The organism is Streptomyces sp. NPDC060184 (genome assembly GCF_042728795.1).
In the GTDB taxonomy this organism is placed as follows: Bacteria; Actinomycetota; Actinomycetes; order Streptomycetales; family Streptomycetaceae; genus Streptomyces.
In genome coordinates, this window is sequence record NZ_JBHWYX010000002.1 from 169,999 (window position 1) to 225,516 (window position 55,518).

The 55,518-nt window shown below is 73.8% G+C and carries 52 protein-coding genes and 1 pseudogene (1 of these 53 only partly in view); 28 read left to right on the forward strand and 25 right to left on the reverse strand.

Features of this window, described 5'->3' with window-relative positions; translation table 11 throughout:
- Both ACFWEE_RS02405 and ACFWEE_RS02410 read right to left on the reverse strand, forming a co-directional pair.
- On the reverse strand, nt 1-831 hold the 5' portion of the coding sequence (locus ACFWEE_RS02405) for a GNAT family N-acetyltransferase (RefSeq protein ID WP_386885634.1). Its footprint begins 225 nt before the window's first position; only the first 831 of its 1,056 coding nucleotides appear in the window; it begins with the start codon at nt 829-831; its stop codon lies off the left edge, out of view.
- Between the two features lie 83 nt (nt 832-914).
- On the reverse strand, nt 915-1,691 hold the full coding sequence (locus ACFWEE_RS02410) for a CPBP family intramembrane glutamic endopeptidase (protein WP_386885635.1): 777 nt from the start codon (nt 1,689-1,691) through the stop codon (nt 915-917).
- 235 nt (nt 1,692-1,926) lie between these two features.
- On the opposite strand from ACFWEE_RS02410, the gene ACFWEE_RS02415 reads away from it, so the two are divergent.
- Together ACFWEE_RS02415 and ACFWEE_RS02420 are read left to right on the forward strand one after the other, a co-directional pair.
- Nucleotides 1,927-3,750: an alpha/beta hydrolase gene (locus ACFWEE_RS02415; RefSeq protein WP_386885637.1), complete on the forward strand. Its 1,824-nt coding sequence runs from the start codon at nt 1,927-1,929 to the stop codon at nt 3,748-3,750.
- 134 nt (nt 3,751-3,884) lie between these two features.
- Entirely contained in the window at nt 3,885-5,840 is a 1,956-nt protein-coding gene (locus ACFWEE_RS02420; protein ID WP_386885639.1) for a serine/threonine-protein kinase, read from the forward strand.
- A 30-nt stretch (nt 5,841-5,870) separates the two neighbouring features.
- On the opposite strand, the gene ACFWEE_RS02425 is transcribed toward ACFWEE_RS02420, so the two are convergent.
- A complete protein-coding gene (locus ACFWEE_RS02425) occupies nt 5,871-6,386 on the reverse strand; it encodes a cupin domain-containing protein (RefSeq protein ID WP_386885641.1) in 516 nt (171 codons plus the stop codon).
- A gap of 197 nt (nt 6,387-6,583) precedes the next feature.
- On the opposite strand from ACFWEE_RS02425, the gene ACFWEE_RS02430 reads away from it, so the two are divergent.
- On the forward strand, nt 6,584-7,579 hold the full coding sequence (locus ACFWEE_RS02430; RefSeq protein ID WP_358764197.1) for an aldo/keto reductase: 996 nt from the start codon (nt 6,584-6,586) through the stop codon (nt 7,577-7,579).
- Nucleotides 7,580-7,826: 247 nt separating this feature from the next.
- Here ACFWEE_RS02430 and thpR read toward each other — a convergent pair whose 3' ends face one another.
- The 3 genes from thpR to ACFWEE_RS02445 form a co-directional block, all read right to left on the reverse strand.
- Entirely contained in the window at nt 7,827-8,426 is a 600-nt protein-coding gene (gene thpR / locus ACFWEE_RS02435; RefSeq protein ID WP_386885643.1) for an RNA 2',3'-cyclic phosphodiesterase, read from the reverse strand.
- Nucleotides 8,427-8,681: 255 nt separating this feature from the next.
- Nucleotides 8,682-10,016 carry an MFS transporter gene (locus ACFWEE_RS02440; RefSeq protein WP_386885645.1) on the reverse strand — a complete coding sequence of 445 codons (1,335 nt, stop codon included), beginning with the start codon at nt 10,014-10,016 and terminating at the stop codon, nt 8,682-8,684.
- A gap of 97 nt (nt 10,017-10,113) precedes the next feature.
- Complete coding sequence (locus ACFWEE_RS02445; protein ID WP_386885646.1) at nt 10,114-10,554, reverse strand: MarR family winged helix-turn-helix transcriptional regulator; 441 nt, start codon at nt 10,552-10,554, stop codon at nt 10,114-10,116.
- 132 nt (nt 10,555-10,686) lie between these two features.
- On the opposite strand from ACFWEE_RS02445, the gene ACFWEE_RS02450 reads away from it, so the two are divergent.
- Complete coding sequence (locus tag ACFWEE_RS02450) at nt 10,687-10,899, forward strand: ribbon-helix-helix protein, CopG family (RefSeq protein WP_386885648.1); 213 nt, start codon at nt 10,687-10,689, stop codon at nt 10,897-10,899.
- Nucleotides 10,900-11,017: 118 nt separating this feature from the next.
- Here the strand turns inward: ACFWEE_RS02450 and ACFWEE_RS02455 are convergent, their stop codons facing one another.
- Nucleotides 11,018-12,457: an NCS2 family permease gene (locus ACFWEE_RS02455; RefSeq protein WP_386885650.1), complete on the reverse strand. Its 1,440-nt coding sequence runs from the start codon at nt 12,455-12,457 to the stop codon at nt 11,018-11,020.
- 244 nt (nt 12,458-12,701) lie between these two features.
- Between ACFWEE_RS02455 and ACFWEE_RS02460 the strand changes: the two genes are divergently transcribed.
- Nucleotides 12,702-13,013, forward strand: coding sequence for a DUF2530 domain-containing protein (locus tag ACFWEE_RS02460; RefSeq protein ID WP_386885651.1), 312 nt, complete (start codon nt 12,702-12,704; stop codon nt 13,011-13,013).
- Between the two features lie 109 nt (nt 13,014-13,122).
- Nucleotides 13,123-15,561, forward strand: a complete 2,439-nt coding sequence (locus ACFWEE_RS02465) for an HAD-IC family P-type ATPase (RefSeq protein ID WP_386885653.1) — start codon at nt 13,123-13,125, stop codon at nt 15,559-15,561.
- 34 nt (nt 15,562-15,595) lie between these two features.
- Here ACFWEE_RS02465 and ACFWEE_RS02470 read toward each other — a convergent pair whose 3' ends face one another.
- On the reverse strand, nt 15,596-18,805 hold the full coding sequence (locus ACFWEE_RS02470) for a sacsin N-terminal ATP-binding-like domain-containing protein (protein ID WP_386885818.1): 3,210 nt from the start codon (nt 18,803-18,805) through the stop codon (nt 15,596-15,598).
- 199 nt (nt 18,806-19,004) lie between these two features.
- Nucleotides 19,005-19,937 carry a DUF3027 domain-containing protein gene (locus ACFWEE_RS02475; protein ID WP_386885654.1) on the reverse strand — a complete coding sequence of 311 codons (933 nt, stop codon included), beginning with the start codon at nt 19,935-19,937 and terminating at the stop codon, nt 19,005-19,007.
- Nucleotides 19,938-20,463: 526 nt separating this feature from the next.
- Between ACFWEE_RS02475 and ACFWEE_RS02480 the strand changes: the two genes are divergently transcribed.
- From ACFWEE_RS02480 to ACFWEE_RS02495, 4 genes are read left to right on the forward strand one after another with little or no spacing between them, the layout of a single operon-like run.
- Nucleotides 20,464-21,969: an MFS transporter gene (locus ACFWEE_RS02480; protein ID WP_386885656.1), complete on the forward strand. Its 1,506-nt coding sequence runs from the start codon at nt 20,464-20,466 to the stop codon at nt 21,967-21,969.
- Nucleotides 21,970-21,996: 27 nt separating this feature from the next.
- Nucleotides 21,997-22,476: a DUF2771 domain-containing protein gene (locus ACFWEE_RS02485; protein WP_386885657.1), complete on the forward strand. Its 480-nt coding sequence runs from the start codon at nt 21,997-21,999 to the stop codon at nt 22,474-22,476.
- Nucleotides 22,477-22,516: 40 nt separating this feature from the next.
- The gene (locus ACFWEE_RS02490; protein ID WP_386885659.1) at nt 22,517-23,212 is read left to right on the forward strand and encodes a futalosine hydrolase; all 696 of its coding nucleotides are present in this window, start codon (nt 22,517-22,519) and stop codon (nt 23,210-23,212) included.
- Nucleotides 23,196-24,086: a 1,4-dihydroxy-6-naphthoate synthase gene (locus tag ACFWEE_RS02495; protein ID WP_386885660.1), complete on the forward strand. Its 891-nt coding sequence runs from the start codon at nt 23,196-23,198 to the stop codon at nt 24,084-24,086. The genes ACFWEE_RS02490 and ACFWEE_RS02495 overlap by 17 nt, the downstream gene beginning before the upstream one ends.
- 198 nt (nt 24,087-24,284) lie before the next feature.
- On the opposite strand, the gene ACFWEE_RS02500 is transcribed toward ACFWEE_RS02495, so the two are convergent.
- Complete coding sequence (locus tag ACFWEE_RS02500; protein ID WP_386885661.1) at nt 24,285-24,668, reverse strand: cold-shock protein; 384 nt, start codon at nt 24,666-24,668, stop codon at nt 24,285-24,287.
- 166 nt (nt 24,669-24,834) lie between these two features.
- On the opposite strand from ACFWEE_RS02500, the gene ACFWEE_RS02505 reads away from it, so the two are divergent.
- The gene (locus ACFWEE_RS02505) at nt 24,835-25,074 is read left to right on the forward strand and encodes a hypothetical protein (protein ID WP_327176416.1); all 240 of its coding nucleotides are present in this window, start codon (nt 24,835-24,837) and stop codon (nt 25,072-25,074) included.
- 131 nt (nt 25,075-25,205) lie between these two features.
- Nucleotides 25,206-25,469: a hypothetical protein gene (locus ACFWEE_RS02510; RefSeq protein ID WP_386885662.1), complete on the forward strand. Its 264-nt coding sequence runs from the start codon at nt 25,206-25,208 to the stop codon at nt 25,467-25,469.
- 59 nt (nt 25,470-25,528) lie between these two features.
- On the opposite strand, the gene ACFWEE_RS02515 is transcribed toward ACFWEE_RS02510, so the two are convergent.
- Nucleotides 25,529-26,185 carry an HAD family hydrolase gene (locus ACFWEE_RS02515; RefSeq protein WP_386885664.1) on the reverse strand — a complete coding sequence of 219 codons (657 nt, stop codon included), beginning with the start codon at nt 26,183-26,185 and terminating at the stop codon, nt 25,529-25,531.
- Between the two features lie 73 nt (nt 26,186-26,258).
- Entirely contained in the window at nt 26,259-27,635 is a 1,377-nt protein-coding gene (locus ACFWEE_RS02520; RefSeq protein WP_386885666.1) for a hypothetical protein, read from the reverse strand.
- 72 nt (nt 27,636-27,707) lie between these two features.
- Between ACFWEE_RS02520 and ACFWEE_RS02525 the strand changes: the two genes are divergently transcribed.
- The 5 genes from ACFWEE_RS02525 to ACFWEE_RS02545 all read left to right on the forward strand — a co-directional run bounded on the left by ACFWEE_RS02525 (nt 27,708) and on the right by ACFWEE_RS02545 (nt 33,881).
- A complete protein-coding gene (locus tag ACFWEE_RS02525; RefSeq protein ID WP_386885667.1) occupies nt 27,708-30,215 on the forward strand; it encodes a helicase C-terminal domain-containing protein in 2,508 nt (835 codons plus the stop codon).
- A gap of 82 nt (nt 30,216-30,297) precedes the next feature.
- The gene (locus ACFWEE_RS02530; RefSeq protein WP_386885668.1) at nt 30,298-30,570 is read left to right on the forward strand and encodes a hypothetical protein; all 273 of its coding nucleotides are present in this window, start codon (nt 30,298-30,300) and stop codon (nt 30,568-30,570) included.
- Nucleotides 30,567-30,974, forward strand: a complete 408-nt coding sequence (locus tag ACFWEE_RS02535) for a PIN domain-containing protein (RefSeq protein WP_386885670.1) — start codon at nt 30,567-30,569, stop codon at nt 30,972-30,974. The genes ACFWEE_RS02530 and ACFWEE_RS02535 overlap by 4 nt, the downstream gene beginning before the upstream one ends.
- A gap of 222 nt (nt 30,975-31,196) precedes the next feature.
- A complete protein-coding gene (locus ACFWEE_RS02540) occupies nt 31,197-32,069 on the forward strand; it encodes a hypothetical protein (protein ID WP_386885672.1) in 873 nt (290 codons plus the stop codon).
- Between the two features lie 141 nt (nt 32,070-32,210).
- Nucleotides 32,211-33,881, forward strand: a complete 1,671-nt coding sequence (locus tag ACFWEE_RS02545) for a DNA repair helicase XPB (protein WP_386885673.1) — start codon at nt 32,211-32,213, stop codon at nt 33,879-33,881.
- A gap of 73 nt (nt 33,882-33,954) precedes the next feature.
- Here ACFWEE_RS02545 and ACFWEE_RS02550 read toward each other — a convergent pair whose 3' ends face one another.
- Both ACFWEE_RS02550 and ACFWEE_RS02555 read right to left on the reverse strand, forming a co-directional pair.
- Nucleotides 33,955-34,362: a hypothetical protein gene (locus ACFWEE_RS02550; RefSeq protein WP_386885674.1), complete on the reverse strand. Its 408-nt coding sequence runs from the start codon at nt 34,360-34,362 to the stop codon at nt 33,955-33,957.
- A 132-nt stretch (nt 34,363-34,494) separates the two neighbouring features.
- The gene (locus tag ACFWEE_RS02555) at nt 34,495-34,683 is read right to left on the reverse strand and encodes a hypothetical protein (protein ID WP_386885676.1); all 189 of its coding nucleotides are present in this window, start codon (nt 34,681-34,683) and stop codon (nt 34,495-34,497) included.
- Between the two features lie 387 nt (nt 34,684-35,070).
- Between ACFWEE_RS02555 and ACFWEE_RS02560 the strand changes: the two genes are divergently transcribed.
- Complete coding sequence (locus tag ACFWEE_RS02560) at nt 35,071-37,170, forward strand: HelD family protein (protein WP_386885678.1); 2,100 nt, start codon at nt 35,071-35,073, stop codon at nt 37,168-37,170.
- A 134-nt stretch (nt 37,171-37,304) separates the two neighbouring features.
- Here the strand turns inward: ACFWEE_RS02560 and ACFWEE_RS02565 are convergent, their stop codons facing one another.
- The 6 genes from ACFWEE_RS02565 to ACFWEE_RS02590 all read right to left on the reverse strand — a co-directional run bounded on the left by ACFWEE_RS02565 (nt 37,305) and on the right by ACFWEE_RS02590 (nt 42,753).
- Nucleotides 37,305-37,994, reverse strand: coding sequence for a copper homeostasis protein CutC (locus ACFWEE_RS02565; protein WP_386885679.1), 690 nt, complete (start codon nt 37,992-37,994; stop codon nt 37,305-37,307).
- A 227-nt stretch (nt 37,995-38,221) separates the two neighbouring features.
- A complete protein-coding gene (locus tag ACFWEE_RS02570) occupies nt 38,222-39,109 on the reverse strand; it encodes a biotin-dependent carboxyltransferase family protein (protein ID WP_386885681.1) in 888 nt (295 codons plus the stop codon).
- Entirely contained in the window at nt 39,106-39,801 is a 696-nt protein-coding gene (locus tag ACFWEE_RS02575) for an allophanate hydrolase subunit 1 (protein ID WP_386885820.1), read from the reverse strand. The genes ACFWEE_RS02570 and ACFWEE_RS02575 overlap by 4 nt, the downstream gene beginning before the upstream one ends.
- Before the next feature lie 86 nt (nt 39,802-39,887).
- On the reverse strand, nt 39,888-40,637 hold the full coding sequence (locus ACFWEE_RS02580; protein WP_386885822.1) for a LamB/YcsF family protein: 750 nt from the start codon (nt 40,635-40,637) through the stop codon (nt 39,888-39,890).
- A 114-nt stretch (nt 40,638-40,751) separates the two neighbouring features.
- On the reverse strand, nt 40,752-41,192 hold the full coding sequence (locus ACFWEE_RS02585; RefSeq protein WP_386885683.1) for an SsgA family sporulation/cell division regulator: 441 nt from the start codon (nt 41,190-41,192) through the stop codon (nt 40,752-40,754).
- A 298-nt stretch (nt 41,193-41,490) separates the two neighbouring features.
- Nucleotides 41,491-42,753: a S8 family peptidase gene (locus tag ACFWEE_RS02590; protein WP_386885685.1), complete on the reverse strand. Its 1,263-nt coding sequence runs from the start codon at nt 42,751-42,753 to the stop codon at nt 41,491-41,493.
- A gap of 139 nt (nt 42,754-42,892) precedes the next feature.
- On the opposite strand from ACFWEE_RS02590, the gene ACFWEE_RS02595 reads away from it, so the two are divergent.
- A complete protein-coding gene (locus tag ACFWEE_RS02595) occupies nt 42,893-43,558 on the forward strand; it encodes a hypothetical protein (protein WP_386885686.1) in 666 nt (221 codons plus the stop codon).
- Between the two features lie 80 nt (nt 43,559-43,638).
- Here the strand turns inward: ACFWEE_RS02595 and ACFWEE_RS02600 are convergent, their stop codons facing one another.
- Nucleotides 43,639-45,198, reverse strand: coding sequence for an MDR family MFS transporter (locus ACFWEE_RS02600; RefSeq protein ID WP_386885824.1), 1,560 nt, complete (start codon nt 45,196-45,198; stop codon nt 43,639-43,641).
- Nucleotides 45,199-45,519: 321 nt separating this feature from the next.
- Between ACFWEE_RS02600 and ACFWEE_RS02605 the strand changes: the two genes are divergently transcribed.
- Both ACFWEE_RS02605 and ACFWEE_RS02610 read left to right on the forward strand, forming a co-directional pair.
- Nucleotides 45,520-46,125 carry a TetR/AcrR family transcriptional regulator gene (locus ACFWEE_RS02605; RefSeq protein ID WP_386885687.1) on the forward strand — a complete coding sequence of 202 codons (606 nt, stop codon included), beginning with the start codon at nt 45,520-45,522 and terminating at the stop codon, nt 46,123-46,125.
- 209 nt (nt 46,126-46,334) lie between these two features.
- Nucleotides 46,335-47,183 carry a hypothetical protein gene (locus ACFWEE_RS02610; RefSeq protein WP_386885689.1) on the forward strand — a complete coding sequence of 283 codons (849 nt, stop codon included), beginning with the start codon at nt 46,335-46,337 and terminating at the stop codon, nt 47,181-47,183.
- A 146-nt stretch (nt 47,184-47,329) separates the two neighbouring features.
- Here the strand turns inward: ACFWEE_RS02610 and ACFWEE_RS02615 are convergent, their stop codons facing one another.
- Nucleotides 47,330-47,503: a CsbD family protein gene (locus ACFWEE_RS02615; protein WP_386885691.1), complete on the reverse strand. Its 174-nt coding sequence runs from the start codon at nt 47,501-47,503 to the stop codon at nt 47,330-47,332.
- A gap of 273 nt (nt 47,504-47,776) precedes the next feature.
- On the opposite strand from ACFWEE_RS02615, the gene ACFWEE_RS02620 reads away from it, so the two are divergent.
- Complete coding sequence (locus tag ACFWEE_RS02620) at nt 47,777-49,063, forward strand: Cmx/CmrA family chloramphenicol efflux MFS transporter (protein ID WP_386885693.1); 1,287 nt, start codon at nt 47,777-47,779, stop codon at nt 49,061-49,063.
- Nucleotides 49,064-49,110: 47 nt separating this feature from the next.
- Nucleotides 49,111-49,191: pseudogene (locus ACFWEE_RS02625) on the forward strand (DUF664 domain-containing protein); the annotation flags it as partial.
- 53 nt (nt 49,192-49,244) lie between these two features.
- Here the strand turns inward: ACFWEE_RS02625 and ACFWEE_RS02630 are convergent.
- Nucleotides 49,245-49,523, reverse strand: a complete 279-nt coding sequence (locus tag ACFWEE_RS02630; RefSeq protein ID WP_386885695.1) for a DUF4031 domain-containing protein — start codon at nt 49,521-49,523, stop codon at nt 49,245-49,247.
- Entirely contained in the window at nt 49,520-49,888 is a 369-nt protein-coding gene (locus ACFWEE_RS02635; RefSeq protein WP_327176439.1) for a hypothetical protein, read from the reverse strand. Before ACFWEE_RS02635 ends, ACFWEE_RS02630 begins: the two co-directional genes overlap by 4 nt.
- Before the next feature lie 294 nt (nt 49,889-50,182).
- Between ACFWEE_RS02635 and ACFWEE_RS02640 the strand changes: the two genes are divergently transcribed.
- The 5 genes from ACFWEE_RS02640 (at nt 50,183) to ACFWEE_RS02660 (ending at nt 54,743) form a co-directional block, all read left to right on the forward strand.
- Complete coding sequence (locus ACFWEE_RS02640; protein ID WP_386885697.1) at nt 50,183-50,386, forward strand: cold-shock protein; 204 nt, start codon at nt 50,183-50,185, stop codon at nt 50,384-50,386.
- A 262-nt stretch (nt 50,387-50,648) separates the two neighbouring features.
- The gene (locus tag ACFWEE_RS02645) at nt 50,649-50,927 is read left to right on the forward strand and encodes a GlsB/YeaQ/YmgE family stress response membrane protein (protein WP_386885699.1); all 279 of its coding nucleotides are present in this window, start codon (nt 50,649-50,651) and stop codon (nt 50,925-50,927) included.
- A gap of 171 nt (nt 50,928-51,098) precedes the next feature.
- Nucleotides 51,099-52,016: a MurR/RpiR family transcriptional regulator gene (locus tag ACFWEE_RS02650; RefSeq protein WP_386885701.1), complete on the forward strand. Its 918-nt coding sequence runs from the start codon at nt 51,099-51,101 to the stop codon at nt 52,014-52,016.
- Nucleotides 52,017-52,177: 161 nt separating this feature from the next.
- On the forward strand, nt 52,178-53,119 hold the full coding sequence (gene murQ / locus ACFWEE_RS02655; protein ID WP_386885703.1) for an N-acetylmuramic acid 6-phosphate etherase: 942 nt from the start codon (nt 52,178-52,180) through the stop codon (nt 53,117-53,119).
- Nucleotides 53,120-53,189: 70 nt separating this feature from the next.
- Nucleotides 53,190-54,743: a PTS transporter subunit EIIC gene (locus ACFWEE_RS02660; RefSeq protein ID WP_386885704.1), complete on the forward strand. Its 1,554-nt coding sequence runs from the start codon at nt 53,190-53,192 to the stop codon at nt 54,741-54,743.
- Between the two features lie 87 nt (nt 54,744-54,830).
- On the opposite strand, the gene ACFWEE_RS02665 is transcribed toward ACFWEE_RS02660, so the two are convergent.
- Nucleotides 54,831-55,289, reverse strand: a complete 459-nt coding sequence (locus ACFWEE_RS02665; protein WP_386885706.1) for a DUF5707 domain-containing protein — start codon at nt 55,287-55,289, stop codon at nt 54,831-54,833.
- Between the last annotated feature and the right edge of the window lie 229 nt (nt 55,290-55,518).

Sequence of the window (55,518 nt, forward strand, 5' to 3'; positions counted from 1 at the left end):
GCGTCCCCGGTGGGCGGGCAGGACGCCGGTTCCGTAGTGCAGGCCGTCGCCCGTACCGTCGCCGGGGACGACCAGTTCGGTGAAGCCGACGATCGTGCCGTCCGCCTCGCTGACGGCGGCGACCGTGTGCAGGAGTTCGCCGCGCTGCTCGACGGCGCGGGCGACGGCTCGTACCCGGTCCACGTCCCAGGTCTCCGTGCCGTGGTCCATCTCGTCCATCGGCATGTCGTCCATCGCCCACCGCGAGGCGGCGAACGTCTCGGCCAGCTCGTCGGGGACGGTCCCGGTCCAGGAGGTCAGCCGGTAGCCCGGGTGCGGGTCGGCGGCCAGGGCGGCGAGGGCGACCGGGTCGGCGTCGGCCGTCACCAGGCGGGCGAAGGTCAGGGTGAGGACCACCCGGAAGCCACGGGCCGTCAGGAACGCCGCCGCCACGCCGCCGCCGTCGCCGCCTTCCTGCCCCTCCAGCCCCTCCTGCTCCTCCAGTCCCCCCGGTCGCTCGACCGCCCCGCCCACCAGCGCCACCTGGGCCGTCACCGTGCGCCGGCCCTCCGCCCGGGCACCCGCGAGAGCCGCGTCCAGCAGGCGGGTACCGACGCCGGTGCGGCGGGCGGCCGGGTGCACGGCGAGGTCCAGTTCGGCGAGGTGGTCCCGGCCGGGCGCGGTGGAGAGCCGCAGGTACGCCGACCCCACCGGGTACGCGGGGGGATCGATGGCCGCCGGGCCGCCGCCACCGCCGGGCACCTCCTCCGCGAGCCAGACGAGGCGGTGCGAGGACGGCCCCGAGGACAGGTCGTGGTCCTGTTCGGCGAGCGGTGTGATGCGCAGTGGCAAGGAAGTCTCCGTCGGGTACGCCGTCCCCGTGGCACGGGCGGGCCGGAGGACCGTAACCAGGAGGGCGGAAACCCGCAACGCCATTACCGCAGCAGGAACCCCGTCAGGTACCCGAGCGCGTTGGTCGCCCAGTGCAGGCCCATCGGGGGGAGGAGGCTGCCGCTGCGTCGGCGGAGCTCGCAGAAGAGGACGCCGGAGGCCGCGGTGAACAGCACCGCGCCGAGGTCGGCGACGACCGCGGCGATCACGGTTCCGGCGGAGGAGGTGCCGAAGAGACCGGCGAGCGCGGGTTTGTCGGTGGCCAGGTGCAGCGACGGGAGGATGTGCCACATCCCGAAGAGGACCGAGGAGACGACGGTGGCGGTGACCGTGCCCCGGGCGCGTACGAGGAGCCCGTACAGCACCCCGCGGAACGCGACCTCCTCCAGCAGGACGGTGCCGATGGGGACCTGGATCAGCATGCGCCAGGCGACTTCGGCGCCGGAGAGGCCACTGTTGCGCTGGTCCTCGAAGAGGTCGCGGGTGGCGGGGAGCAGCGCGCCGACCAGGTAGACGAGCCCGACCAGGCCGATGAGTACGGCGGCCCAGCGGGCGCCGCGCGCCCAGGTCCCCCGGCCGAGGCCGGCGTCGGGCCAGGTGCCGCCGGACCACTTCCACACACCGAGCAGGACCGGGGTGACGACGAGGGAGACGACCAGGCCCCAGCCGTGGAGGAAGACGTGGTTGACGAGGTTGGTGGCGACCAGGACGGCGATGGTCAGCGCGATCGCCCCGCCCAGGGGGAGCTTCCGAAGCTTCGAGAGCCTCGGAAGCCTCGGGGGAAGCCGCCGCCCCTCGGCCCTACCGCCTTCCGCGCCCACGTCCTCTCCCACTCCCTCTCGTGCTCCCGCTACGGTTCCGGTTCCGGTTCCGGCTCACGCGTGGGTCCACTCTCGGCGCCGCCCCCTGGCCGGGCAACTCGTAGGGGGCGGCCCACCACCGCCCGCCCATGGATCGCCGCCGTCACAGGGTGTCGCCGACCGGTGGCGTACCGTTCCACCTAGCGTGCCTCTGGAGCGGCCGGTGACTGCGGCCGGAGCGACCCGGGAGGCCCCCATGACCGACAGTGGCGGATCGACCGGCCCGACGGAACCGGCAGGACCGGCGGAACCGGCCGAACCAGCAGGACCGGCCGAAGCGGCAGGACCATCCGCCGGGAAGGACCGCTCCCGCCCCGCCGCGCGTCTCGTCCGGCGTCCCCTGGTGCGGCGGCGGCCGGGCTGGACGGGGGTCCTGGTGGCGGTGCTCTTCTACGTCGCCTCGTTCACGCCCTCGCTCATCCCGCGCTCGTGGCTGGTCCAGTCGCTGGCGGCCGGGGTCACGGCGGCGGCCGGTTACGGCGTGGGGGCGGTCCTGGGGTGGTTCGCGCGGCGCTGCGGGGCGCGGCCGGGCGGCGCGACGGTCCGGTGGGCGTGGCTGATGCTCGTACCGCTGGGGGTCGCTGCCGTCGTCGCGGTGACCGTACGGAGCGTGCACTGGCAGGGCGACGCGCGGCGGGCGGTCGACATGGAGCCGGGGGTGGTGTGGTGGCAGTGGGCGCTGGTGCCCTTCGTGGCGCTGCTGCTCTGCGGACTGCTGGTCGCGCTGGCCCGGTCCGTACGGCTGGGTACGCGGACCCTGGCGCGTCCGCTGGAGCGGCTGGTGCCCAGGCCGTGGGCGCTGATGGTGGCCGCCGCGGTGGCGGTGGTCGTGGTGGTGGGGGTGGTCCAGGGCTTCCTGCTGCGCGGGCTGGTGAACCTCGTGGAGAGCAGCGCGTCGCTGACGAACGGCTCGACCAGCAAGGGCATCGCCCGGCCACTGCTGCCGACGCTCTCGGGCAGCCCGTCCTCGCTGGAGAGCTGGTCCTCGCTGGGGAAGAACGGCCGGGACTTCGTCGGCCACGCGTCCACCCGGGCGGAGATCTCCCGGTTCACCGGCGGTCCGGCGACGGACCCGGTCCGGGTGTACGTCGGGCTGGAGTCCTCGGCGACCCTGCGGGGCCGCGCGGACCTCGCCGTACGGGAGCTGGAGCGGACCGGCGGATTCCGCCGGAAGGTACTGGTGGTGTTCGGTACGACCGGGAGCGGCTGGGTCAACGAGAGCCTCGCCAAGCCGCTGGAGTACATGTACGGCGGTGACAGCGCGGCGGTCGCCCTCCAGTACTCGTACCTGCCGAGCTGGCTCTCGTTCCTGACCGAGAGCGAGGCCGCCGTGGCCGGTTCCGCGCTCTTCGACGCCGTGTACGACCACTGGTCGGCGCTGCCCCCGGACGAGCGCCCCCGGCTGCTGGTGTCCGGCGAGTCCCTCGGCTCGTACGCCACCGAGGGCGCGTTCGACGGCGAGCTCGCGCGGATGACCGCCCGCAGCGACGGCGCCCTGCTGGTCGGGCCGACGCTGCGGAACCCGATGTGGGAGAAGCTCGGCAGGGCCCGCGACCGGGGCAGTCCGCTCTGGCTGCCGGTCTACCGGGACGGGCGCACCGTGCGGTACGCCCGCCGCGAGGCCGATTTCGACCGGCCGGCCGACGCCGCCTGGGACGCGCCCCGGATCGTGTACCTCCAGAACGGTTCGGACCCGGTGACGTGGTGGTCCCCCGATCTGCTGACGTCTCGGCCGCAGTGGCTCGTGGGCCCGAAGGCGCCGGACGTCTCCCCGGGGATGCGGTGGTATCCGCTCGTCACCTTCTGGCAGGTGACCTGCGACCTCGCGGCCTCCGACTCCGTCCCGGTGGGGTACGGGCACCGGTTCGGCACCCTCCCGGTCGCGGCCTGGGCCGCCGTGACCCGGCCGCCCGGGTGGACCGGGGAGGACACCGCCCGCCTCGAAGAGACGCTGGTGCGCAAACAGGAGGAGCGGGAGGAGCAGGAGAAGGAGAACGGGCCGGGGCGGGAGCCGGGGTGAGGGCCGGGGTGAGGGCCGGTGATTCGATGCCCCCACCACCCACCGAAGCGTGACAGAAACGCAAGTCGGTGGGCATGATCAGGCGCTGACGGACCGTCTACCCTGTTGCTTCCATGTAGTGCACAGGGGGTCGCATGCACAGCGAGGGAACGGCCGACGAGCCGGAAGGGGGCTTCGACGGCGACCCCGGAGACCCGCATCCCGCAGGCACGCCCGAGCCTCTCGGGGACGCCGTCGGGGACGCCACCGGACAGGAGCCCGAGCTCCGCCCGCACATGGTGATCGCCGACCGCTACGAGCTCCAACGCCAGCTGGGCCGGGGCGGGATGGGCGTCGTCTGGGAGGCTCTGGACCGGCGTCTCGGGCGGCGGGTGGCGGTCAAGGGGCTGCTCTACCGGGGTGCGGTGGAACCCGACACGCAGGCGCAGTGGGTCGAGCGGGCGCGGCGCGAGGCGCAGGCCATCGCCCGGATCGGGCACCAGAACGTGGTGGCCGTGCACGACGTGATCGAGGCCGGCAACCAGGTCTGGATCGTGATGGAACTGCTCAACGCCCGTTCGCTGGCAGACCTGTTGCGCGAGCAGCGCAGGCTCCCGGTGGCCCAGGCGGCCCGGATCGCCCTCCAGGTGCTGCGCGGGCTGCGCGCGGTGCACGAGGCGGGGGTGCTGCACCGGGACGTCAAGCCGCACAACATCCTCTTCCGGCCCAACGGCCGAGCCCTGCTGATGGACTTCGGGATCGCCACCTTCGAGGGCGCCGTCCAGCTGACCAAGTCGCAGGAGATCATCGGCACGCCGAAGTACCTGGCGCCCGAGCTGGTCCACCGGGGCGGCGAGGCACTGCCGAAGCCGGGGACTTCGGCGTCCGACCTGTGGTCGCTGGGGGTCACGCTCTTCGAGATGGTCGAGGGCCGCGCCCCCTTCAACGGCCTCAGCTCGTACGAGGTGTTCATCGCCGTGTACGAGCAGCCGCTGCCCGCGATGGAGCACGCCGGCCCGCTCGCCCCGGTGATCCGGGCGCTGCTGCGGAAGGACCCGAAGGACCGGCCGTCCGCCCGGGAGACCGAGGCGATGCTGATGGCCGTCACCAGTGATCCCCCGGCGCTCGACCCGCCGACCCACCGCAGGAACCAGCCCCTCCTGCTTCCCCCGCACGGCGACGGCACCGCCGAGGGCCCGGCCGAGGGCTCAGAGGCGGGCGACGGGCGGGCGCCGAAGTCCCGCCGCCGCAGGCGCGCCGTCCTCGGCGTGGCGGCGGTCGGCTGTGCGGTGCTGCTGGCCGGCGGCGGCCGGCTGCTCTGGCAGCACGCGGCCACGCCCACGCCCACGTACCAGCAGGGGCACGCCGAGCTGAAGATCGGCGTCAAGGAAGACCAGCCCGGACTGAGCCAGCTCCAGCCGGACGGTTCGTACGCCGGGTACGACATAGACCTCGCCACCCGGATCGCGCGGCGCATGGGCTACGCGGCGAAGGACATCCGCTTCGTGCCGGTGAACAGCGAGAACCGGGCGTCGATGCTCTCGGCGGGGCGGGTCGATCTGGTGATAGCGAGCTACAGCATCACCCCGGAACGCAAGGAGCAGGGAATCGTCTTCGCCGGGCCGTACTACACGGCGCTGCGCAGCTTCCTCGTGCGCAGGGACGTCAAACCCGCGTACACCGACGCCGCCGACCTGATCAGCGACAAGGCCCAGGTCTGCACCGTGCGGGGCTCGACGTACGAGGGGTGGCTGACGGAGGCCGGGTACAACCTCACCAAGCGGCAGAGTTCGTACCAGCTGTGCGTGGACTACCTGCTGGACGACAAGAGCGGGATCTCCGCCGTGTCCACCGACGACATCATCCTCGCCGGTTACGTCGGACAGGCCCCGGACAAGCTCCAGCAGATCAGCAACGCGGGCGGCGCCGAGGGGTACGGCGTGGCGATGGTGCCGGGCGAGCCCGAGCTGAAGAAGGAGGTGTGCGACGCGCTCGGGGCGATCGTGAACGGCCACGAGTGGGAGGACCTGTACACCGAGCACCTGGCACCGCTGATGGCCAACGAGTCCGCACCGAACCCGCCGAAGCTGACCGAGTGCGGGGACGCCTGAACCACCCGCCGGGGAGAGCGGATTCCGCGCTCACCGGCCGCCGAGCCGCTCCCCGCACTCGGCGCAGAACTTCGGCGCCCGCCCTTCCGTGAGGCGCCCGCACTCGGGGCAGACCCGGTCCAGCGCGCACGGCGCCTCGCCGCCGTCCGCCTCGCCGTCCCCGGGCTGCCGCACGGCGGTCCCGGGCGGTGCGGGCGCGATCCTCAGGCCGGGGCGGCGGCGGTGGACGGTGAGGTACGCCAGGCCCTCGGGTCCGGCCTGGACGGCGCGGCGGGAGGTGCGGGGCAGCCAGGTGACCGTGGTCGGGGTGAGCGGCAACGCGGTGTCCCCGGTGATGATCACACCGCTGCCGTCGAGGACGACGAGGAGCACGTCGAGAGTGTCCTCCTGGTGCCCGCCGACCTCCGCGTCCGGCGGAAGCCGTACCAGATTGGCGTCCAACTCCCGCTCCTGCTCGGCGAGTCGCCAGAGCGCACCCCGGCCGTCCGGGCCCGCCTGGGCGAGGGCTTCGGCGAGTACGACGAGGTTCCGGGGCGCGGCGTTCACACCTCCGAGCGTACGCGGCCCGGCGGACGTGCTGTCGGCGGAGGCGCGGGACGGGCAGCTGATCCGGGACGGCGGTGCGGCCACCACCCGCGCCGGACTCGCCGCGCTGGACCGGTTCGCGGGCGAGCCCGGGTGATCGGCGAAAGGCGCCGGGTCCCCTTGCTTCGAGCGCACTCGAAGGCGTTGGGTGGGGAGTCATGAAGTACACGCAGCTCGGACGCACGGGCCTCAAGGTCAGCCGCCTCGTTCTCGGGACGATGAACTTCGGCCCGCAGACCAACGAATCCGACAGTCACTCGCTCATGGACGCCGCACTCGACGCGGGCGTCAACTTCTTCGACACCGCGAACGTCTACGGCTGGGGCGAGAACAAGGGCCGCACCGAGGAGATCCTCGGCACCTGGTTCGCGCAGGGCGGCGACCGCCGCGACAAGGTCGTCCTCGCCACCAAGGTCTACGGGAACATGGGCCCGGACGGCGAGGCGTGGCCCAACCACGACAAGCTCTCCGCGCTCAACATCCGCCGCGCCGTCGACGCCAGCCTCAAGCGGCTCCAGACGGACCACATCGACCTGTACCAGTTCCACCACGTCGACCGGTCCACCCCGGCCGAGGAGATCTGGCAGGCCATCGACGTACTGATCCAGCAGGGCAAGATCCTGTACGCGGGCTCGTCCAACTTCGCCGGCTACAAGATCGCCCAGGCCAACGAGACGGCCAAGCGCCTCGGCTCGTTCGGCCTGGTCAGCGAGCAGTGCCTGTACAACCTCATGGCCCGGGACGCCGAGATGGAGGTCATCCCGGCCGCCCAGGAGTACGGCCTCGGCGTCATCCCCTGGTCGCCGCTCCAGGGCGGACTGCTCGGCGGCGCGCTGCGCAAGGAGCGCGAGGGCGGCGGCGCCCGGTCCACCACCGGCCGCTCCGCCGAGGGCCTCGCGGACCCGAAGGTGCGCGCCCAGGTCCAGGCGTACGAGGACCTGCTCGACAAGCACGGTCTGGAGCCCGGCGAGGTCGGCCTGGCCTGGCTGCTGACCCGCCCGGGCATCACCGGCCCGATCTCGGGCCCGCGCACCCGCGAACAGCTCGACTCCGCGCTGCGCGCGGTGGAGCTGGAACTGTCCGAGGAGGTGCTGGCCTCGCTGGAGGAGATCTTCCCCGGTCCGGGCCCGTCCCCGGAGAGCTTCGCCTGGTAGTCCGGCAGACCCGGTGAGCGGTTCCCGGTCGGCGGTCAGCCGTCGGCCGGGGCGCCGCCCGGGAGGGCCCTCGTCAGTTGCCCACGGCCGCCGCCACGGCGACGACGACGAACATCAGCACGAGAACGGTGGCCATGATGCGGTTTCTGGTCTTCGGATCCACCCGACGAGGTTAACCGCCCCACCGGCCTCCCCCGTCACCCGCCCCGGTCACCCGGCCCCGGGCGGGCACGCCTCCCGGCCCCGCTCACCGCCCCAGCGGCCAGGCCCGCACCGTCTCGTAGCGCGGCTGCTCCCCCGGCACCCCGGCGACCGGCAGGTGGCTGCGGACCAGGCTCAGCGTGTCCGCCTCCCACGCCACCCCCTCGAACCCCTCCAGCGCGCCGGTGAAGGGGCGCAGGTCCACGTCCGTACGGCTGCGCGCGAGCGTCAGGTGGGGCGTGTAGCGGTGGTGCTCCTCCATCGGGACGCCCGCCCGGCGGGCGGCGGCGTGGGCGCGTTCCGCGAGCAGCCGCAGCGCGTCGAGGCCGCCCGCCGCCCCGGTCCACAACACCCGCCCGTCGAACCGGCCGCCGCCGTGGACCCGCAGCGGGAACGGCTCGCTCCGGTGGGCGGCGCGTTCCAGCCGCGCGTACAGCTCGGGCAGCAGCGCCTCGTCCACCTCGCCGAAGAAGGCGAGCGTGAAGTGCCACCCCGCCGTCCCGCTCCACCGCAGGCTTCCCGCACCCGGCAGGGCGTGCAGCGGGGCGACGGCGGTCCGCAGCTCCTCGACGGCGGGGGCGGGCGGCAGGACGGCGGCGAAGAGGCGTTGGTGCGTACTGCCGGTGGCGGCTTGCTGGCTGCTCATGCGGGCGAGTCTCGCAGGGTACGTACGGCCGCGGGCTGACGGTCGTCTTCGGGACGCCGATCGACCTCACCGCCACCCCCGTGGGCGTGGTCCTGAGCACGGGCGACTTCCCCCGCGACTGAGCGGCGGAAGGACGACCCGTACGAGCCCGGGCGAAGAAGCCCGACCCGCGGAAGCCCGACCGCACAAAACCGTTCCGCCCTCCTTCCCCCGCGCGCGGGAAGGAGGGCGGAACGGTGTCAGCGATCGCTCGATCTACGCCGCTGTCGCCAGCTGTTCGCGCGGGACGAAGCGGACGTGAGGGCGCCCCGGGCGGAGGTCCACCTTCACCCTCAGGCCGCCGAGGCGGGCCAGGACGAAGCCGATGACCAGGGCGGCGAGCAGGGATATGCCGCCGCCGAACGCGAAGCCGGTGCGGGGGCCGTACGTGTCGCTGATCCAGCCGACGATCGGGGCCCCCACCGGCGTACCACCGGCGAACACCATCATGTAGAGGCTCATCACCCGGCCGCGCATGGCCGGGTCGGCGGCCATCTGGACGCTGGTGTTGGCACTGATGTTGGTCGTCATGCCGAGCATGCCGATCGGCACCAGCAGGACCGCGAAGATCCAGACGGCCGGCGAGAGCGAGGCCGCGACCTCCAGCAGCCCGAAGAGGGTGCCCGCCGCGACGACCATCCGCAGCCGCGAGGAGCGGCGCCGGGCGGCCAGCAGGGCTCCTATCAGGGAGCCGACGGCCATCAGGATGTTGAAGAAGGAGTACATGCCGGCGCCGCCGTGGAAGACCTCGTCGGCGTAGGCGGTGAGCCAGATCGGGAAGTTGAATCCGAAGGTTCCGACGAAGCCGACCAGGGCGATGGGCCAGATCAGCTCCGGCCGCCCCTTCACGTACCGCAGGCCCTCGCGGAGCTGGCCCTTGGCGCGGGGGACGATCACCGTCTGGTGGAGCTCGCTCGTCCGCATCATCAGCAGGCCGACGAGGGGAGCGATGAACGACAGGCCGTTGAACATGAAGGCCCAGCCGCTGCCGACCGTGGTGATCAGGACACCCGCGACGGCGGGGCCGATGAGGCGGGCGGACTGGAAGTTCGCGGAGTTCAGGCTGACGGCGTTGCGGAGCTGCTTCGGGCCGACCATCTCGGAGACGAAGGACTGGCGGGCCGGGTTGTCCACGACCGTGACCATGCCGAGCAGGAACGCGATCAGATAGACGTGCCAGACCTGTACGACGCCCGCGAGGGTCAGGGTGGCCAGGGACACGCCGCAGAGGCCGAGCAGGGACTGGCTGACGAGCAGGAGCTTGCGCTTCGGGAAGCGGTCGGCGACCACGCCGCCGTACAGGCCGAAGAGCAGCATCGGGAGGAACTGGAGGGCCGTGGTGATACCGACGGCCGCGGCGGACCCGGTGAGGCTGAGGACCAGCCAGTCCTGCGTGATGCGGGACATCCAGGTACCGGTGTTGGAGATCACGGCGCCCGTGGCGAACAGGCGGTAGTTGCGGATCTTCAGCGACGAGAAGGTCCCGCCGGTCGTGCTGTCGTGGGTGGCGGTCGGTGCGGGGGCGGAGTCTGCTCCGGATCCCGTACTCAAAAGGGTTCGCCTCCTCGGCGTGGGTGAATGCTGGCAGGTGACGAGGGAACGGCGACGTCGAGCGCGGCGGCTGTGGTCCGGCCGGCCCGGGGCGTCGTCACAGGTGGGCGAGCTTTTCGAGCACGGGTGCGGCGACCCTGAGCTTCTCCCACTCGTCCTCGTCCAGGCCCTCGGCGAGTCCGGCCAGCCAGGCGTTCCGCTTCGTGCGGCTCTCACTGAGCATGGCCTCGGCCTGCTCGGTCTGGCTGACCTTCTTCTGGCGACGGTCATCGGGGTGCGGTTCCAGACTGACCAGTCCCTTGGCTTCCAGCAGCGCGACGATGCGAGTCATCGACGGGGGCTGGACGTGCTCCTTGCGGGCCAGCTCACCGGGGGTGGCCGAGCCGCAGCGGGCGAGGGTGCCGAGCACCGACATCTCGGTGGGGCTCAGCGACTCGTCGACGCGCTGGTGCTTGAGGCGTCGGCCGAGCAGCATCACGGCGGAGCGGAGGGAGCTCACGGCGGCGGCACTTTCGCCGTCGTGGATCAGGTCAGGCATGGTCCTTAGCGTAACTCATTACTTTAACTAAAGACCAATCGGTGGTACGCGCGAGAAACTGCTCACCCGAACGAGTGAGTCAGGCGCGGAAAGTCACACCAAAAGCGCGCCGGGGCGGCGACCCTGCTTGGCATGGGATCGACAGTACTCAGCCTGCGGATCGACGGTGAGCTGCTCGACCGGCTCCGGCAGCACGCCGCAAAACGCGGAATGAGCGTCCAGGACTACGTGGTCCGGACGCTCGTCCGCGACGACTTCGACGAACGCTTCAAGTCGGCGGTCGACGAGACGGAGAAGTTCTACGGGCCCCAGGGCCGGCCGGACCCGGTGGACCGGATCACGTGATCCGGACGCCCGGGAGGAAGGTGGTCGGCGGGTCGGGGGATCCGGTCGGCCGGGCCCTCACGCGCGTGGCCCCGCACTCGTACGCGAGTGCGGGGCCACCGTCGTGGGCGGGGTCGGATCAGGTGAGGCCGAGGGCCGGCATCGCGTAGTAGAAGACGAAGACGGCCGACACCACGTACATGGCCACCGGCACCTCACGGCCCCGGCCCGCCGCCAGCCGCATCGCGCAGAAGGCGATGAAGCCGATGCCGATGCCGTTGGTGATGGAGTAGGTGAACGGCATCATCACCATGGCGAGGAACGCCGGGATGGCGAGGGTGAAGTCGCTCCAGTCGACGCCCCGGACCGAGCTCGCGACGATCAGGAACCCGACCGCGACCAGCGCCGGGGTGGCGGCCTGCGAGGGGACCATGGTCGCCAGGGGGGTCAGGAACAGCGCCACCGTGAAGAGCAGGCCGCTGACCACGCTCGCGAGGCCGGTGCGCGCTCCTTCGCCGACGCCCGCGGTGGACTCCACGAAGCAGGTGGAGGCCGAGGAGGAGGTCGCGCCGCCCGCGGCGACGGCGATGCCGTCGACGAACAGCACCTTGTTGATGCCGGGGAAGTTGCCGTCCTTGTCGGTCAGCTTCGCCTCGTCGCCGACGCCGAGGATGGTGCCCATCGCGTCGAAGAAGCAGGACAGCAGCACGGTGAAGACGAAGAGGATGCCGGTCAGCACGCCGACCTTGGAGAAGCCGCCGAAGAGGCTGAAGTCGCCGAGCAGACCGAAGTCGGGCGAGGCGACCGGGTTGCCCGGCCACTCGGGGACGGTGAGGCCCCAGGCACCGGCCGGCAGGTCCACGACCGCGTTGATGATCAGGGCGAGGATCGTCATGGCGACGATCGAGATCAGGATCGCGCCCGGCACCTTGCGGACGATGAGCCCGAGGGTGAGCAGCACGCCCAGCACGAAGATGAGGACCGGCCAGCCGAGCAGGTGACCGCCGCTGCCGAGCTGGAGCGGGACGGTGGTCTGGGCGAGGTCCGGGATGCGGGAGACGAACCCGGAGTCCACCAGGCCGACGAGCAGGACGAAGAGTCCGATACCCATCGAGATGCCCTTGCGGAGCGAGGTGGGCACGGCGTTCATCACGCGTTCCCGGAGCCCGGTGGCGACGAGCAGCATCACCACGATGCCCGCGAGGACGACCATGCCCATCGCGTCGGCCCAGCTCATGCGGGGGGCGAGCTGGAGGGCGACGACGGTGTTGACGCCGAGACCGGCGGCGAGCGCGATCGGCACGTTGCCGATGACGCCCATCAGCAGTGTGGTGAACGCGGCGGTGAGCACGGTGGCGGTGACCAGCTGGCCCCCGTCGAGCTGGTGCCCGTACATGTCCTTGGCGCTGCCGAGGATGATCGGGTTGAGCACGATGATGTACGCCATCGCGAAGAAGGTGGCGAATCCGCCGCGGATCTCACGGGCGACCGTGGAACCCCGCTCGGAGATCTTGAAGAACCGGTCGAGCCCGCCCTGCGGCGGGCTGGGGTCGACCTCTGCGGTGGCCGAGCGGGACATGTATGACCTCAGACGTACGTAGGAGCCATGAACAAGGTGGGGGGAAGGTGACCGTCTTTGGACTTTTACACGAACAAATCGCGCCATTCCCGAATGGATTAAGTATGAATACATAAGGCGAAGATCGCTATCTCCGCGCGTAGACCCTTGCGCCACCTGGGATCGGGGCACTTATGTACGCAGCCCCTACCACCACCCCGGCCTGCGTCGCGGCACCCGTCCGGGTGGCCCATAGACTGGGCCCATGGAGAAGTGGACACCGAAGCACGAGGCGCCCGAGCCCCTGGAGGGCCCCGTCGTCGCCACCATCACCGGCGGCACGATCCTGTGGTTCGTCCTCTTCCTCGTGCAGCTCCCCTTCTACGGCTGGTTCGACGACCACGGCCACCTCTGGTGGGTGTGGACCTGCCTCGCCGGGGCCGGACTCGGACTGATCGGCATCTGGTACGTACGCGGCCGGGACGCCGCCATCAAGCGCCACGCCGCCGCCCGCGAGGCCGCGGACGCCGCGGTGAAGGGCGACGGCGGCCAGGACACGCCGGGCACCACCGGCTGACCGCGCCCCACACCGGCTGACCGCGCCCACTGCCGGACGGGGCCCACAGCCCCCTGTACAGCCCCGTTCCACCGGGCTGGCCCGGCATTCCGCCCGTACCGTCTGAACCATGACGCAGCGGGCCATCGACACCTCCGGGGGGCAGCCCCCCGATCGCTCCCCCTCCGCGGAGGGTGCGCCCCCGCCGTACGACCCCCGGGGCCTCTCCACCGCCGAGGTGGCGGAGCGGGTCGCGCGGGGCGAGGTCAACGACGTACCGGTCCGCTCCTCGCGCTCGGTCACCGAGATCGTCCGCGCCAACGTCTTCACCCGGTTCAACCTGATCATCGGCGTGCTCTGGGTGATCATGCTGGCCGTCGCGCCGATCCAGGACAGCCTCTTCGGGTTCGTGATCATCGCCAACACCGGCATCGGCATCGTCCAGGAGTGGCGGGCCAAGAAGACCCTGGACGGGCTCGCCGTCATCGGTGAGGCGAAACCCACCGTGCGGCGCGACGGGACCGCCGCCGAGATCTCCACCTCCGCGATCGTCCTCGGCGACCTGATCGAGCTGGGTCCCGGCGACAAGGTCGTGGTGGACGGCACGGTCGGCGAGGCCGACAACCTGGAGATCGACGAGTCCCTGCTCACCGGCGAGGCCGACCCCGTGCTCAAACGCGCGGGCGATCCCGTGATGTCGGGCAGCTTCGTCGTCGCGGGCGGCGGGGCGTTCACCGCGACGAAGGTCGGGCGGGAGGCGTACGCGGCCCAGCTCGCGGAGGAGGCCTCCCGGTTCACCCTCGTCCAGTCCGAGCTGCGCAGCGGCATCTCGACGATCCTGAAGTACGTGACCTGGATGATGATCCCGACCGCGATCGGACTCGTCATCAGCCAGCTGGTCGTCAAGGAGAACGACTTCAAGGAGTCGGTCGCCCGGAGCGCCGGCGGCATCGTGCCGATGATCCCCGAAGGGCTGGTCCTGCTGACCTCGGTCGCCTTCGCGATCGGCGTCATCCGCCTCGGCCGCAAGCAGTGCCTCGTCCAGGAGCTTCCCGCCATCGAGGGGCTGGCCCGGGTCGATGTCGTCTGCCTCGACAAGACCGGCACCCTCACCGAGGGCGGCATGGACGTGACCGAGGTCCGGCCGCTGGGCTCCGCCGACGGGGCGTACGTCGCCCGGGTGCTCGGAGCCCTCGGCGGTTCGGACCCGCGGCCGAACGCCAGCCTCCGGGCGATCGTGGACGCCCACCCCGACCCGGGCGGCTGGCGGGTGACGGACACCCTGCCGTTCTCCTCGGCCCGCAAGTACAGCGGAGCCGCCTTCCGCGAGGACGGCGCCGGCTCGGCCGACGGGGCCGTCGACTCGGTCTGGCTGCTGGGCGCCCCCGACGTGCTGCTCCCCGACGGCGACCCCGAACTGGCCGCGATCGAGGAGCTGAACCGGCAGGGGCTGCGGGTCCTGCTGCTCTCCCGGGCGCGGGGCGGCCTGGACGGTCCGGACGCCGCCGCCGGGTCCGTACCCACCGCGCTCGTCGTGCTGGAGCAGCGGCTGCGGCCGGACGCGGGGGACACCCTGCGCTACTTCGCGGACCAGCGGGTCGCCGCGAAGGTGATCTCCGGGGACAACGCCGTCTCGGTGGGGGCGGTGGCCGGAAAGCTCGGGCTGCCGGGTGCCGGACACACACTGGACGCCCGGCGGCTGCCGGAGGACCGGGACGCGATGGCGACCGCGATGGAGGAGAACACGGTCTTCGGCCGGGTCACCCCCCGGCAGAAGCGGAACATGGTCGCGGCGCTCCAGTCGCGCGGCCACACGGTCGCGATGACCGGCGACGGCGTCAACGACGTGCTCGCGCTGAAGGACGCCGACATCGGGGTGTCGATGGGCTCGGGGTCGGAGGCGACCCGGGCGGTGGCGCAGATCGTGCTGCTGGACAACAGCTTCGCGACCCTGCCGTCGGTGGTCGCCGAGGGCCGCCGGGTGATCGGCAACATCACCCGGGTCGCCACCCTGTTCCTGACGAAGACGGTCTACTCGGTGCTCCTCGCGATCCTGGTGGTCTGCTTCCAGGTGGAGTACCCGTTCCTCCCCCGGCACCTGACGCTGCTCTCGACGCTGACGATCGGCGTCCCCGCGTTCTTCCTCGCGCTGGCGCCGAACAAGGAGCGGGCCCAGCCGTACTTCGTCCGCCGGGTGATGCGGTACGCGATCCCGTCCGGGGTCATCGCGGGAGCGGCGACCTTCCTCACCTACATGCTGGCCGGGAGCCACTACTCGGGCGCGGGGGCGCTCGACGCGGAGACCAGCGCGGCGACGCTGACGCTGTTCCTGGTGTCGATGTGGGTACTGGCGATCATCGCCCGCCCGTACACCTGGTGGCGGATCCTGCTGGTGGCCTCGATGGGGGCGGCGTTCCTGATCGTCCTCGCGGTGCCGTGGCTCCAGCACTTCTTCGCGCTGAAGCTGGTGGGCACCACCATGCCGTGGGCGGCGGTGGCGATCGCGGCGGCGGCCTCGGTGCTGCTGGAGTACGTCTGGCGCCTGGTGGGCCGCCGCTTCGGGGCGTGAGCGGCGGCCCACCACGGGCACGGGCGCGCGGGGCTCAGTCGAACCAGCGGTCCCGGGCCAGCTCCTCCGTACGCGACGGGTCTTCGAGGAGGGCGGCGACCTCGAAGCGGCGGGGCCACTGGCCCGCGGCCCAGGCGAGTCCGGCGGCCACGCCCTCCAGGGTCGAGGCGTGCACGGTGCCGTCGGGGGCGCGGCGCCAGTCCAGTTCGACGCCGCCCGCGTGCAGCTCCTCGTGCTCGACGTACGTCCCGGGCGTACGGTCGCCGAGCAGGACGCGGACGGATTGCGGCACCTCGTGCTCCTCGCCCTCCGTCTCCACCTCCGCCTCGACCGTCTCGCCGAGCCGGCGGACCTGGAAGAGCTCCGCGAGTTCGGCGGCGCGCGCCGGGGCGACCGGCAGCAGCGGCAGCCCCTGGGCGAGCGGCAGCACGTCGGGGGCGTCGGCGACGACGGCGTCCGCCGCGTCGACCACCTCCACCTCGCCGTCCACGACGGCCCGCAACACGTCGGGCAGGGTGACCTGTTCGGGGTCGAGGTCGGCCAGCGCGGTGTAGAGGGCGTGCAGTTGTACGGCGGTCACCGGCCGGTCCTCGTCGGCGAGGCGGCCCAGCAGTTCGGCGGCGCCGCCCGGCTCGTCGAGGAGGGCGTCGACCGAGGTGCGCACCCCGAGGGCGCGGAGCACCTGGGCGTCGTCGAAGCCGGTGGCGTCCACCGCGTCGTAGAGGCCGGACAGCAGCGGGTCGCCGCCCGCCGCGCGGACACCGGCCGGGCGGCGGCCCTGAAGGACCGGGTGGTCGCGCAGCCACCAGGCGGTGTACGGGCGCACCGAGCGGGTCGTGCCGTCCGGGAGGAGCACCCGGACCGGCTGGGTCAGGGCGTCGCGGAGCGGCGGCCGGGAGAGCAGGGCGAGCGCCTGCGGCCAGGCGTCGTCGGCGACGAGGTCGAGGTCGCGCACGGCGATGATCTCGGTGGCCACCGGCGGTACCGGCGTGTCGGGGAGCTGGTCGAGCAGGTCCTCGCACCAGACGTCGACGGCGTCCAGCAGTCCGGCGTCGTCGGGCTCGGCGAAGTCACCTTCTCGGGGCTCCAGTTCGTCCGGGTCGAGCACCACGTCGGTGGTCCGCACGAGGGCGAAGGTGGCGAGCACCCCGCAGGCGGCGAGCGGCTGCTCACCCCATCGGTCAGCCAACTCCTGGTCGCAGAGGGCGAGTTCACCCTCGCGCATGAGGGCGGCGAACGCGCTGCCGGGCAGCACGAGTTCACCGGCGGGCGCGGTCTCGCCGTCCTCGTCGAGCAGCGCGAGGGCGCCGAGCCAGGGTTCGTCGCCGGGGTTCAGTTCGGCCTCGCGCACGAGGGTGAGCACGGTCTCCACGAGTTCGTCGCCGTCCAGCGCGTCCTCGTCCCAGATCTCGCCCGCGTCCAGCGATCCGGCGACCGCCGCCCGCACCTGAGGGGTGGTCAGGACCGCGCGCGGGGTGGCGGGCAGCGCTCCCAGCTTCTCCAGGAGCGGGTGCGCGGCGTCCGGGTGGGCGACCTTCAGGCCGAGCCGGGCGAGGCGGGCGAGCACCGGGCCGGTCAGCGCGTCGGGCAGCGGCAGCAGCACCTGGCGGGGGCCGATGGTGGTGCGGGGCGGCTGCCCCTCGGGGGCGTCGGGCGCCCCGGCCAGCGGGACGGGCAGCCCGGAGAGCCGGTCCGGGTCGACCCCGGCGAGGCTGTCGTAGAACCGCCGCCACCAGTGCGGTTCGCGCTCCAGCCCGGCGAGCCGGTCGATCGCCTCGGTCAGCGGCACCCGGCCGACGCCCAGGGTGCGCAGTTCGGTGCGGCGCTCCAGACCGGCGGGAAGCAGGCAGGGCAGGACCTCGGCGAGCACCCGCACGGTCTCGGCCCCGGCGCCCTCCACGATCTCCGCCTCCACGGGCCGCAGCGCGGCGGAGCCCCGGTGGCGGACGGCGTCCGGGGTCTCCGGCTCCGCCCAGTCGTCGGCCCAGTGCCCGGTGACCGCGGCGGCCGGGTCGGCGGGCGCGGCCGGTGCCAGGAACGCGACCCGGGGCAGCCGCTGGAGGATCGCCCCGCGCAGCGCCCCGTCCAGCGCGCCCTGGCCGAGCGGGCCGGGCACCAGGTCGAGGGTGCCGGTGGAGACGGGGTGCCAGTCGGCGAGGAGTTCGGCGTAGGCGTCGGCGGCGCGCTCCACCAGGAAGTCGGTGAGCGGGCCGGGCGCGGGGTGCCTGCGGGTGGTGTCCAGCGGCAGCGAGGCGATGAGCAGGGCGGGCACGCCGAGCGGTTCGTCGGTGGGCGTCGGGGCGTGCACCACGGGGGCCGTGGCGGGGCGGCGGGGCGAACCGTCCTCGTTCACCGGGACCGCCCAGGTGACCGACCAGTGCGGGCGCAGCCGCTCCTCGACCGGCCGGTCGGCGAGCAGCGCGGGCTCGACGGGCCCGTGGTGGAAGACGGTGCGCCAGCGGTTGACGCCGTGCGCGGAGTCTTCGACGTGGATGTACGGGCCGTGCGCCGCGCGCCTCAACGTCCGTACGCCCGAGGGGGTTTCGACGACGATCTCGTCGAGTCCGGTCAGGGTGAGGAGGAGTGCGTCGTCGATGGAGTGGAGAAGCCGCTCCACCAGGTCCTCGGCGGCGGTGTCGCGCAGCGGCAGCACCACCACGGTGTCGTACCCCTCGGGCGCGGCGCCCTCGGCGGGCAGCGGGAGGCGCAGCAGCGGTACGTGGCCGTCGCGGCGGCGGAGTTCGTCGCCGAGGCCGGGGCTGCCGACGGCCGCGCCCTCGGCGAGCAGGCGGGCCTCGGCGAGGGACCAGCGGACTCCGCCGTGGCGACCGAGGACGGCGGGCTCGTCGCTCACCGCGAGGACGGCGGCGAAGCCGACGCCGAAGCGGCCCACGGACGTCTCGTGGCCCTCGCGCTTGGCGGAGGCGCGCAGGGTGGAGAGGGATTCGACACCGGTGGCGTCGAGCGGGGCGCCGGTGTTGGCGGCGGCCAGCACGGTGGGGGTGCCGTCCCCGCCGGGGTGCAGGGTGAGGCGGAGCCGGCCGGGTGCCCCCGCGCGGGCGGCGGCGTCGGCCGCGTTCTGCGCGAGTTCCACGACGAGGCGGTCGCGGTATCCGCCGAGGGCGAGGTCCTCCTCGGCGTTGGCGTCCTCGCGGAACCGGGCCGGCCCGGCACCCCAGGCGTCGAGCACGCCGCGCCGCAGCCGTGCCGTCCCGAACGGATCGGCCCCCTCGGTCGCCTTCATGCTCACGCTTCGACTCCGCTCTGTTCCGCTGACCCGTCGGCCGTTGCCGCCCAGTGTGCGCCCGAACGTACCGCGCGGGGGCGACAGCGCGGTCCGCGGGAGCGGGAACGGCGGGTGGAACGGGGTGGCGGAGCGCCGGTGGGCGGCAGCGTGCGGCGGACCCGGGCCGGCCGGGTCCGCCGTGCGGTGCGGAGGTGGATCAGGAGTGGCCGAGGTCGTCCGCGTGCGCGTCGGCCTCGTCGGGGACGGAGCCGCCGTCCCGCTCGGGGTGCAGCTGGTACGTGTCGACCCGCATGGTGTCGAGGGCGTGCGGGGCGGGCGTCGGCGGCTTCGGCATCACGGCCGCCTCGGAGTGTCCGCCGCAGCCGTACGCCAGCGAGACGACATGGCCGTCGGCGGGGCCGAACTCGTTGGCACAGACCCCGAAGGCCTGCCGCAGCGAACCGGTCAGCGGGACCAGGAAAGCGCAGCTCACACAGGTCGCGGGGGCGGCCTGGGCCATCGGCGTCTTGGGGCCGAACTCCTCGTCCCAGCGGTCGGCCGCCGCGTGCAGGCCGTACCGGGACAGCACCCGCGCACGCCGCATGCCCAGCTCTTCGGCGACCGAGGCGATGGAGCCCCGGCCGATCGGGGCGGGCCGCCGGCCCGTCAGCTCGGCGTCCTCGGTGTCCGCGAGGGCGGCCAGTTCGTCGGAGACCTCCGGCGGTTCCGTCTCGTCGACGGTCTCGCCGGTCCAGCCGGGCTCCAGGCGGAGGTCCTCGGCCTCGGTGGGCAGCAGGTCGCCGGGGCCCATGTCGCCGGGACGCAGCCGCTCGCTCCAGGGCACCCACTCCGGGGCGAGCAGGGCGTCCGAGCCGGGCAGCAGCACCGTTTCGTCGAGCGTGACGTTCTTGGCGCGGGAGGCCCGGGCGACGGTCACCGCCCAGCGCCACCCCCGGTACCCGAACATCTCGCACTCGAAGTAGTGCGTGACGACCCGGTCCCCTTCGGCCACCACGGCCACGTGCGCGCCGACCTCGCCGGGGGCGGCGGCCTCCTCGGCCGCGGCGCGCGCGAGGTCTACCGCTTCGGCACAGAGCCGGTCGGGAACAGGGGTACGGGCCGTACGGCTTCGCGTCGTCGCAGCACTCACAGGTCTCGCTTCTCTCCTACGCAGTCTCACGAGCGCGCCGATGGCTCCATCGATGTCCGATTTCAGCCATGACGGCTGTGGGCGGAGCGGACCTGGGGACCGCGTCGACGTCCACACCCGTTGTTGCCTGCCTCGGGCGTGCTTCTCGTAACCCATTCTGCGGGATCGCGGAGAGGCGCGCGGCCAAGAACAACCGCCAGTGGCGCGTAACGCACGCTACCCTCTCCGCCGCCCCGCGCCCACCTGCCCGTCCCAAAACGCGACCTTACCGATGCGAGACGGAGCGGATTCCCCGGGACCCGCGGCCGGGAAACTCCCGGCTTTCCCCCGGCCGTCCCCCGGCTCCCCGCCGGCCTCCCGCCCCCGGGAGGCCGGTCCGCTCACCTCTGGAGGCCGGACCGCTCACCCCTGGAGGCCGGTCCGCTCACCCCGGGGAGGCCCGTGCGTACCGCCGTCCGCGCCCCGGTCGGCGGACGCCCCGCGCCGTCGTCGGTTCGCCGGAGAGAAGCTGGGGCAGGATGACGAAGTGGCTTCCGTCCGGTCGCACGACGTCTCCGGCCCCCTCCGCAGGGCGGGCCGGTCGATGCGGCGCGCGCTGCACTCGGGCTTCTTCGGCACCGGCCGGTCCATCCGCAAGGTGACGCACGCGCACGGCGCCGGTGAGTCCGGGCTCGGCAGGCTGATCGAGCTGCACGCCGTCAACGGCGCGGGCGATGTGATGATCACCGTGGCGCTGGCCTCCACGGTCTTCTTCTCCGTCCCGACCGACGAGGCCCGGGGCCGCGTCGCGCTCTACCTGGCGATCACCATGGCGCCGTTCACCCTGCTCGCCCCGGTGATCGGCCCGCTCCTCGACCGGCTGCCGCACGGCCGCCGGGCCGCGATGGCGGGCGCGATGCTGGTCCGCGCGGTGCTCGCGATCGCGATGTCCGGCGCGGTCGCCACCGGCGGCCTGGAGCTGTACCCGGCGGCGCTGGGGGTGCTCGTCTGCTCGAAGGCGTACGGCGTGGTGCGCAGCGCTGTCGTGCCGCGTCTGCTGCCCCCGCGGTTCTCACTGGTGAAGGCGAACTCGCGGGTGACCCTGGCCGGGCTGCTGGCGACCGGGATCGCGGCCCCGATCGGCGCCGCGCTCCAGATGGCCGGATCGGCGTGGCCGCTCGTCGGCGCCTGTCTGATCTTCCTCGGCGGCACCTTCCTCGCCTTCACCCTGCCGCCCAAGGTGGACTCCGCGAAGGGCGAGCGCCGGGCCCGCCTCGCCGAGGAGAACGGCGCGGCCGGTGCGAGCGCCCCCGCCGCCCGCGCCCGGGGCGCCCGCACCGGCTCGACCCTGCTCCGTACCGGGCGTACCCGCACCGGACGCCGGGGGACGGCGGCCGGGGGACGGCGGTTCCGATTCGGGGAGAAGCGGGAACGGCGGGAGCGGCGGGAGCGGCGGCCCGGTCTGCGGTCGGTGGGCGGTTCCGTACTGCACGGCCTCCAGGCCAACGCGGCGCACCGCGCGCTCTCCGGCTTCCTCATCTTCTTCCTCGCGTTCCTGCTCCGGGACGAGCCGCTGTCCGGGCAGAGCGCCGCCGTCTCGCTCGGCATCGTCGGCGTCGCGGCGGGCGCGGGGAACGCCTGCGGTACGGCGGTGGGCTCGCTGCTCCGGGCGCGCGGCCCGGAGGTGATCGTCGCGACGGTGCTGGGGATCGCGCTGGGCGCCGCGGTGCTGGCCGCGCTGTTCTTCTCGACGGTGTTCGTCGCCGTGCTCGGCGCGGTCGCCGGTTTCACCCAGGCGCTGTCGAAGCTGTCGCTGGACGCGATGATCCAGCGCGATGTGCCGGAGGAGGTGCGGACCTCCGCCTTCGCACGGTCGGAGACGATCCTTCAGATGGCGTGGGTGGTCGGCGGCGGCATCGGAATCGCGCTGCCGCTCAATGGAGTACTGGGCATGTCGGTGGCCGCCGGAATCCTCGCGCTGGGCGCCGCAACGTCCGTACGGGGTCTCCTGACCTCCGCGCGGCGCGGCTCACCGCACCCCCGCGTGGCGTGAAGCGGAGCGACCGATAGCCTTCGGCCCATGACCGTTGCGTTCTTCTCAGGTAAGAGCCGTCGAATCGGCGTCGCTCTTGGTGCCGTGTCCGCGGGACTCCTCGTCCTGTCCGCCTGCGACAAGCCGACGCCGCTCGCCACCGTGACGGTCGGCACGACCTCGGTGTCGACCGAGGCCGCCTGCTACAACGACGGCGATCCCATCAAGGAATCGCTGATCCAGGGCTGCCTGAACAAGAAGGCCGACAAGTCGATCGACGTCGCGATGGACGACCGGGTCCGCTTCGGCGTCGACCCGGAGGTCGCGGACAACGGCTGGACGCTCTTCATCGACGGCCAGCAGGCCGAGCAGGAGCCGTACAAGAAGACCTACCGGTCCATCACCGGCAGCGCGTTCTTCTCCAGCCAGACCGGCGAGACGAGCAACGAGACCCAGGTCAGCGTCGTCGAGACCGACGGTTCGAAGCTCATCGGCATCTGGCACTTCAAGCTGAAGAAGACCGACTGACCCCGGTCGGTTCCGCTCTGACACCCTGGACGTCCTCGAAGTGCGTGTGCTCGTCGTGACCGCTGTTCCCGCCGAACGGGACGCGGTCACACGCGCGTCCGGGGGCGTTCCCGAGGTGCGTACGGTGCCCGGCGCCGAGCTGCACCGCGCCGGCCCGCTGGACGTGCTGGCGGGCGGGGTCGGCCCGGCCGCCGCCGCCGCGGCCACCGCGTTCGCCCTGGCCTCCGGCCCGTACGGCCTCGTCGTGTCGGCCGGGATCGGCGGCGGCTTCGCGCCCGCCGCACCCGTCGGCTCCCTCGTGGTGGCGAGCTCCATCGCCGCCGCCGACCTGGGCGCCGAAACCCCCGAGGGCTTCGTCCCCGTCACCGGCCTCGGCTTCGGCCGGGTGCTCCACGAGCCGCCGGGCCCGCTGGTACGGAGGGCCGCCGACGCCACCGGCGCGGCGGCCGGGACCGTGCTGACGGTGTCCACCGTGACCGGCAGCGCGGAGCGCGCCGACGCCCTGCGGGCCGCCCACCCCGGCGCCCTCGCCGAGGCGATGGAGGGGTTCGGGGTCGCCGAGGCGGCCACCGCCCTCGGCGTGCCGGTGCTGGAGATCCGGGCCGTCTCGAACCCGGTCGGCCCCCGCGACCGGGACGCCTGGCGCATCGGCGACGCCCTGGCCGCGCTCACCGGAGCCTTCGGGAAGCTCATCCCCGTACTGGAAGGTTGGACCCACCATGACCGCAACGACTGACGGCGCCGCCGCTACCGGCACGGACGCCGCGCTGAAGATCTCCTTCTCCCCCTGCCCCAACGACACCTTCGTCTTCGAGGCGCTGGCGCACGGCCGGGTCCCCGGCGCCACCCCGCTCGACGTCACCTTCGCCGACATCGACATCACCAACGGCCTCGCCGAGCGCGGCGAGGGCGATGTGCTGAAGGTCAGTTACGCGGTGCTGCCGTGGGTCCTCGACGAGTACGCCCTGTTGCCGTGCGGCGGCGCGCTGGGGCGCGGCTGCGGCCCGCTCGTCCTCACCCGCGAGCCGGGCACCGACCTGACCGGCAGGACGGTCGCCGTGCCGAGCGAGCGCTCCACCGCCTACCTGCTCTTCCGCCTGTGGGCGGCAAAGACCCTGCCGGGCGGGGTCGGCGAGATCGTCGTCATGCCGTTCGACGAGATCATGCCCGCGGTCCGCGACGGCAAGGTCGACGGCGGACTCGTCATCCACGAGGCCCGCTTCACCTACCAGAACTACGGGCTGCACAACCTCGCCGACATGGGGCAGCACTGGGAGTCCACCACCGGGCTGCCGATCCCGCTGGGCGCCATCATCGCCAAGCGCTCGCTGGGCGCGGAGGCGCTGCACGCGCTGGCCGACTCCATCCGTACCTCGGTCCAGATGGCCTGGGACGACCCGGAGGCCTCCCGCGGTTACGTCCTGGAGCACGCCCAGGAGATGGACCCGGCCGTCGCCGACCAGCACATCGGGCTGTACGTCAACGAGTTCACGGCCGACCTCGGCGAGGACGGGTACGCGGCGATCCGCGGGCTGCTCACGCGCGCGGCGGCGGAGGGGCTCGTCCCGGCCCTCGCGCCGGACGCGCTGGCCTTCCCCGCAGCGGTGTGACCCGCTGACGGCGCGACCCGCCGACGGTGTTGCCGGGGGCCGCGTCGGTCTCCGCGGCGCCTTCCGCGGTGGTCTCCGCGGCGGTTTCCGCAGGCGGCTTTCGCGGCGGTTTCCGGCCAGACGTACGGCGACGGCGGCCCCGGGAAGGGACCGCCGTCGTCGCTGTACCGGGTGCGTGGCCTCCCGGCGTCCGTCCGGCTACACGTCGAGCTGGTCGGCGACCGCGCGGAGCAGGCCGGCGATCTTCGTGCCGGACGCCTTGTCCGGGTAGCGGCCCCGCTCCAGCAGCGGCGTGATGTTCTCCAGAACCGTCGTCAGGTCCTGGACGATCGACGCCAGCTCGTCCGGCTTGCGGCGCTGGGCCGCCGCGACGGACGGCGTCGGATCGAGGATCGTGACGGAAAGCGCCTGGTCACCGCGTTGTCCGGCGACCACACCGAACTCGACGCGCTGGCCGGGCTTGAGCCCGTCGACTCCGTCGGGCAGGACCGACGAGTGCACGAACACGTCCGCGCCGTCGTCACGGGAGAGGAAGCCGAAGCCCTTCTCGTTGTTGAACCACTTGACTTTGCCGGTGGGCACTTCGTCCTCGTCCTCGTCGCTCGTCGATGCGCGGGGAGCCGCGAAACGGCTCCGGATAGCAGGAGAGCGGGCCGCCAGGACCCGCCGATCTTCAGGCTAGTGGCCCCTGGGCCCGGGACAAGACGTCGCCGGGCCAATGTCTGTCAGCGGGAACTACCCTTGCGGGGTGAGCACTACTCCTTCAGGCGCGGGCGACCGACTGGTCCGGATCGGCGCGATCGTCTTCTTCGTCGGCGCACTGGCCACCCTGGTCACGGTGGCCCCACTGTTCCTCGGCACCGACCCCTTCCCGTCGATCGCCTACGCGGTCTGCATGCTCATGGGGGTCGGCTTCCTGATCGCCGCGGCAGGCGTCGTCCGCTCGGTGTGGGCGAACGCGCCGAAGCGGGCGGCGAGCCGCTCGTAGGGCGGAGCGCCCGGCCCCCGGACCGGGCGCCGTCTCCCGGCCCCGCGCGTCACGCGGCCCTTCCCGCCCGGTCGCTCCTCCGCGTACGCTGCGCCGACGCCGTGCCCGACGGCGAGGGGGAGGACAAGGCCATGACGACGATCCGGTACCGGGTCCAGGACGTGAGCGACCTGCCGCCCGCGTTCGCGACGGCCCTGGGCATCGTCCTCGTGCTGATCATCGCCCTCCTGGTGTGGGGTCTGCTCAAGATCCCCGACCACACCAGGCTCAGGAGCCCCGCCGCGCGGGAGCGGGCCGAGCGCCGCAAGGAGAGCCAGAAGCGGCAGAAGGCCCTGCGCGACCGCCGTGAAGCCCTGCAGCGCAAGGCGGGGCGGCGGGACGACGGGGCCGCCTGACCGCCGCACCCCTCTCACAAGCCCCCGGGGCAACGGCGTGAACAGCGCCGCGGCGGACCTCAGCCGGTGAGCGCGGTGCGCCCGGCCTCGTACCCCTGGAGCCAGTCCGGGAAGGCCGTGAGGTCGGCGAGGACCACGTTCGCGCCCGCCGCCCGCAGCTCGTCGGCGTCGCACGGGCCCGTGGTGACACCGACCGACACCGCTCCGGCGACCTTGGCACCGCGGACGTCGCCGATGTGGTCGCCGACGTAGACCTGCGCGCCCTCCGCCAGCAGCGCCTCGCCCTTCCCCTCCGCCCAGAGGTTGCCGATCACCAGGTCGGGGGTGAGGCCGAGGTGGGTGAGGTGGAGCTCGGCGTTCGGCTGGTGCTTCGCGGTGACGACGATCGCCCGGCCGCCGAGCGCCTGCACCGCCTCGATCGCGGCCCGCGCCCCGGCCAGCGCCGTGGTGGGGGCGATCGCGTGGCGCGGGTAGGCCTCCCGGTACTGGTCGGCGGTCGCGGCGACCCGGTCCGCCGGGAACCAGTTCGCCAGCTCGTCCTCGACCGGCGGCCCCAGCCGGCTGACGACCAGATCCGCGTCGATGGGCACACCGGTCTCCGCCGAGAGGGCCACATAGGCGGCCTTGATGCCGGGCCGGGAGTCGATGAGCGTCATGTCCAGGTCGAAGCCGACCGTCAGCGTGTGCGAAACCGTGTGCGAAGCCATGCCGTCCATTGTGCCGACCCGCCCGGCCTCACTGCCGGGGCGGGCCGGTCGCGGGTGCGCGGAAGGGACGGGGACACGCTTCTCAGCCACGGATCCGGCGCGCCCGCCACACCAGATACGCCGCCGAGGCCACCGCCGCCGTGCGGAGCACCACCGGCCACAGGCCCGTCAGCGCGTCGCCCATGGCGCCCTCGGCGATCGGCTCGCCCCAGCGCCCGCGCATCCGGCCCCAGACCCACACCACCGCACCGCCCGCGACCACCCCGGGCAGCCCGAGGGCGGCCCACTTCGCCTCGGCCCGGGAGAGCGCCCGGGAGCTGTAGGCGAGGAGCCAGCCGCCCGCGAGGGCCGGCCAGGAGCCGATCACCGCACCCGCCACCAGCAGCGCGGCGGCGACGAGCAGCAGCGGATGCCCGAGCCGGCGCCCGGCCGGGGCGGCAGGCGCGGCGGGTGCGGGCGCCGGGGCGCGGCGGCGCATCCGGGGCAGCGGCAGGCGACGGCGGGCGGGCGCGACCGGGGCGTCCACCGCCGCCGCGCCCTCGGGGTCACCGGGCCGGGGCGCCCGCTTCGTGCCACCGGGGCCGCCCGGGTCGCCGTCCTCCCCGTCTTCCCCGTCCTCGTCGTCCTCGCGGGGGCGGGGCGGGGGCTTCAGCAGGGCGGGGATCTCCACCCCGCCGACGAACCCCGGAACCCGCACCCCGTCGCCGAACTCGCCGAACGGCCCCGGCTCGACCCGCCACCAGTCGCGCTCGCCCACGGTGTCCCCGAGCCGGTCCAGGCCGATCACGTGCGGGGCCGAGGGGTCGGGCCAGTAGCCGGAGTCCCCCGTCTCCGCCGCCCAGTCCACCCCGGACGGGCCCTCGCCCGGTCCGGACGGCCCGGACGGCCCGGATGCCCCGGACGGCCCGGACGGGCCCTGCGGCCCGGACGGCTCCCGCGCCGGCTGCGCCGCGTCCGGCCGGTGCGCCGCGTCCGGCCGGTGCGCCGCGTCCGGGCGGTGCGCCGCGTCCGGGCGGGGTGCGCCGTCCGTATCTCCCGCGCCTCCCGCAACGTCCGTACCCCGCTCGCCACCGCCCCGGCTCTTCCGGAACGGCGACGCGCCACGCCGCGGCCCGGGCACCGGACCTGTCGGGGTGTCACCGGGTCCGTACGCCGCCTCCCGCGCGGAGGCCTGCGGACGCGGCGGCGGCAGCGGGGCGGACGGTGGGGCCGGGGCGGGTCCGCCGGGGGCCGACTCGGCTGCGGCGGCGACCAGTTCGCCGGGGTCGCCGAGGCGCCCGATGATCCTCCGCACGGCGGCGGGCGAGTTCGCCCCCGCCCTCCCGCGCTGCTTCTCGATCTCCTCGCGCACCTCGCCGACGAGCCTCATCCGGGCCGCCGAGGACAGCTGTTGTCGCTGCGCCAGGTCCCCGACACGGCTCAAGAACTCATAGACGAGCTGGTCGCTCTCGATCCCCACGTGGCCCGTCCCCTCGGTTCCCTCCGGCTGACCTGCTCCGACCGTAGCGTTCCAGGGGCTACCGTGGGACGGATGGGGACGACCACACCACCGCGCACGCTCGCCGAAGCTCTGCGTGCCCGCGGCGACGAAGCGCTGGCCGGGCTGCTGCGCGCCCGTCCCGACCTGCTCACGCCGGTACCGGGCGACATCACCCAGCTCGCCACCCGGGCAGGCACCCGGGCCTCCGTGGTGCGCGCGCTGGAGCACCTCGACCGGTTCGCGCTGCAGACCGCCGAGGCCCTGGCGGTGGCCCCCGACCCGGCCCCGTACGAGACGCTGCTGCGGCTGCTGACCGGCGACGGGCAGGACGACGGCGCCCACCACGACGACGCCGGAGCCGCGATCACCGCGGCGCTGCCGGGCGCCCTCGGCACCCTGCGCGAACAGGCCCTGGTCTGGGGCGAGGACGAGCGGCTGCACCTGGTGCGCACCGCGCGGGAACTGCTCGCGCCGTCCCCGCAGCACCCCTCCCCCACCGGCCTCGGGCCGACCGTCGCCGAGGCCACCGCCGGGATGTCGCCGGGCCGGCTCCAGGAGATCCTGACGGCCGCCGGGCTCCCCGCGACCCACGATCCGGTCTCCGCCGTGGCCGCGCTGACCGACCTCTTCACCGACCGCACGCGCATGGCGGAGCTCCTGGACTCCGCGCCCGTGGAGGCGCTGTCGGTACTGGACCGGCTGGTGTGGGGACCGCCGTACGGCGAGATCACGCCGAACCCGACCCCGCCGGTCCGCTGGCTGCGCGACCGGGGGCTGCTGCTCCCGGTGTCGGCGCGCACCGTCGTCCTGCCCCGCGAGGCGGCCCTGCACCTGCGGGCCGGGCGCGCCCACCGCGTACCGGAACCGGTGCCCCCGGCCGTCGAGCCGGTCGCCGAACGCGATCCCCAGGCTGTGGACAGGGCGGCGGCCGGGCAGGCGTTCCTCGCGCTCACCACCGTCGAGGACCTGCTGAAGCTCTGGAACGGCGGCGGCCCGGCCGTGCTGCGTTCCGGCGGGCTGAGCGTGCGCGAGCTGAAGCGGGTCGCGAGCGCCCTCGACACGACGGAGCCGGTCGCCGCGTTCTGGGTCGAACTCGCCTACGCCGCCGGGCTGCTCGCCGCCGACGGCGAGACCGACGAACGGTACGGCGCCACCCCCGCCTACGACGACTGGCTCGAACTCCCCGCCGCCCGGCGGTGGACGCGCCTCGCGCTCGCCTGGCTGGCCGCCACCCGCACCGCCGGACTCGTCGGCGGACAGGACGCCAAGGGCCGCGCCCTGTCCGCGCTCGGTCCCGAACTGGACCGTTCCGCCGCCCCCGACGTACGCCGCCGGGTGCTCGCCCTCTTCGCCGCGCTGCCGCCCGGCACCGCACCGGACCCCGCGACCCTGCTCACCCGGCTGCGCTGGGAACGCCCCCTGCGCGGCGGTTCGCGCGGCGACATCCACCCCCGGCCGGAGGGGCCGGGCTCCAGTGCGTCCGGCGCCTCCGCCGACACCGCCGACCTGCGGTCGCGCATCGCGCTGTGGACGGTCAACGAGGCCGAACTCCTCGGCATCACCGGCCGGGGCGCGCTCTCCTCCCAGGCCCGCGCCCTGCTCCCGCGCACCTCGGAGGACTCCGCCCGCGCCGCGGCCCTGCTCGCCCCGCTGCTGCCGGAACCGCTCGACCACGTACTTCTCCAGGCCGACCTGACGGCCGTCGCCCCCGGGCCGCTGGAACGCCCGCTCGCCGACGTCCTGCACGTCCTCGCCGACGTCGAGTCCAAGGGCGGCGCGACGGTCTACCGCTTCACCCCCGGCTCGGTGCGCCGGGCGCTGGACGCCGGGCAGAGCGCCTCCGACCTGCACGCCTTCCTCGCCGCACACAGCCGCACCCCGGTCCCGCAGCCGCTGACCTACCTCGTCGACGACGTGGCCCGGCGCCACGGCCACCTCCGGATCGGCGCCGCGTCCTCGTACGTACGCTGCGACGACGAGTCCGTACTCAACGAGATCCTGGCCGACAAGCGCGCCGCCGCCCTGCGGCTCCGCCGCCTCGCGCCGACCGTCCTCGCCTCCCAGACCGACCCCGCGTCCCTCCTCGAAGGGCTGCGCGACCTCGGCTACGCCCCCGCCGCCGAGTCCGCCGAGGGCGACGTCCTGATCACCCGCGCCGGTGCCCGCCGCACCCCGCCGCGCACCGCCCCTGTCCCCGTACCCGACGGCCCGCCGGTACCGGACGACACGCTGCTCGGCGCGGCGGTACGGGCGATCCGGGCCGGCGACACGGCCGCCACGGTCGTCCGCAAGGAACCCGCCGCCGAGGCCGGCGCCCCGTCCGGCACGCTCCCGCGCACCACCCCGGCGGACACCCTCGCCACCGTCCAGGCCGCCGCCATGACGGGGTCCACGCTCTGGATCGGCTACGTCAACGCGGAGGGCGCCGCCAGCCAGCGCGTGATCGCCCCGGTGCGGGTGGAGGGCGGCTTCGTCACCGCGTACGACCACACCGCCGACGAGGTCCGCACGTATCCGCTGCACCGCATCACGGGGGTCGCGGAGCTGGCGGAGGAGTAGGGTCCGGCCCGGCCGTGCCGTGACCGCTTCGCGTACGCGGTGAAACCCGCCCCTGTAATAGTGGCTGTCGTACAGTGGGTCCATGAAGCCGACCCGAGCCGGGACCACCGAGAACATCTCCGTGTCCATGCCCGCAGAGCTGATCAGCGAGTTGCGGTCCCGGACCGGCCGGCGGGGCCTGTCCGGGTACATCACCGAGGCCGTCAGGCATCAGCTCGCCATGGACGGGCTCGCGGACATCGTGGCCTCGCACGAAGAGGAGCACGGTGCGCTCACGGAGCAGGAGGTCGAGGACGCCCGGCGGGAGCTCTTCGGGGAAGAGAGCGCACGGACCTCCGGCAAGGACGCCGCGTGAAGGAACAGCCGGCCCGGTCCGTGGTGCTGGACTCGCAGGCGCTCTCCCTTCTTCTCCGTGACGACCGCAGGATGGCGGCACGCATCGAAGCCTCGCGGCAGGCCGGGGTGCCCGTCATCGTGTCCGCGCTCACCATCGTCGAGGCCGTCCAGGGCAAGACGGACATGGCACGGCTGCACTGGCTTCTCTCCCGGCTCCGGGTGGAACCGGTCAGCCAGGAGGACTCCCTGACCGCGGTGGCACTGCTCCGGGACGCGGGCGGACTCCACGGCCACAAGTACGCCATCGACGCCCTCGTAGCGGCACTCGCGCTCCGCTCCCCCAGCCCCGCGATCGTGCTGACCTCCGACCGCGACGACTGGTCGAAGCTCTGCGGTGAGCGCGTCCTCATCAGAGGCGTGTGACGGGCGCCAAGGCGACCTCGACACCGGTGAATCCACGTGGGTGACAAAGCGACGGAGAAGTAGGGGCCGTCGGGTTGGCCGGTTTTCTCAGCGCCCTGTTCCCAGGTGGCCGCTTCCGGCGTTGACTCGCCCGAAGGACGTCGGGGCCGCACCGTTCCCGGCGGAGGGCGACCCCGCCGGGCGCAGGCGCGGGCCGCAGGGACGCTCGGGAGGGGACGCCTGATGAGTTCTGCGAGTTCCGCACGGCCGGCCGACGCCATGACCCCGTTCGACGACACCTACGACCAGCCCGACCCGCGCGCGTTCTTCCGCGGGCTCGGGCCCTGGGGCTACCAGACGCCGCACCACGCCCAGAGCGTCTTTCGCCGCCTGCTCGCCTCCCCCGCCCTCGGCCCCGGCGGAACCGATCCGTCCGCCGCCACGGTGCTGGACCTCTGCTGCTCGTACGGCATCAACGCCGCCCTGCTCAACCACCACCTCACCCTGAGCGACCTCTACACCCACTACACCTCCGACGAGGCCGCCGCGCTGACCACCGCCGAACTCGCGGAGCGGGACAGGGAGTTCTACGCCGCCCACCGGCGCCCCGACGCGGTCCGCGTCCTCGGCCTCGACGCCGCCCCGCGCGCCATCGCCTACGCCCGGGCCGTGGGCCTGCTCGACGACGGCTTCGCCGAGAACCTGGAGACCGCGCCCCCGAGCCCGGCCCTGCTGCGGGCCGCGCGGGACGTACGCCTGATCACCATCACCGGCGGCGCCAGCTTCCTCTCCCCCCGCACCTTCGGACCACTGCTGGCCGGGGCGGACGCCCCTGCGTGGGTGGCCGCGTTCGTGCTCCGCACCGGCAGCTACCGGCCGATCGCCGACTGCCTGGACGCGCACGGCCTGACCACCGAGAAGCACACCGCGCAGACCTACCCGCAACGCCGATTCACCGACGAGCAGGAGCAGCGGTACGCCGTCGCCGCGACCCTCGCGGCGGGCGAGGACCCGCTCGGCAAGGAGAGCGAAGGCTTCTTCCACACCGCGCTGTACGTCTCCCGCCCGGCGGCGGAGGCGGCGGGGAACCCGCTGGGGTCGTTGCTGCATCCGTGAGCGCACCTGAGCGCCGCACGCGCGGACCGGGCCGCGCGCACCGCACCTCACACCCGCCACCACCCCGCGCGGCGCGGGAATGCGGCACACTGGACGTTTGGCCGCGTGGGCGGCCGTACCCCGGAGAAAGGGCCGCAGCGCGTGACCGGACCCCTCATCGTCCAGAGCGACAAGACACTTCTGCTGGAAGTCGACCACGAGCTGGCGGACGCGTGCCGCAGGGTGATCGCGCCCTTCGCCGAGCTGGAGCGCGCGCCCGAGCACATCCACACCTACCGCGTGACGCCGCTCGGACTGTGGAACGCCCGCGCCGCCGGGCACGACGCCGAGCAGGTCGTCGACGCGCTGGTGGAGTACTCCCGCTACCCCGTGCCGCACGCACTGCTCGTCGACATCGCCGAGACGATGGCGCGGTACGGCCGTCTCACCCTGTCCAAGCACCCGGTGCACGGTCTCGTGCTGACCAGCACCGACCGGCCGGTCCTCGAAGAGGTGCTGCGGTCGAAGAAGATCACCCCGCTGGTCGGGGCGCGGATCGACCCGGACACGGTCGCCGTGCACCCCTCGGAGCGCGGGCAGATCAAGCAGACGCTGCTGAAGCTCGGCTGGCCCGCCGAGGACCTCGCCGGGTACGTCGACGGCGAGGCGCACCCGATCGAGCTGGCGCAGGACGGCTGGTCGCTGCGGCCGTACCAGCAGCAGGCGGTCGAGGGGTTCTGGCACGGCGGTTCCGGTGTCGTCGTGCTGCCCTGCGGTGCCGGGAAGACGCTGGTCGGAGCCGGTGCGATGGCGGAGGCGAAGGCCACCACGCTGATCCTGGTGACCAACACCGTCTCGGCCCGCCAGTGGAAGCACGAGCTGATCAAACGCACCTCGCTGACCGAGGAGGAGATCGGCGAGTACAGCGGTACGCGCAAGGAGATCCGCCCGGTCACCATCGCGACGTACCAGGTGCTCACCACGCGCCGCAAGGGCGTCTACCCGCACCTGGAGCTCTTCGACTCCCGGGACTGGGGTCTGGTGATCTACGACGAGGTGCACCTGCTGCCGGCGCCGGTCTTCAAGTTCACCGCCGACCTCCAGGCCCGCCGCCGGCTCGGTCTCACCGCCACGCTGGTCCGTGAGGACGGGCGGGAGTCGGACGTGTTCTCGCTCATCGGCCCGAAGCGGTTCGACGCCCCGTGGAAGGAGATCGAGGCGCAGGGCTACATCGCGCCCGCCGACTGCGTGGAGGTACGGGTCAACCTCACCGACCACGAGCGGCTCGCGTACGCCACGGCCGAGCCCGAGGAGAAGTACCGCTTCTGCGCGACCACCGTCACCAAGCGGAAGGTCACGGAGGCGCTGGTCCGCAAGCACGCGGGCGAGCAGACCCTCGTCATCGGGCAGTACATCGACCAGCTCGACGAGCTGGGCGAGCACCTGAACGCGCCGGTCATCAAGGGTGAGACGCCGAACGCGCAGCGCGAGAAGCTCTTCGAGGCGTTCCGGCAGGGCGAGATCAACGTGCTGGTCGTGTCGAAGGTCGCGAACTTCTCGATCGACCTGCCGGAGGCCACCGTCGCCATCCAGGTGTCGGGGACGTTCGGCTCCCGCCAGGAGGAGGCGCAGCGGCTCGGCCGGGTGCTGCGGCCGAAGGCGGACGGGCACGAGGCGCGCTTCTACTCGGTGGTCGCCCGCGACACCATCGACCAGGACTTCGCCGCGCACCGGCAGCGGTTCCTGGCCGAGCAGGGGTACGCGTACCGGATCGTCGACGCGGACGAGCTGCTGACGGAGAACACCGGGAACGCGGAGAGCACGGAGAACTGACGGTGGACCGCGGGCGCCCGTACCTCCGGGGGTACGGGCGCCCGCGGCATTCCCACGGGTGTCCCCGGCTCTCTCAGGGCCGGGGGACGAAGAGCAGCATGACGCCCAGCGCGATCATCGCGGGCGGTACGTAGGCGAGCCCGGCGGCGGCCCAGCGGGCGGCGGCCCAGCGTGCCGTGGACCAGGAGCGGCGGACCGCCAGCAGCCAGCAGAGCGCGAGCGCGGCCGGGGTCAGGGTGAGGCTGAGGGAGTAGCCGAGGGTCACCACGCCCAGCGGGGCCCGCACGGCGGGGTCGCACCCCTCGTCGCAGCCGGTGCCGGCGAGCAGGGCGACCCAGAGCAGGCCGCCGACCACGGGCGCCAGGTTGGGGAGCAGGGCCGTGGCGGCGGCGGGGACGGCCCAGCGGCCGACGGGGAGGCGGCGCGGGGCGGGTGCCGCGGTGCGGCCGGCGGGACGGAGACGGTGGTGACGGGAAGGCATGGGCCCAGCCCATCGCGGAAGCGGAGCGGATAACTCCGGGCCCGTACTCGTCCTGCGGCTCCTGCGCTACTCACCGGTCTCTCGTCCCCTACTCACCGGGCCGTCCGGGTACCTGCCGGCCCGGTCCGATCCTCAACGGGCTCGGCGGACGCCGGAGCCGACGGCGTACTCGCCGCGGACGGCGACGTCGAAGGCGGTGGTGACGTAGACGCGGACGGCGCGCAGGGCGTCGCCGAGGGGGTGGGACCGAGGGTGACCGGTGGCCGCGGTCGCGCCGTGCGCGGGGCCGGTCCTGCGGGGGTTCAGGATCGCGGTGCTCATGTCTTCCAGGGTGCGCCTGCCACCCGCGTACGGGCGAGGAGCCCACCGCGCACGGGCCAGGAACCGTCTGCCCGCGGGCGAGGAGCCCACCGCGCACGGGCCAAAACGGTGCCCGCGCGCATCCGGTTCGCCCGGGACCCGGGGCGTGGATACAATCTCCGGTCTGCCCCGCCCTCCCGCACCGTGGTACCGGCTCCGCGCGCCGGCAGCCGGGGGAGTGCCGCCGACCGGACGGAAACCGGCCGACTGCCGTGCGCGCCACCGCGCGTGCGGCCGGTACGCGCGCCCTCGCGCGTATCCCCTCGTGATCCGCCCACCGGGACCCGGCCGTGCGCCCTTTCGCGCGTGCGGCCGTCGCCCTGCGTCGAACTGCCGGAGGCCATACCCGTGTCCGCGCCGCACACCGCAGAAAGTGACACCCCCACCGTTCCGCCCACCGATCCGCTCGCTCGCGAGCGAGGTCATCTCGCCGCGTCCCGGGCGGCCCTGCGCGTCATGCGCGAGGACGTCCAGGCCCTCGACATCCGCGACGTCACCGCCAACTGGGTGAACGCCGCCGTGCTCCAGGCGCAGATCGACGAGCGCATCAAGGCGCTCGCCGACCTCTCGCACACCCCGCTCTTCTTCGGCCGCCTCGACTTCCAGCACCCGGTGGGCGGCGAGCGCGCCGAGGGCGCGGAGGGCGAGCGGTTCTACATCGGCCGCCGTCACGTCCACGACGCGCACGGCGACCCGATGGTCATCGACTGGCGCGCGCCGGTCTCGCAGTCGTTCTACCAGGCCTCCCGCCTGGACCCGCAGGACGTGGGGCTCCGCCGCCGCTTCGGTTACACCGGCGGCGAGCTGACCGCGTACGAGGACGAGGACCTGACGGCCCCCGCCGACGCCACCGGCTCCGGTGCCACCAGCAAGCTGCTCCAGGCGGAGATCGAGCGTCCGCGCGTCGGTCCGATGCGGGACATCGTCGCGACGATCCAGCCGGAGCAGGACGAGATCGTCCGCAGTGAGCTGGGCGGCACCATCTGCGTGCAGGGCGGCCCCGGAACCGGAAAGACGGCGGTGGGCCTGCACCGTGTCGCGTACCTGCTGTACGCGCACCGGGACCGGCTCGCCCGTACCGGCACGCTCGTCATCGGGCCGAACCGGTCCTTCCTCCACTACATCGAGCAGGTGCTGCCCGCCCTCGGCGAGATGGAGGTGCAGCAGGCGACCGTGGAGGACCTGGTCACCAAGGACGTCGAGGTGCGCGGCACCGACGAGGCGTCCGCCGCGCTGGTGAAGGGCGACGCGCGGATGGCCGAGGTGCTGCGGCGGGCGATCCGCTCGCACGTCACCCCGCCCACCGAGGGGATCGTGGTGGTGCGCGGTTCGCGCCGCTGGCGGGTCCCGGCGTACGAGGTGGCGGAGCTGGTCGAGGAGCTGCTCGCTCGCGACATGCGGTACGGCGCCGCCCACGAGGCGCTGCCGCAGCGCATCGCGCACCGGGTGCTGGTGCGGATGGAGGAGGCCGGGGAGGCGCCGGACGACCGGGTGCAGAACGCGGTGGCCCGTACGCCCGCCGTGAAGGCGGCGGTGAAGGCGGTCTGGCCCGCCGTCGACCCGGCGAAGCTGGTGCTGCGGCTGCTCTCCGACCCGGAGTTCCTGGCCGCGCACGCGGAAGGGCTGCTCACCGAGGACGAGCAGAAGGCGATCGTCTGGACGAAGCCGGCCCGCAGCGTGAGGTCGGCGAAGTGGTCGACGGCGGACGCGGTGCTGATCGACGAGGCCCGGGACCTGGTGGAGCGTACGCACTCGCTGGGCCATGTGGTGCTCGACGAGGCGCAGGACCTCTCCCCGATGCAGTACCGGGCGGTGGGCCGCCGCTGCTCGACGGGTTCGGCGACCGTGCTGGGCGACCTCGCGCAGGGCACGACGCCCTGGTCGACGCGGAGCTGGGCGGACGCGCTCGGGCATCTGGGCAAGCGGGACGCGCACGTGGAGGAGCTGACGGCGGGCTTCCGTGTGCCCCGCGAGGTGATCGCGTACGCCTCCCGCCTGCTGCCCGCGATCGCGCCCGGCCTCGCGGCGGTCGAGTCGGTCCGTGAGTCGCCCGGTTCGCTGGCGGTCCGCGCGGTGGGCGAGGCCGGGGAGCTCGTCGCGGCGGCGGTCGCCGCGTGCGAGGAGGCGCTGGAGCAGGAGGGGTCGATCGGCCTGATCGCCGCCGACGCACGGGTCCCCGCGCTGGCCGAGGCGCTGGCGGCGGCCGGGCACACCGTGCTGTCGCCGGGCGAGGAGACGAGCGCCGCGTCGCGGCTGACGCTGGTCCCCGCCTCGCTCGCGAAGGGCCTGGAGTACGACTACGTGGTGCTGGACGAACCGGCGGCCGTGGTCGACGGCGAGCCCGACGAGCGCACCGGGCTGCGCCGCCTGTACGTGGCCCTGACCCGTGCGGTGTCGGGCCTCACGGTCGTGCACGCGGCCCCGCTGCCCGAGGCGCTGGCCGCCTGAGGGACGGCCGGACGGCGGTGTCCGTGCGGGGGTCGCGCCCCCGCGCGGACGCGGTGTCCGTGCCGGGCCACCACGGGCGGGCGGACGCGGTGTCCGTGCCGGTCGTCCCCGCGCGGACACCGCCCCACCGGGTGCTACGCGTCGACGGCCTCGCGCCAGGTGCGGACCGCCGCCTCGTCCACCGGGCCGGTCCAGCCGTGCGGGCGGGCGGCGCCGCCGATGTGGAAGGCGTCGAGTCCGGCGGCCCGCAGGCTCGGCAGGTGTTCGAGGCGGAGGCCTCCGCCGACCAGGATCTGCGGCTCGTACCCGGGTTCGCGGGAGCGGGCGGCCTCGTCGACCAGGGTCGGTACGCCGTCGTCGACCCCGGTCGCGGCGCCCGCCGTCAGGTAGGTGTCGAGTCCGGGCAGGTCCGCGAGCTGCTTGCGCAGCGAGCCCCGGTCGGTGGCCCGGTCGATGGCGCGGTGGAACGTCCAGGGGCAGCCGTCGAGTTCGGCGACGAGCCGTTCGACGGTGACCAGGTCGGCGTGGCCGTCCAGGTCCAGGAAGCCGAAGACGAACTGGTCGGCGCCCGCCTCGCGCAGCTCGCCCAGCCGCCCGAGGAGGCGGTCGACGTCACCCACGGCGAAGCCGTCCTCCTGCCGGAGCATCACGCGCAGCGGGATGTCGACGGCCGCCCGGATGGCGGCGAAGGTCTCCCGGGACGGGGTGAGGCCGTCGGCGGCCATGTCGGTGACCAGTTCGAGTCGGTCCGCCCCACCGGCCTGGGCCGCGACCGCGTCCTCGGCGTCGAGCGCGATCACCTCCAGGAGTGCGCGCTTGCTCATGTGTCCCCACTTCTCGGGATGACGCCCCTCGGATCGGACCGGATCGGATGGGACCGGATCGGTGGGACCGACGTCAAGAGGTCTAGGCCAATATCCGGGCCAGCCTACGGTCGATCGCACGGCGGCGCAGCCCTCCGGGGCCCTTGCGGGTGACCCTGACCTCGGAAAAAGCCCGGACACCGCCTGGACCGCCTCGTACGCGTACGCGCCTCATACGCGTACGCGCCTCATACGCGTACGAACCGCAGCGGGGTTCCCGGGACGGCCTGGGCCGCCGCGGCGAGCGCGTGGGCCGGGACGACGCCGACGACCGGGTAGCCGCCGGTCGTCGGGTGGTCGTGCAGGAACACCACCGGCCGTCCGTCCGGCGGGACCTGGACCGCGCCGAGCACCATGCCCTCGCTGGGGAGTTCGCCGCCGCTGTCCCCGTCGGCGCCCCCGGCCCGTTCCAGCGCGGGGCCCTCGGTGCGCAGCCCGATGCGGTTGCTCGCGGCGGAGACCCGGTACGCGGCCGTGGTCAGGGTCCGCAGGGCGCCCTCCGTGAACCAGGCGTGCCTGGGCCCCGGGCGGACCGGCAGCACCAGCCCGCCTGGCGCGGCGGGAGCAGCCGCCCAGGGTGCGGCGGCCGGGAGCGCCGGGGCGTTGGCGGGCGGTTCGCCGAGCGGCAGGGTGTCCCCGTCGCGGAGCGGGGGCGGGCCGAGGCCGGAGAGCAGGTCGGCGGAGCGGCTGCCCAGCACCGCGTCCGGCTCCAGGCCGCCCGCGAACGCCAGGTAACTCCGCACGCCGCTGAGCGCGGGGCCCGCCTCCAGCACCCCGCCCGCCCGCACCCGGACGGGGGCGCCCCAGGCCGCCGGGCGGCCGTCGACCGTCACCCGGCAGACGGCGCCGCCGACCACCGCGACCACGCTCCGGTCGGGGCGGACCGCGCAGCCGGTGGCGGTGGTCTCCAGCACGGCGTCGGCGGGGTCGTTGCCCACCAGCCGGTTGGCGAGCCGGTGCGCGGGCGCGTCCAGCGCCCCGGCCCGGGGGACGCCGAGGTGCGCCCAGCCGGTGCGCCCGGCGTCCTGGACGGTGGTCAGCGCCCCGGCGCGCACCACCCGCAGCAGTCCGCTCACGCCCGCTCGCCCCCGCTCCCGGTCGCGCTCCCGGTCTCCACCGGCACGAAGCGCACCCGTGCCCCCGGGACCAGCAGCGCCGCCGGGTCGCGGGCCGGGTCCCAGAGCCGGGCCGGGTCCGGCATGCGGCCGATCAGCTGCCAGCCACCGGGCGACACACGCGGGTAGACCCCGGTGTACGGCCCGGCCAGCGCGAGCGCCCCCGCCGGGACCCGGGTGCGCGGGGTCGCGCGCCGGGGTACGCGCAGACGCTCGGGCAGCCCGGTGAGGTACCCGAACCCGGGGGCGAACCCGCAGAACGCGACGCGGAACGCCGTACCGGAGTGCACGGCGGCCACCTCCCCGGGCGGTACGCCCCAGAGCGCGGCGACCTCGTCGAGGTCCGGGCCGTCGTAGACCACCGGGATCTCCACGGCGGGGCCGTCGGCGCGGCGCAGCGGGCGCACGGTCCATCCGGCCAGCTCACGCGCGAGCCGGTCGGGTCCGGCGGCCCCGATCCCGTCGAGCAGGACCGTGCGCGCGCCGGGCACGATCTCGCGGACCGGCGGCAGCTCGCCCCGGTCGCGGCGGCGCAGCACCTCGGCGTGGAAGGCCTCGGCGGCCTCCCCGGAGTCGAGTTCGACCAGGAGCGCGTCCCGCCCGACCGGCAGCACCCGCGCGGAGAGGGCACCCCCCGGCTCCGCACCGCGCACGCTCTCCGTGCCACCGGCGCTTCCCGCACCGCGCACGCTCTCCGTGCCACCGGCGCTTCCCGCACCGCGCACGCTCTCCGTGCCGCTCACGCGAACGCCCGGACGTCGACGCCCGCTTCTTCGAGCGCGGCCCGCACCCGTCGGGCGAGCGCCGCCGCGCCGGGGGTGTCGCCGTGCAGGCAGAGGGAGCGGGCCGCGACGGGGACGGTGCTGCCGTCGGCGGCGGCGACCGTGCGGTCCAACGTCATCCGGACCGCACGGCGTACGACCTCGTCGGGGTCCTCCACCACCGCGCCCGCCTCGCCGCGTGGCACCAGAGTGCCCTGCGGGGTGTACGCGCGGTCCGCGAACGCCTCCTCCATGGCGGGCAGTCGGGCCTCGCGGGCGTGGGCGAGCAGCCGGGAGCCGGGGAGGCCGAGGACGGGGAGGTCCCCGCCGGCCAGCAGCACCCCCTCGATCACGGCACGCGCCTGCGCGTCGTCGTGGACCGCGCGGTTGTAGAGCGCGCCGTGCGGTTTGACGTAGGCGACACGGGAGCCGGCCGCCTCGGCGAAGACCCGCAACGCGCCGATCTGGTAGGCGATTTCGGCGGTGAGCTCGGCCGCCGGGACATCCATCGAGCGGCGGCCGAAGCCCGCCAGGTCCCGGTAGGACACCTGCGCCCCGATCGTCACGCCCCGGGCCGCCGCACCCTCGCAGACGCGGCGCATCACCGCCGGGTCGCCCGCGTGGAAGCCGCAGGCGACGTTGGCGCTGGTGACGCAGGAGAGCAGTGCGTCGTCGTCGGTGAGCGTCCAACGGCCGAAGCCTTCACCGAGATCGGCGTTGAGGTCCATGGTGGTGGTCACGTGGAGCACGCTAGCGCGCCCCACCGTCCCCGTACCGGGCCGGAGGAAGCCCTTCGCCGACGCGGCGGAGCCTCCGCCGCCCCCGGTCGCCGTCAGTCGCCGTCAGTCGGCGTCGGCGAGGAGTTCGGTCACCAGCCGGTCGAGGTCGAGGTGGCGTCCCTCCTCGCCCGGGGGCACCACCCGGGCGGCCCGTTCCAGGAAAGCGGTGACGGCCGGGGCGGCGATGTCCATCACGGCGGAGCCCGCCGGGGAGCGGACGACGATCCGCACCACGTCGCCCGGACACCCCCGGCGAGGGGTGACCAGGATGGATCCGGCACCTGCCGGGCGGACCGTCCCCTCCGACAGCAAACTGCGGGCGAAGACCCAGTCGACGGTCTCGGCCGCCATCGTCCCGAGCGCGAGGCTCACGGCGTAGGGGTCGGACCGCTCGTACCGCAGTTCGGCGGGCAGCGACACCGGGGGTTCGTCCGCGACGTGGACGTGGGCGACCACCTCGTGCGCGATCGAGGCTCCGGCGGTGCTGAAAGACGGCTGGGTCATGTCGTGTCCGTTCGTCGGATTCGTCCTTCCGCTGTCTGACAGCGCTCCTCTCCCGACGTTAGGGACGCGACCGGCCGCCGGTTGCCGGGAAGCGAACGAGGTGTTGCCCGCGAGAGCACCGCGACCGGCTCGCCGGGGCCGCCCGGCGCCCACCCCGCGCGCGGCACTCGCGAAGTCCGCCCCGCCGTCCGGGACCGAGGGGTCTCGGTACCGGGCGGACGGGGCGGACGGGGTCGTGGGGCGGACGGGGCGGCGGAGCGGTCGGGTGACGGGAGGTCAGGCCGCCGTCCCGGCCGGTCTACAGGCCGTCGGTGAAGAGGAGGCGGTTGGGGGTGCCCTGGCTGACGCCCGTCAGGACGTCCTTGGTGGACACCTCGTCGATCCACGCGGCGACTTCGGCGGGGCCGGCGCCGGGGTGGGCCTGCTTGTAGAGGACGGCGAGGCCGGTGACGTGGGGCGCCGCCATGGACGTGCCGTTCAGCGAGACCGTGCCGCCGCCGAGCCGGGCCGAGACGATGTCCTGGCCGGGGGCGTAGAGCTCGACGCAGGCACCCCAGTTGGAGAAGGAGGTCTGCTGGTCGGAGCGGTTGGAGGCCGCGACGGTCAGGGCCCCGTCGGCGGAGGCGGGCGAGACGGTGCAGGCGTCCTTGGAGTCGTTGCCCGCCGCGAGGACGGGCAGGACCCCCGAGGTGTACAGCGCGGTCGTGGCGCGGTTGACCGTCTGCGACTTGCCGCCGCCCAGGGAGCCGTTGAGGACGGCGGGCTGCACGGCGTTCCGGGCGACCCAGTCCAGACCGGCGATCAGCCCCGAGTTCGAGCCCGAGCCGTCGCAGCCCAGGACCCGGACGCTGACGACGTTCGCCTCCCGGGCGACGCCGTAGGTGCTGCCCGCCACCGTGCCCGCGACGTGCGTGCCGTGGCCGTAGCAGTCCGCGCCCCGGCGGCCGTCGCCCACGGCGTCGAAGCCGAAGCCGGCGCGGCCTCCGTCGGCCCCGTCGAACTCGGTGTGCTGGTAGTCGATGCCGGAGTCGAGGATGTAGGCGGTCACCCCGGCACCGGTGCCACGGGTGGTGAAGTCGCCGTCGAGCGGCAGGTTCCGCTGGTCGACGCGGTCCAGGCCCCAGGTGGGGGCCGGTGCGCGACGGACCGCGACGGCGGCGGCCCCCACGGCGTCCACGGCCCGGGAGGCGGGGACGGGGGTGTACGCGGGGACCACTTCCGACCCGGGGACGGAGTTCTTCGCGTCCTCCTCCACCGACGTCACGCCGGGGGTGGCGCGGAGGGTCGTCAGCTGGGCCGGGGTGAGGGGGACGGCGAAGCCGTTGAGCGCCTTGCTGTACGTGAAGGTGGGTGCCAGGCCCAGCTTCTCCACGGTCTTGGCCGTGTCCACGAGCGGGTCGAGGGTGACGATGTACCGGCCGGGGATCGGGTCCGCCGCACGGATCAGCGGGGCGGGTTGCGGGTCCGGCGGAGTGGGGGCGGACGCCGCACTGGTGGCGAGGGGGCCCGCGAGGGCCAGGGCGAATGCGGACGCGAGTACGAGCGCGTGGCGAGTGTGCACGGGCCGAGACGATCATGTGAGAACTCCCCGGCCAACGACCCGTCCCGGAGGTTCACCGCGCACCGGAAGCACTTCCGGAATGCGCTCCCCCGTTCGGACCTGGGGCCGGCCGTCCCGGGAACGGCCTTAGAGTTCCCGCATGTCCGACGACACCGCGCACACCCCCGATCTCCGCGTCCGCTGGCACGAGGCCCTGGTGGCCGCCCGGGGCGGCGCGGCCGGCCCCGATCCGCTCCCGTACGCCGAGAACCTGCTGGAGCGGTGGGCCGAGCCGCAGCGCAGGTACCACACCACCGCCCATCTGACGGCGGTCCTGGACGGGATCGACGTCCTCGCCGCGTGCGCCGGTGAGCCGGAACTCGTCCGGCTGGCCGCCTGGTTCCACGACGCGGTCTACCGTCCCGACCGTTCCGAGAACGAGGAGCGCAGCGCCGCCCTCGCCGAGCGGGCGCTGCCCGAGGCGGGAGTTCCGGCCGGGGCGACCGCCGAGGTGGCCCGGCTGGTCCGGCTCACCGTGACGCACGACCCGGCCGAGGGCGACCGCAACGGCGAGGTGCTGTGCGACGCCGACCTGGCGATCCTGGCGTCGGGCCCCAAGGCGTACGCGCGCTACACCGCCGAGGTCCGCGCGGAGTACGGCTTCGTGCCGGACGATCTCTTCCGGGAGGGCCGGTCCGGGGTGCTGCGGCAACTGCTCGGGCTGCCGAGGCTGTTCCGCACGCCGTACGGGGCCGAGCACTGGGAGGCGCGGGCGCGGCAGAACCTGACGACGGAGCTGGAACTGCTGGAGGCCACCCTGCCGTGAGCGGGCGCGCCCGCGCCCCGTCGGGAAGTTCCGGACGGGGCGCGGGCACGAGCGGGTGGACGCGGGTGGACGTCAGCGGGTCACTCGGCGGCTGCCGGGGCCACGGCCGCCGTACCGGCCGCCGCTCCCGCCGCCTCGGGCGCCTCGGTCTTCTTCGCGTCGGCGCCGGTGAAGCCGCGCAGCGGCACCTGGCGGATGAACAGGGCGATGACGATGCCGACGGCCGCGGCGCCCGCACCCCAGGCGAAGGCGGTGTCGACGCCGTCGCTGACCGCCTGGGCGAAGGCGTGCTGGACGGTTTCGGGCAGGGCCCGCAGCGCCTGGGGGGTCATGCCGGACACCGAGGAACCGGCGTCGGCTCCACCCGCCGCCGAACCGGCGGCCGAGGTGAAGGAGTCCGTGAGCGTGCTGGCGTACAGGGTGCCGAGCAGGGAGACGCCGAGCGAACCACCCATGTTGCGCAGGAAGGTGGCCGCGCCGGTGGCGGCGCCGATGTCGCGCAGCGGGGCGCTGTTCTGGGCGATGAGCATGGTGGTCTGCATCAGGCAGCCCATGCCGAGGCCCAGCACCACCATGAAGAGCCCGGTGGTGAAGCGGGTGGTGTCCGGTCCCATGGTGGCGAAGAGGACGAGGCCCGCCGCCATCAGGGCGGTGCCCGCGATGGGCAGGATGCGGTAGCGGCCGGTCTTGCTGATGTACGTGCCGCCCGCCAGGGAGAGCACCATCGCGGCGAGCATCATCGGCATGAGCAGCAGGCCGCTGTTGGTGGCGGAGGAGCCCTGGACGTACTGCTGGAACTGCGGCAGCAGGGTGATCCCGCCGAACATGGCGAAGCCGACGATGAAGCTGAGCGCACCCGCGAGGGAGAAGTTCCGGTCGGCGAAGACCGACAGCGGCATGATCGGCTCTTCGGCCCGGCGCTCGACGAACACGAACGCGGCGAAGACGAGCACGGTGACCACGGCGAGGCCGAGGATCATGGCCGAGTCCCAGTCGTACTCGCTGCCGCCCCAGCTGGTGATCAGGACCAGGGTGGTGATCCAGACGCTGAGCAGCGCGGCGCCGGTCCAGTCGATGCGGACGCGGGCGGCGGCCTTGCGCGGGAGCTTGGCGAGGACGAACCAGCAGACGAACAGCGCGATGACGCCGAGCGGCAGGTTGACGTAGAAGGCCCAGCGCCAGTTGAGGTTGTCGGTGATGAAGCCGCCGGCGAGCGGGCCGCCGATCATGGCGACGGGCATGACCGCCATCATCACGCCCTGGTACTTGCTGCGGTCGCGGGGCGGCACGATCTCGGCCAGCACCGCCATCACGCCGACCATGAGCCCACCGGCGCCGAGGCCCTGCAGGGCGCGGAAGCCGATCAGTTCGCCCATGTTCTGGGAGAGGCCGCAGAGCGCGGAGCCGACGAGGAAGGTCGCGATGGAGGTGATGAAGGTGATGCGCCGCCCGAGCAGGTCGCCGAGCTTGCCCCAGATCGGGGTGGCGACGGTGGAGGCGAGGATGTAGCCGGTGGTCACCCACGCGAGGTGCTTGAGGCCGCCGAGGTCCCCGACGATCGTGGGCAGCGCGGGCGCCACGATCATGTTGTCGAGCATCGCGAGCAGCATCGCGATGACCAGGCCGCTCATCGTGACCATGATCTCGCGGTGGGTGAAGCGTGGCGGTTCCGGGGACGCCCCGGCCGCGGCCGGGGCGGGGGAGGTCTGCGTCACGGCGCAATGCCTTTCGGTCAGGAAGGGGGGTCGCTCGGCGGACCCGAACTCTGGCGGCAGGGGCCCTGTCCGGGGACGACAGCGGTGTCATCGGCGTGGCGGCAGGGCAGACTGATCCCGGAATCCACTTACCGGGCGGTCAGTAGATTACTTGCCGTACGGTAAGTTGGCAAAGGGGGGCAGGGGGACCACGATCGACGCAGGCGCTCCCGTGCGGAGAGCTCGGGGCGAAAGGAACGCACAGCCATGACAGCCGCAGGACGACGACGGGGCATCGACACGCGGGCCGAGATCCGCAAGGTGGCCCTGGAACTCTTCACCGAGCAGGGGTACGACGCGACCTCGCTGCGGGAGATCGCCGAACGGCTGGGCATCACGAAGGCGGCCCTCTACTACCACTTCAAGAGCAAGGAGGACATCGTCCTCTCGCTCTTCACCACCTACCTGGACGCGGTCGACACCCTGGTGGAGTGGGCCAAGGAGCAGCCCCCCGGCCCGGATCTCGCCACCCGGATCGTGGACCGGATGGTCGACGTCTTCATCGCCGAGGGCATGCCCGCCATCCAGTTCGCCACCGCCAACCACCGCGTGATCCACGAGCTGCGCCCCGACAAGGGCGGCGCCCTGGAGAAGTTCGCCGAGCTGAGCGAAGTCATGGGCGGCCCCGACGCCACGGTGGAGGAGAAGCTGCGGCTGCGGTCCGCCCTGCTCAGCGTCAACCTCGCCCTGCTCGCCTCGCGGGGCCTTGAGGTCTCCGACGCCGAGATCGCCCGGGTGGCCCGCGACATCGCCCACCGGCTCGTCCCCTCTCCGGGCGCGGCAAAAGCGCCGGAAGCGCCGGGCGCGGCGTAGGCATCCGGAAGGGGCGGAAGGGCCGGACGGAAGTTCACCCGCCCCGTCTGCGCCGGGCAGGTGAACCGTGTGGTGCCGGTGGGTGGTGGGGGCGACGGCCACGGGCCCGTCCCCCGGGTTCGGGCTAGGGAACACGGTCCGTGCATCCTGGCCCGCCACCCGGGCCGGTCGGCACGGTCCGTGCACCCGACCGAGGGACTCCCCCCACCATGTTCAAGACCGCGCTGCGGATCGCTTCCGCCGCCGCCTTCGCCGCCACCTCGTTCGCCTTCGCCCCCACGGCGAGCGCCGACACCGACCCGTTCCCGGGCACCCCGGAGCAGATCCGCGACACCGGCCCCTGCGGACCGACCGGCGGCTACCGGTCGTCCGACTGGGAGCGGACCACCACCAACCGCGCGCTGCGGCCCCAGGTGGACACCGCCGCGATCAGCGAGGGCTGGTACTGGCGCCACGACGACAACACGCTGTGGCGCGGGGACACCCGGCCGGACCCCCGGGCGATCTTCCGCAGCGGCTTCACCCCCCTGGGGACGGAGGTGACGCCGCTGGCGAAGTGGATCGTCGGAGGCGGCGGCCAGAACTCCGCGCACGTGAGCACCAGCTGCGACCGGTGGGTCGCCCAGGGCTTCGCCACCGGGAACAACAACGACGGCTGGGTGTACGCGATCCAGGCGCCGGGCGGGATCGACGTCAACGCCACCGCGCGGATGACCGGCATCCAGTCGCAGTACCTGTGGAACAAGGAGATCGACTTCGTCGGCGGCATCCAGGGCAGGTTCATCGAGGGGGCGTGCCAGTACCACTGGGCCGGCAAGAACCCGCAGAACAACGTGGACATCTACGAGAACCTGGGCTGCGTCACCAACCCGGACTTCCGCCCCGTCGGCCGTACCAGGGAGCTCCCGGCGGACGCCGACACGACGGCTCCCGCGGCCTCCGCCCCGACGGCCCCGGCCCCCTCCTCCGCGCCCGCGCCGTCGACCGCCGGCTCGCCGGTCCCGGCGGGTGCCGTCTCACTGACCCCCACGGGCGCCCTCTCGCTGAGCGCGCGGTAGTCCTCCGTCGCCCCGGGCGGACGTGACCGGCCCGGCCACCCGACGGGAACAGGACAGGAAACGGGCAGAACCGGGCCCCGGGACAGCGCTTGCGCAGCGACTCACGTCCCGGGGCCCGGCGGCGTCCGGCGCGGGGCCGGAACGCCTCAGTGCTTGAAGGCGTCCTTCGTCTTCTCCTTGGCCTGGCGGGCATCGCCCTTGGCCTGCTCGGCGCGCCCGGCGGCGGTGAGGCGTTCGTTGCCCACGGTCCGGCCGGCCGCCTCCTTGACCTTGCCCTTGGTCTGCTCCACCTTGGCCTGGGCCTTCTCATCGGCAGCCATGATCACTCCCACCTCGCTGTGCTCGACTTCGGGGACAGTGGTGCGTGTGACCGCCGTGCGCCGTCCCAAACCCCACGAGAACCCCGGAAGGGCCCCACGGACCCAAGAGCCCAGGAGGCCGCGGGACCACCACGGACACATCGCGGCACACATCCAGCGTCCGCCGTGGACGCCGCGATAACAAACGGGGATCATTCCCCGCGACCGGGAATGTGCGGACCTCCCCGCCCGTTGGGCACAGTCATGCCTGAAACCGACACCGGTCGACTCCGTATGCCCTTGGCCGTATACATCCTGGGCCTCTCGGTCTTCGCCCTCGGCACCAGCGAGTTCATGCTCTCCGGTCTGCTCCCCCCGATCGCCGAGGACATGGGCGTATCGATTCCGCGGGCCGGACTGCTCATATCCGCGTTCGCGATCGGCATGGTCGTGGGCGCCCCGCTGCTCGCCGTGGCCACGCTCCGGCTGCCGCGCCGCACCACGCTCATCGCGCTGATCTCGGTCTTCGGGCTCAGCCAGGTCGCGGGCGCGCTGGCGCCGACGTACGAGATCCTCTTCGTCTCCCGGGTGGTCGCCGCGCTCGCCTGCGCCGGGTTCTGGGCGGTGGGCGCCGCCGTCGCCATCGCGATGGTGCCGCAGAACGCACGGGCCCGGGCGATGGCGGTGATGATCGGCGGTCTGTCGATCGCCAACGTGCTGGGCGTGCCGCTCGGCGCGTTCCTCGGCGAGAGCCTGGGCTGGCGGTCGGCGTTCTGGGCGGTGGGCGCCGCGTCGGCCGTGGCGCTGGTCGGGGTCGTCACGAGGATCCCCCGCATCCCGGTGCCGGAGCAGCGCCCGCAGCTGCGGCAGGAACTCTCCATCTACCGCGACCGCCAGGTGTGGCTGGCGATCGTGATCACCGCGCTGGCCGCGGGTGGGGTGTTCTGCGCGTTCAGCTACCTCGCCCCGCTGCTGACCGATGTCGCCGGGCTGAGCTCGGGGTGGGTGCCGTGGGTGCTGGCGCTCTTCGGAGCCGGCGCGCTGGCCGGTACGACGGTCGGCGGCCGGGTCGCCGACGCGCACCTCTTCGGCGTGCTGCTCAGCGGCATCGCGGCCTCCACGGTCTTCCTGGTGGCGCTGGCGCTCCTCGCGTCGAGCCCGGTCGCGGTGGTCCTCCTCGCCTTCCTGCTGGGCTTCTCGGCGTTCTACACGGCCCCCGCGCTCAACGCCCGGATGTTCAACGTGGCCGGTGCCGCGCCGACGCTCGCCGGGGCGACGACGACCTCCGCGTTCAACCTGGGCAACACCGCGGGACCGTGGCTCGGCGGCGCGGTGATCGACGCCGACTTCGGCTACTCCTCCCCCGCGTGGGCGGGCTCCGCGATGCTGGTCGTCGGCCTGGCGGCGGTGGCCCTCGCGCTCCGGGTCCAAACCGGCGTCACGTCCCGGTCCCGGCTGGTCGCGGGTGCGGGAGCGGGGCCCGCGGACGCGGCGTTCGCCGACGCGACGGTCGGGGACGCGGCGGTCGTACGTCCCCGCGCCGCGCTCGCGGACGAGCGGGCGGACGCCCCGAGCGCCTGACGCCTACCCGCTGAGCCCGCGACCCGACCGTCCCCGACGGCGGCGAGCACGTGATCGAGGAGTACGCCCGCCACGTCGGCCACGCGGACCTCCTCCGCGGGGCCGTCGACGGCGCCACCGGCGAGTAGGCGGTGGCCCCCGGGGGCGAACCCCTCGGAGGCGGCCCCCTCGGGGACACCTCTCAAGAACCGCCCGGGGCGGGTCGGCCCTTCGGGCGGCGCAGTCCGGCTTCGGTCAGCCGGCGGACCAGCTCCTTGGAGCCGATCTCCCGGGCCCCGGCGCGTACCGCGTCCGGGTAGCTCGACTGCGGGACGTCGTAGTGGTCGCGCTCGAACGCGCGTGGCGGGCAGCCGATCGCGGCGGCGAAGGCGTGCAGTTCGTCGAAGGACTCGTCGCTGACCAGGTGCGACCAGAGGCGGCCGTGGCCGGGCCAGGTCGGAGGGTCTATGTAGACGGTCACCGCCGCAGCACTCCGGCGAGCGCCCCGACCGGGGCCACCGACACCGTCGCGCGGGTGCAGACCCAGTGCGGGTCGGCGCCGAGTTCGGGTTCGACGTCGAGCGCGTGCGGCCCGCCCTCGTCGCAGACGGGGCAGAGCGGCCACCTCCCGTACCGTTCGAGCAGGGCGTCCTGGACGTCCTGGGCGACGAGTCCGACGAGGAATTCGAGGCCGTCCGGCCACTGCTCCACCCACCACCGCCGCTGGGTCACCGCGTCCTCCACGAGGGACACGATGTCGGCGTCCGCGACGTCACCCGCCGCCAGGTCGGCCACGACGAGGGCTCGGGCGGTGTGCAGTGCCTGCTCCAGGGGGTTCAGCTCCATGGCTCCATTGTCCCCCCGCCCGCCCGGCCACTCCCCCGGCGCCCGCGCTCCCGGCCGCGACTCCGCGCGCGGTCGTCGGACCGCGGCCCGCGCGGGGTCGGGACGAGGGCCGACCGCACCCCGCCCGCGCCCTGATCGCGGCCCGGCGGGTGGCCGGATCACGGCCGGGGACACGGGGTCCGTCACTCGTACGTGTGCGGTGCGTGCCGATCCGTTTCTCCTCCCGGCGGCCGGGAGAGGATCGCCGCATCGCCGACACGATCATGTGTCCGGCGCCCACAGGAAAGGCATGGCATGGCTCAGGGGACTGTGAAGTGGTTCAACTCGGAGAAGGGGTTCGGGTTCATCGCGCCGGACGACGGCACTCCGGACGTCTTCGTGCACTTCTCCGCGATCGACTCCTCCGGCTACCGGTCGCTGGACGAGAACCAGCGGGTGGAGTTCTCGACCTCGCAGGGCCCCAAGGGTCCGCAGGCTGAGCAGGTCCGCCCCCTCTGACGCTCGCCGGCCGACCACGACCGACCCGCACGCCCGCCCGGGCGCGCGGGTCGTCTCGTATGCCCGCCGTCCCGCCCCCGCATGCCCTCCGCGCGCAAGTCCGCGCCGTCCGAAGTTCCCCCGGGACGCGCATGTTTGGTCCCGCCGAACCGGTAAAGACGAAACCTCGACAACGGCTTCACACACCGGGGCCTCGCACGGAGAGGCTTCACAGCACGGGGCTTCACCACGGGGCCTCGCACGACGAGGTAGGAGACGCATCATGGGCATCATCGCTTGGATTCTCATCGGACTGCTCGCCGGCCTCATCGCCAAGGCGCTCGTGCCGGGCAAGGACCCGGGCGGCATCATCATCACGATGCTCATCGGTATCGCGGGCGGTCTCCTCGGCGGCTGGCTCGGCAAGGTCATCTTCGGCGTCGACTCGATCGACGGCTTCTTCGACCTCTCCACCTGGATAGCCGCGATCGCCGGTTCGGTGATCCTGCTGGTCCTCTACCGGATGGTCACCGGCAACCGTCACTCGCACCGCCACGCCTGATCCGGCGGGCCCCCGGGCCCCGGATCGCACACGTTCCGCAGACGGCTTCCCCTCCGCCCGGAGGGGAAGCCGTCGTCGCGTTCCGGGCCCGTGGTGCGTCGCTGCCGGGTCGCCCCCAAGCCGGACCAATGGGGGGTTGACGGGCGAGTGTGATGAAAATACCTTTCAGGAGTGACCATTGAACTGAAGGAAAGTTTCAGCAGTGACTCGCCGCCGGCCCCGGCGGCCCTCGCCGCCAAGGTCCGTACGCTCGCCCCTTCCATGACCCGTTCCATGCAGCGCGTCGCCGAGGCGGTCGCCGGGGACCCCGCCGGGTGCGCCGCGCTCACCGTCACCGGTCTCGCCGAGCGGACGGGCACGAGCGAGGCCACCGTGGTCCGCACCGCGCGGCTCCTCGGCTACCCGGGCTACCGCGACCTGCGCCTGGCCCTCGCCGGGCTCGCCGCCCACCAGCAGTCGGGGCGGGCCCCCGCGGTCACCGCGGACATAGCCGTGGACGACCCGATCGCCGACGTGGTCGCCAAGCTCGCCCAGGACGAGCAGCAGACCCTCGCGGACACCGCCGCCGGGCTCGACACCGGACAGCTCTCCGCCGTCGTGACCGCCGCCGCCACCGCCCGCCGGATCGACATCTACGGCGCGGGCGCCTCCTCGCTCGTCGGCCAGGACCTGGCACAGAAGCTGCTCCGGATCGGCCTCATCGCGCACGCCCACACCGACCCGCACCTCGCGGTCACCAACGCGGTGCAGCTGCGCCCCGGGGACCTCGCCATCGCCATCACCCACTCCGGTTCGACCAGCGACGTCATCGAGCCGCTGCGGGCCGCCTTCGACCGGGGCGCCACCACCGTCGCCATCACCGGCCGCCCCGGCGGCGCCGTCACCCAGTACGCGGACCACGTGCTGACCACCGCCACCTCCCGCGAGAGCGAGCTGCGCCCGGCCGCCATGTCCAGCCGGACGAGTCAGCTCCTCGTCGTGGACTGCCTGTTCATAGGCATCGCCCAGCGCACCTACGAGACGGCGGCGCCCGCCCTCTCCGCGTCGTACGAAGCCCTCGCGCACCGCCACCCGCACCGCCGCCGCTGACCGCCGCCCCACCCCGCACCCGCACCTCGTACACGCCGGCCGTGCCGAACCGCACGAGCACCCGCACCCCGTACACGTGAGCCGCGCCGAACCGCGCGAGCCCCGCACCCCGCTCCCTTCGCGCCCCGCACGAGCACCACGAGAAAGCAGAGCCACGCCTCATGTCCTCCTCCGCGACCGGCCACGACGGCCTCCTCGCCCAGCTCGCCACCCTCACCACCGAGCAGTTCCGCCCCGAGCTGGCCGAGATCGACCGGCTGCCCACCCTGGAGATCGCCCGGGTCATGAACGGCGAGGACCGGGCCGTCCCGGACGCCGTCGGCGGGCAGCTGGAGCGGATCGCCGCCGCGATCGACGCGATCGCGGCGCGCATGGCACGCGGTGGCCGGCTGATCTACATGGGCGCGGGCACCGCCGGGCGCCTCGGGGTGCTGGACGCCAGCGAGTGCCCGCCCACCTTCAACACCGACCCGTCCCGGGTCGTCGGGCTGATCGCGGGCGGCCCGTCCGCGATGGTGACGGCGGTGGAGGGCGCGGAGGACAGCCGGGAGCTGGCCGCCGCCGACCTGGACGCGCTCGGCCTCACCGCCGAGGACACCGTCGTCGGGATCTCCGCCTCGGGCCGCACCCCGTACGCGGTCGGCGCGGTCGAGCACGCCCGCGCCCGGGGCGCGCTCACCGTGGGTCTCTCCTGCAACGCGGGCTCCGCGCTCGCCGCCGCCGCCGAACACGGCGTGGAGGTCGTCACCGGCCCGGAGCTGCTGACCGGTTCGACCCGGCTGAAGGCGGGCACGGCGCAGAAGCTGGTGCTCAACATGATCTCGACCGTCACGATGATCCGGCTCGGCAAGACGTACGGAAATCTGATGGTCGACGTGCGGGCCTCCAACGAGAAGCTGCACGCCCGTTCGCACCGGATCGTCGCCCTGGCGACCGGCGCCGGTGACCACGAGATCGAGGCCGCCCTCGCCGCCACCGGCGGTGAGGTGAAGCCCGCGATCCTCACCATCCTCGGCCAGGTCGACGGCCCCACCGCCGCCGAGCTGCTGACCGCCTCGGACGGCCATCTGCGCGCCGCCCTCGCGGCCGTCCCCTCACCCTGACCCCCGGCAGGACCACCGGTCCCACCCCGGGGGCGCCCCCCACCCCCCGCACAGCAAGGCACCACGCACCATGGCAACAGATGACAAGCACCGCGCCACTGCCGCCGCGATTCTTCCGCTCGTCGGTGGCGCCTCCAACGTCCGTACCGTCGCCCACTGCATGACCCGGCTCCGGCTGGGCCTGCTCGACCCGTCCCTCGTGGACGACGAGGCGCTGAAGGCGCTGCCCGCCGTGCTGGGCGTGGTCGAGGACGACACGTACCAGATCGTCCTCGGCCCGGGCAGCGTCGCCCGGATCACCCCGGAGTTCGAGGCCCTGGTGGCGGAGGCCCGCGTCGCGGCCCCGGCGCCCGCCGCCGGGGCCGCCGCGCCCCCCACGTCCGCCGACGGACTCGCCGCCCAGGGAGCCGAGTTGCGGGCGGCCCGGAAGGCGAAGAACGCCACCCCGTTCAAGCTCTTCCTGCGGAAGATCGCGAACATCTTCGTCCCGCTGATCCCGGCCCTCATCGGCTGCGGCATCATCGCCGGGCTCAACGGCCTGCTGGTCAACCTGGGTTGGCTCTCCGGCGTGACGCCCGCGCTGGCGGCGATCGCGTCCGGGTTCATGGCGCTGATCGCGGTGTTCGTCGGCCACAACACGGCGAAGGAGTTCGGCGGTACGCCGGTCCTCGGCGGCGCGGTCGCCGCGATCATCGTGTTCCCCGGGGTCGCGAACATCGAGGCGTTCGGGCAGAAGCTCTCCCCCGGCCAGGGCGGTGTGCTCGGCGCGCTGGGCGCGGCGGTGCTCGCGGTGTACGTGGAGAAGTGGTGCCGCCGCTGGGTGCCCGAGGCGCTGGACGTACTGGTCACGCCGACCCTCACGGTGCTGGTCTCGGGGCTGGTCACGCTCTTCGGCCTGATGTACGTGGCCGGCGAGGTCTCCTCCGCCATCGGTACGGCCGCCGACTGGCTGCTCTCGCACGGCGGCGCGGGCGCGGGGCTGCTGCTCGGCGGGTTCTTCCTGCCGCTGGTGATGCTGGGACTGCACCAGGCGCTGATCCCGATCCACACCACCCTGATCGAGCAGCAGGGCTACACCGTGCTGCTGCCGATCCTCGCCATGGCGGGCGCCGGACAGGTCGGCGCGGCGGTCGCCGTGTACGTACGCCTCCCCCGCAACGAGTCGATCCGCCGCACCATCAGGTCCGCCCTCCCCGCCGGTCTGCTGGGCGTCGGCGAACCGCTGATCTACGGCGTCTCGCTCCCGTTGGGCCGCCCGTTCGTGACGGCGTGCGTCGGCGGCGCGTTCGGCGGCGCCTTCGTCGGCCTCTTCAACCAGCTCGGCACCTCGGTCGGCTCGACCGCGATCGGCCCGTCCGGCTGGGCCCTCTTCCCGCTCCTCGACGGCAACCACGGCCTCGGCGGCACGCTCGCGATCTACGCGGGCGGACTGCTCGTCGGCTACGTCGCCGGCTTCGCCGCCACGTACCTCTTCGGCTTCAGCAAGGAACTGCTGGCCGAGTTCGACGTGGAGCAGACGGTGGCGGGCGCCGGTGCGACCACGGTGGTGGCGGGTTCACCGGGCGCCACGGACGCGCCGGACTCCCCCGGCCCGGGGCAGCGACCCGATCCGGCGAAGGTCTGAGGACCCCGCTCCCCTGTCCGCGTACGCGCCACGAGCCGCCCCTCTCCGTGAGGGGCGGCTCGTGGCGCGCGGGAAGCGGTCGCGGGGTCACCCGATCGTGAAGTCGGCGGCCTCGGTCTCCAGGGTGGTGGTGCCGTCACCGGCGGTGGCCAGCACGGCCGTGTGCCAGACCCCGCGCGGGGCCTCGTCGGCGTCCTCGCGGGTGAAGGCGACCCGGTAGGCGCAGTGCACGGTGTCCCCGCCGGAAGGCTCGCACTCCGCCGTCTCGACGGCGGCCATGTCCTTCTCGGTCAGGGGCGTGTCCGAGAGGGACGAGTCGGCAGGCCAGACCAGGACGTTCACCTTCGTCACGCCCTCGGCCGACGTGACGTCCGTGGTGAAGGTCACGGAGCCGTCCCGGTCGCCGTCCGGGGCGATGTAACGGGCGGTGCTGTGCGCCAGGACGGGCGGCTGCGGCTCACCGGCGTACGCCAGGGCGAAGGCTCCGGCGCCCCCGAGGGCCACCACTCCGGCAACCGTGGACAGGACGGCGATGCGTCGGGACATGAGGGTTCTCCAAAGGCGTCGGCTGAGTGGGACCGGCGCCCACAACCGCGCGCCGTCGCACCGATACTCGTCGCGCCGGACCCGCCGGACATGAGTACCGGGGCTCACCCGGAGTGGGTGACCGCGCCTGCCCCAGGGGGACTTCGGGCCCGGGCCGGGCCGCGGACCGACGAGCGGGACGGTGCCGCCCGGCAGCGGGTATGTCTCCGCCGGCGTTCGCCGGGAGGCC

Excerpts from the sequence above, each read along its gene's own strand:
- ACFWEE_RS02530 (WP_386885668.1), top strand. The coding sequence starts at position 30,298 with ATGAAGCCGACCCGAGCCGGGACCACCGAGAACATCTCCGTGTCCATG.
- ACFWEE_RS02540 (WP_386885672.1), top strand. The coding sequence starts at position 31,197 with ATGAGTTCTGCGAGTTCCGCACGGCCGGCCGACGCCATGACCCCGTTC.
- ACFWEE_RS02600 (WP_386885824.1), bottom strand. The coding sequence starts at position 45,198 with ATGGTCACGATGAGCGGCCTGGTCATCGCGATGCTGCTCGCGATGCTC.
- ACFWEE_RS02620 (WP_386885693.1), top strand. The coding sequence starts at position 47,777 with ATGCCCTTGGCCGTATACATCCTGGGCCTCTCGGTCTTCGCCCTCGGC.
- ACFWEE_RS02565 (WP_386885679.1), bottom strand. The coding sequence starts at position 37,994 with ATGAGCAAGCGCGCACTCCTGGAGGTGATCGCGCTCGACGCCGAGGAC.
- ACFWEE_RS02415 (WP_386885637.1), top strand. The coding sequence starts at position 1,927 with ATGACCGACAGTGGCGGATCGACCGGCCCGACGGAACCGGCAGGACCG.
- ACFWEE_RS02585 (WP_386885683.1), bottom strand. The coding sequence starts at position 41,192 with ATGACCCAGCCGTCTTTCAGCACCGCCGGAGCCTCGATCGCGCACGAG.
- ACFWEE_RS02420 (WP_386885639.1), top strand. The coding sequence starts at position 3,885 with ATGCACAGCGAGGGAACGGCCGACGAGCCGGAAGGGGGCTTCGACGGC.
- ACFWEE_RS02640 (WP_386885697.1), top strand. The coding sequence starts at position 50,183 with ATGGCTCAGGGGACTGTGAAGTGGTTCAACTCGGAGAAGGGGTTCGGG.
- ACFWEE_RS02495 (WP_386885660.1), top strand. The coding sequence starts at position 23,196 with ATGACCGCAACGACTGACGGCGCCGCCGCTACCGGCACGGACGCCGCG.
- ACFWEE_RS02635 (WP_327176439.1), bottom strand. The coding sequence starts at position 49,888 with ATGGAGCTGAACCCCCTGGAGCAGGCACTGCACACCGCCCGAGCCCTC.
- ACFWEE_RS02645 (WP_386885699.1), top strand. The coding sequence starts at position 50,649 with ATGGGCATCATCGCTTGGATTCTCATCGGACTGCTCGCCGGCCTCATC.
- ACFWEE_RS02665 (WP_386885706.1), bottom strand. The coding sequence starts at position 55,289 with ATGTCCCGACGCATCGCCGTCCTGTCCACGGTTGCCGGAGTGGTGGCC.
- ACFWEE_RS02430 (WP_358764197.1), top strand. The coding sequence starts at position 6,584 with ATGAAGTACACGCAGCTCGGACGCACGGGCCTCAAGGTCAGCCGCCTC.
- thpR (WP_386885643.1), bottom strand. The coding sequence starts at position 8,426 with ATGAGCAGCCAGCAAGCCGCCACCGGCAGTACGCACCAACGCCTCTTC.
- ACFWEE_RS02510 (WP_386885662.1), top strand. The coding sequence starts at position 25,206 with ATGACGACGATCCGGTACCGGGTCCAGGACGTGAGCGACCTGCCGCCC.
- ACFWEE_RS02660 (WP_386885704.1), top strand. The coding sequence starts at position 53,190 with ATGGCAACAGATGACAAGCACCGCGCCACTGCCGCCGCGATTCTTCCG.
- ACFWEE_RS02555 (WP_386885676.1), bottom strand. The coding sequence starts at position 34,683 with ATGAGCACCGCGATCCTGAACCCCCGCAGGACCGGCCCCGCGCACGGC.
- ACFWEE_RS02455 (WP_386885650.1), bottom strand. The coding sequence starts at position 12,457 with ATGTCCCGCTCGGCCACCGCAGAGGTCGACCCCAGCCCGCCGCAGGGC.
- ACFWEE_RS02610 (WP_386885689.1), top strand. The coding sequence starts at position 46,335 with ATGTTCAAGACCGCGCTGCGGATCGCTTCCGCCGCCGCCTTCGCCGCC.
- ACFWEE_RS02615 (WP_386885691.1), bottom strand. The coding sequence starts at position 47,503 with ATGGCTGCCGATGAGAAGGCCCAGGCCAAGGTGGAGCAGACCAAGGGC.
- murQ (WP_386885703.1), top strand. The coding sequence starts at position 52,178 with ATGTCCTCCTCCGCGACCGGCCACGACGGCCTCCTCGCCCAGCTCGCC.
- ACFWEE_RS02470 (WP_386885818.1), bottom strand. The coding sequence starts at position 18,805 with ATGAAGGCGACCGAGGGGGCCGATCCGTTCGGGACGGCACGGCTGCGG.
- ACFWEE_RS02460 (WP_386885651.1), top strand. The coding sequence starts at position 12,702 with ATGGAGAAGTGGACACCGAAGCACGAGGCGCCCGAGCCCCTGGAGGGC.
- ACFWEE_RS02450 (WP_386885648.1), top strand. The coding sequence starts at position 10,687 with ATGGGATCGACAGTACTCAGCCTGCGGATCGACGGTGAGCTGCTCGAC.
- ACFWEE_RS02465 (WP_386885653.1), top strand. The coding sequence starts at position 13,123 with ATGACGCAGCGGGCCATCGACACCTCCGGGGGGCAGCCCCCCGATCGC.
- ACFWEE_RS02550 (WP_386885674.1), bottom strand. The coding sequence starts at position 34,362 with ATGCCTTCCCGTCACCACCGTCTCCGTCCCGCCGGCCGCACCGCGGCA.
- ACFWEE_RS02515 (WP_386885664.1), bottom strand. The coding sequence starts at position 26,185 with ATGGACGGCATGGCTTCGCACACGGTTTCGCACACGCTGACGGTCGGC.
- ACFWEE_RS02485 (WP_386885657.1), top strand. The coding sequence starts at position 21,997 with ATGACCGTTGCGTTCTTCTCAGGTAAGAGCCGTCGAATCGGCGTCGCT.
- ACFWEE_RS02445 (WP_386885646.1), bottom strand. The coding sequence starts at position 10,554 with ATGCCTGACCTGATCCACGACGGCGAAAGTGCCGCCGCCGTGAGCTCC.
- ACFWEE_RS02595 (WP_386885686.1), top strand. The coding sequence starts at position 42,893 with ATGTCCGACGACACCGCGCACACCCCCGATCTCCGCGTCCGCTGGCAC.
- ACFWEE_RS02525 (WP_386885667.1), top strand. The coding sequence starts at position 27,708 with ATGGGGACGACCACACCACCGCGCACGCTCGCCGAAGCTCTGCGTGCC.
- ACFWEE_RS02605 (WP_386885687.1), top strand. The coding sequence starts at position 45,520 with ATGACAGCCGCAGGACGACGACGGGGCATCGACACGCGGGCCGAGATC.
- ACFWEE_RS02580 (WP_386885822.1), bottom strand. The coding sequence starts at position 40,637 with ATGGACCTCAACGCCGATCTCGGTGAAGGCTTCGGCCGTTGGACGCTC.